Source organism: Streptomyces sp. NPDC002463 (assembly GCF_042889835.1).
GTDB classification, from domain to species: domain Bacteria; phylum Actinomycetota; class Actinomycetes; order Streptomycetales; family Streptomycetaceae; genus Streptomyces; species Streptomyces nymphaeiformis.
In genome coordinates, this window is record NZ_JBIARL010000013.1 from 1 (window position 1) to 56,843 (window position 56,843).

General features: G+C 72.8%; 52 protein-coding genes and 1 pseudogene (1 of these 53 running past the window's edge). 38 read left to right on the forward strand and 15 right to left on the reverse strand.

The genetic code is table 11. From position 1 onward, the window contains the following. Positions 1-149: 149 nt before the first annotated feature. Positions 150-431, reverse strand: a complete 282-nt coding sequence (locus ACFYX3_RS25305) for an HPr family phosphocarrier protein (protein WP_015036698.1) — start codon at positions 429-431, stop codon at positions 150-152. A gap of 185 nt (positions 432-616) precedes the next feature. Here ACFYX3_RS25305 and ACFYX3_RS25310 point away from each other — a divergent pair, with 185 nt between their 5' ends. The 4 genes from ACFYX3_RS25310 to ACFYX3_RS25325 all read left to right on the forward strand — a co-directional run bounded on the left by ACFYX3_RS25310 (position 617) and on the right by ACFYX3_RS25325 (position 6,256). Then, positions 617-3,589 carry a GNAT family N-acetyltransferase gene (locus ACFYX3_RS25310; RefSeq protein WP_389017510.1) on the forward strand — a complete coding sequence of 991 codons (2,973 nt, stop codon included), beginning with the start codon at positions 617-619 and terminating at the stop codon, positions 3,587-3,589. 173 nt (positions 3,590-3,762) lie between these two features. After that, the gene (locus ACFYX3_RS25315) at positions 3,763-4,359 is read left to right on the forward strand and encodes a DUF5998 family protein (protein ID WP_389017513.1); all 597 of its coding nucleotides are present in this window, start codon (positions 3,763-3,765) and stop codon (positions 4,357-4,359) included. Then, entirely contained in the window at positions 4,359-5,564 is a 1,206-nt protein-coding gene (locus tag ACFYX3_RS25320) for an alkaline phosphatase family protein (protein WP_389017516.1), read from the forward strand. The genes ACFYX3_RS25315 and ACFYX3_RS25320 overlap by 1 nt, the downstream gene beginning before the upstream one ends. A 41-nt stretch (positions 5,565-5,605) precedes the next feature. Further along, positions 5,606-6,256: a thymidine kinase gene (locus ACFYX3_RS25325; RefSeq protein ID WP_359513345.1), complete on the forward strand. Its 651-nt coding sequence runs from the start codon at positions 5,606-5,608 to the stop codon at positions 6,254-6,256. A gap of 4 nt (positions 6,257-6,260) precedes the next feature. Here ACFYX3_RS25325 and ACFYX3_RS25330 read toward each other — a convergent pair whose 3' ends face one another. Further along, positions 6,261-6,965 carry a TetR/AcrR family transcriptional regulator gene (locus tag ACFYX3_RS25330; protein ID WP_389017520.1) on the reverse strand — a complete coding sequence of 235 codons (705 nt, stop codon included), beginning with the start codon at positions 6,963-6,965 and terminating at the stop codon, positions 6,261-6,263. Between the two features lie 120 nt (positions 6,966-7,085). Between ACFYX3_RS25330 and ACFYX3_RS25335 the strand changes: the two genes are divergently transcribed. From ACFYX3_RS25335 to ACFYX3_RS25350, 4 genes are all read left to right on the forward strand, one after another. Continuing rightward, the gene (locus ACFYX3_RS25335) at positions 7,086-7,688 is read left to right on the forward strand and encodes an isochorismatase family protein (protein WP_389017523.1); all 603 of its coding nucleotides are present in this window, start codon (positions 7,086-7,088) and stop codon (positions 7,686-7,688) included. Positions 7,689-7,841: 153 nt separating this feature from the next. Beyond that, entirely contained in the window at positions 7,842-10,394 is a 2,553-nt protein-coding gene (locus ACFYX3_RS25340; RefSeq protein WP_389017526.1) for a YfhO family protein, read from the forward strand. Between the two features lie 129 nt (positions 10,395-10,523). Next, the gene (locus tag ACFYX3_RS25345) at positions 10,524-11,489 is read left to right on the forward strand and encodes a glycosyltransferase family 2 protein (RefSeq protein ID WP_116158420.1); all 966 of its coding nucleotides are present in this window, start codon (positions 10,524-10,526) and stop codon (positions 11,487-11,489) included. Positions 11,490-11,492: 3 nt separating this feature from the next. Beyond that, a complete protein-coding gene (locus tag ACFYX3_RS25350) occupies positions 11,493-12,848 on the forward strand; it encodes a polysialyltransferase family glycosyltransferase (protein WP_389017529.1) in 1,356 nt (451 codons plus the stop codon). 53 nt (positions 12,849-12,901) lie between these two features. Here the strand turns inward: ACFYX3_RS25350 and ACFYX3_RS25355 are convergent, their stop codons facing one another. After that, positions 12,902-13,675, reverse strand: coding sequence for a VOC family protein (locus tag ACFYX3_RS25355; protein WP_389017532.1), 774 nt, complete (start codon positions 13,673-13,675; stop codon positions 12,902-12,904). A 159-nt stretch (positions 13,676-13,834) separates the two neighbouring features. Between ACFYX3_RS25355 and ACFYX3_RS25360 the strand changes: the two genes are divergently transcribed. Further along, positions 13,835-14,662 carry a sulfurtransferase gene (locus tag ACFYX3_RS25360; RefSeq protein ID WP_389017535.1) on the forward strand — a complete coding sequence of 276 codons (828 nt, stop codon included), beginning with the start codon at positions 13,835-13,837 and terminating at the stop codon, positions 14,660-14,662. Positions 14,663-14,862: 200 nt separating this feature from the next. Here the strand turns inward: ACFYX3_RS25360 and sepH are convergent, their stop codons facing one another. Continuing rightward, positions 14,863-15,903 (reverse strand): septation protein SepH, encoded by a 1,041-nt coding sequence (sepH, locus tag ACFYX3_RS25365; protein ID WP_389017538.1) that lies wholly within the window; start codon positions 15,901-15,903, stop codon positions 14,863-14,865. Positions 15,904-16,390: 487 nt separating this feature from the next. Between sepH and ACFYX3_RS25370 the strand changes: the two genes are divergently transcribed. Next, a complete protein-coding gene (locus ACFYX3_RS25370) occupies positions 16,391-17,275 on the forward strand; it encodes a hypothetical protein (RefSeq protein ID WP_389017541.1) in 885 nt (294 codons plus the stop codon). A 3-nt stretch (positions 17,276-17,278) separates the two neighbouring features. Here the strand turns inward: ACFYX3_RS25370 and ACFYX3_RS25375 are convergent, their stop codons facing one another. After that, positions 17,279-18,619: a D-arabinono-1,4-lactone oxidase gene (locus ACFYX3_RS25375; RefSeq protein ID WP_389017544.1), complete on the reverse strand. Its 1,341-nt coding sequence runs from the start codon at positions 18,617-18,619 to the stop codon at positions 17,279-17,281. Continuing rightward, on the reverse strand, positions 18,558-19,823 hold the full coding sequence (locus ACFYX3_RS25380) for an MFS transporter (protein WP_359513324.1): 1,266 nt from the start codon (positions 19,821-19,823) through the stop codon (positions 18,558-18,560). Before ACFYX3_RS25380 ends, ACFYX3_RS25375 begins: the two co-directional genes overlap by 62 nt. A gap of 163 nt (positions 19,824-19,986) precedes the next feature. On the opposite strand from ACFYX3_RS25380, the gene ACFYX3_RS25385 reads away from it, so the two are divergent. Beyond that, on the forward strand, positions 19,987-21,114 hold the full coding sequence (locus tag ACFYX3_RS25385) for a ferrochelatase (RefSeq protein WP_389017547.1): 1,128 nt from the start codon (positions 19,987-19,989) through the stop codon (positions 21,112-21,114). 9 nt (positions 21,115-21,123) lie between these two features. Next, the gene (locus ACFYX3_RS25390; protein ID WP_389017550.1) at positions 21,124-21,924 is read left to right on the forward strand and encodes an inositol monophosphatase family protein; all 801 of its coding nucleotides are present in this window, start codon (positions 21,124-21,126) and stop codon (positions 21,922-21,924) included. 96 nt (positions 21,925-22,020) lie between these two features. On the opposite strand, the gene ACFYX3_RS25395 is transcribed toward ACFYX3_RS25390, so the two are convergent. Continuing rightward, positions 22,021-22,194, reverse strand: coding sequence for a hypothetical protein (locus tag ACFYX3_RS25395; RefSeq protein ID WP_181924475.1), 174 nt, complete (start codon positions 22,192-22,194; stop codon positions 22,021-22,023). Positions 22,195-22,556: 362 nt separating this feature from the next. On the opposite strand from ACFYX3_RS25395, the gene ACFYX3_RS25400 reads away from it, so the two are divergent. The 4 genes from ACFYX3_RS25400 (at position 22,557) to ACFYX3_RS25415 (ending at position 26,207) form a co-directional block, all read left to right on the forward strand. Further along, on the forward strand, positions 22,557-23,210 hold the full coding sequence (locus ACFYX3_RS25400) for a response regulator transcription factor (protein WP_030687123.1): 654 nt from the start codon (positions 22,557-22,559) through the stop codon (positions 23,208-23,210). 4 nt (positions 23,211-23,214) lie between these two features. Then, positions 23,215-24,453: a HAMP domain-containing sensor histidine kinase gene (locus ACFYX3_RS25405; protein WP_359513317.1), complete on the forward strand. Its 1,239-nt coding sequence runs from the start codon at positions 23,215-23,217 to the stop codon at positions 24,451-24,453. Positions 24,454-24,848: 395 nt separating this feature from the next. Continuing rightward, complete coding sequence (locus ACFYX3_RS25410; RefSeq protein WP_003955561.1) at positions 24,849-25,145, forward strand: DUF4193 domain-containing protein; 297 nt, start codon at positions 24,849-24,851, stop codon at positions 25,143-25,145. Between the two features lie 12 nt (positions 25,146-25,157). After that, the gene (locus tag ACFYX3_RS25415; protein WP_389017556.1) at positions 25,158-26,207 is read left to right on the forward strand and encodes a hypothetical protein; all 1,050 of its coding nucleotides are present in this window, start codon (positions 25,158-25,160) and stop codon (positions 26,205-26,207) included. Between the two features lie 24 nt (positions 26,208-26,231). Here the strand turns inward: ACFYX3_RS25415 and ACFYX3_RS25420 are convergent, their stop codons facing one another. Continuing rightward, positions 26,232-26,723 (reverse strand): DUF3093 domain-containing protein, encoded by a 492-nt coding sequence (locus tag ACFYX3_RS25420; RefSeq protein ID WP_389017559.1) that lies wholly within the window; start codon positions 26,721-26,723, stop codon positions 26,232-26,234. Positions 26,724-26,781: 58 nt separating this feature from the next. Between ACFYX3_RS25420 and ACFYX3_RS25425 the strand changes: the two genes are divergently transcribed. From ACFYX3_RS25425 to ACFYX3_RS25460, 8 genes are all read left to right on the forward strand, one after another. Further along, positions 26,782-27,366: a PaaI family thioesterase gene (locus ACFYX3_RS25425; protein WP_352024145.1), complete on the forward strand. Its 585-nt coding sequence runs from the start codon at positions 26,782-26,784 to the stop codon at positions 27,364-27,366. Then, on the forward strand, positions 27,366-27,878 hold the full coding sequence (gene dut / locus ACFYX3_RS25430) for a dUTP diphosphatase (RefSeq protein ID WP_116158406.1): 513 nt from the start codon (positions 27,366-27,368) through the stop codon (positions 27,876-27,878). Before ACFYX3_RS25425 ends, dut begins: the two co-directional genes overlap by 1 nt. A 1-nt stretch (position 27,879) precedes the next feature. Beyond that, a complete protein-coding gene (locus tag ACFYX3_RS25435) occupies positions 27,880-28,638 on the forward strand; it encodes a DUF3710 domain-containing protein (protein ID WP_389017564.1) in 759 nt (252 codons plus the stop codon). A 194-nt stretch (positions 28,639-28,832) separates the two neighbouring features. Further along, positions 28,833-29,561, forward strand: a complete 729-nt coding sequence (locus ACFYX3_RS25440; RefSeq protein ID WP_093878590.1) for an ABC transporter ATP-binding protein — start codon at positions 28,833-28,835, stop codon at positions 29,559-29,561. Between the two features lie 118 nt (positions 29,562-29,679). After that, positions 29,680-32,226, forward strand: a complete 2,547-nt coding sequence (locus ACFYX3_RS25445; RefSeq protein ID WP_376584978.1) for an ATP-binding protein — start codon at positions 29,680-29,682, stop codon at positions 32,224-32,226. An 84-nt stretch (positions 32,227-32,310) separates the two neighbouring features. Beyond that, positions 32,311-32,997, forward strand: coding sequence for a response regulator (locus tag ACFYX3_RS25450; protein WP_116158403.1), 687 nt, complete (start codon positions 32,311-32,313; stop codon positions 32,995-32,997). Positions 32,998-33,066: 69 nt separating this feature from the next. Further along, positions 33,067-33,465 (forward strand): OB-fold nucleic acid binding domain-containing protein, encoded by a 399-nt coding sequence (locus tag ACFYX3_RS25455; RefSeq protein WP_015036728.1) that lies wholly within the window; start codon positions 33,067-33,069, stop codon positions 33,463-33,465. A 3-nt stretch (positions 33,466-33,468) separates the two neighbouring features. Then, positions 33,469-34,218 (forward strand): DUF3159 domain-containing protein, encoded by a 750-nt coding sequence (locus ACFYX3_RS25460; RefSeq protein ID WP_376584975.1) that lies wholly within the window; start codon positions 33,469-33,471, stop codon positions 34,216-34,218. A 105-nt stretch (positions 34,219-34,323) separates the two neighbouring features. On the opposite strand, the gene ACFYX3_RS25465 is transcribed toward ACFYX3_RS25460, so the two are convergent. After that, positions 34,324-35,007 (reverse strand): potassium channel family protein, encoded by a 684-nt coding sequence (locus ACFYX3_RS25465; protein ID WP_376584974.1) that lies wholly within the window; start codon positions 35,005-35,007, stop codon positions 34,324-34,326. Next, positions 35,007-35,675: a TrkA family potassium uptake protein gene (locus ACFYX3_RS25470; RefSeq protein ID WP_041131658.1), complete on the reverse strand. Its 669-nt coding sequence runs from the start codon at positions 35,673-35,675 to the stop codon at positions 35,007-35,009. The genes ACFYX3_RS25465 and ACFYX3_RS25470 overlap by 1 nt, the downstream gene beginning before the upstream one ends. Positions 35,676-35,909: 234 nt before the next feature. Between ACFYX3_RS25470 and ACFYX3_RS25475 the strand changes: the two genes are divergently transcribed. From ACFYX3_RS25475 to ACFYX3_RS25485, 3 genes are all read left to right on the forward strand, one after another. Then, entirely contained in the window at positions 35,910-37,961 is a 2,052-nt protein-coding gene (locus ACFYX3_RS25475; protein WP_389017572.1) for an APC family permease, read from the forward strand. A gap of 85 nt (positions 37,962-38,046) precedes the next feature. Continuing rightward, positions 38,047-39,375: a class I SAM-dependent RNA methyltransferase gene (locus ACFYX3_RS25480; RefSeq protein ID WP_389017575.1), complete on the forward strand. Its 1,329-nt coding sequence runs from the start codon at positions 38,047-38,049 to the stop codon at positions 39,373-39,375. A gap of 404 nt (positions 39,376-39,779) precedes the next feature. Then, on the forward strand, positions 39,780-40,232 hold the full coding sequence (locus tag ACFYX3_RS25485; RefSeq protein WP_389017578.1) for a hypothetical protein: 453 nt from the start codon (positions 39,780-39,782) through the stop codon (positions 40,230-40,232). 161 nt (positions 40,233-40,393) lie between these two features. On the opposite strand, the gene ACFYX3_RS25490 is transcribed toward ACFYX3_RS25485, so the two are convergent. Genes ACFYX3_RS25490 through ACFYX3_RS25500 form a run of 3 tightly spaced genes read right to left on the reverse strand, consistent with a single transcriptional unit; the run spans position 40,394 to position 42,280 of the window. Beyond that, complete coding sequence (locus ACFYX3_RS25490; RefSeq protein ID WP_389018086.1) at positions 40,394-41,200, reverse strand: NAD(P)/FAD-dependent oxidoreductase; 807 nt, start codon at positions 41,198-41,200, stop codon at positions 40,394-40,396. A gap of 23 nt (positions 41,201-41,223) precedes the next feature. Continuing rightward, the gene (locus ACFYX3_RS25495; protein ID WP_389017581.1) at positions 41,224-41,637 is read right to left on the reverse strand and encodes an arsenate reductase ArsC; all 414 of its coding nucleotides are present in this window, start codon (positions 41,635-41,637) and stop codon (positions 41,224-41,226) included. Positions 41,638-41,680: 43 nt separating this feature from the next. Next, positions 41,681-42,280, reverse strand: coding sequence for a three-helix bundle dimerization domain-containing protein (locus ACFYX3_RS25500; RefSeq protein ID WP_389017584.1), 600 nt, complete (start codon positions 42,278-42,280; stop codon positions 41,681-41,683). A gap of 78 nt (positions 42,281-42,358) precedes the next feature. On the opposite strand from ACFYX3_RS25500, the gene ACFYX3_RS25505 reads away from it, so the two are divergent. The 4 genes from ACFYX3_RS25505 to ACFYX3_RS25520 all read left to right on the forward strand — a co-directional run bounded on the left by ACFYX3_RS25505 (position 42,359) and on the right by ACFYX3_RS25520 (position 45,179). After that, positions 42,359-42,673 carry an ArsR/SmtB family transcription factor gene (locus tag ACFYX3_RS25505; protein WP_382659451.1) on the forward strand — a complete coding sequence of 105 codons (315 nt, stop codon included), beginning with the start codon at positions 42,359-42,361 and terminating at the stop codon, positions 42,671-42,673. Between the two features lie 39 nt (positions 42,674-42,712). After that, positions 42,713-43,483, forward strand: a complete 771-nt coding sequence (locus ACFYX3_RS25510; RefSeq protein WP_389017588.1) for an aquaporin — start codon at positions 42,713-42,715, stop codon at positions 43,481-43,483. After that, the gene (locus ACFYX3_RS25515) at positions 43,480-44,541 is read left to right on the forward strand and encodes an ArsO family NAD(P)H-dependent flavin-containing monooxygenase (RefSeq protein ID WP_389017591.1); all 1,062 of its coding nucleotides are present in this window, start codon (positions 43,480-43,482) and stop codon (positions 44,539-44,541) included. The genes ACFYX3_RS25510 and ACFYX3_RS25515 overlap by 4 nt, the downstream gene beginning before the upstream one ends. Positions 44,542-44,636: 95 nt before the next feature. Next, positions 44,637-45,179: a DinB family protein gene (locus ACFYX3_RS25520; protein WP_389017594.1), complete on the forward strand. Its 543-nt coding sequence runs from the start codon at positions 44,637-44,639 to the stop codon at positions 45,177-45,179. Positions 45,180-45,185: 6 nt separating this feature from the next. Here ACFYX3_RS25520 and ACFYX3_RS25525 read toward each other — a convergent pair whose 3' ends face one another. Next, on the reverse strand, positions 45,186-45,686 hold the full coding sequence (locus ACFYX3_RS25525) for a GNAT family N-acetyltransferase (protein WP_389017596.1): 501 nt from the start codon (positions 45,684-45,686) through the stop codon (positions 45,186-45,188). Continuing rightward, positions 45,683-46,045, reverse strand: a complete 363-nt coding sequence (locus tag ACFYX3_RS25530; protein ID WP_389017599.1) for an ArsR/SmtB family transcription factor — start codon at positions 46,043-46,045, stop codon at positions 45,683-45,685. The genes ACFYX3_RS25525 and ACFYX3_RS25530 overlap by 4 nt, the downstream gene beginning before the upstream one ends. 147 nt (positions 46,046-46,192) lie before the next feature. On the opposite strand from ACFYX3_RS25530, the gene ACFYX3_RS25535 reads away from it, so the two are divergent. The 7 genes and pseudogenes from ACFYX3_RS25535 to ACFYX3_RS25565 all read left to right on the forward strand — a co-directional run. Beyond that, positions 46,193-47,560, forward strand: a complete 1,368-nt coding sequence (locus ACFYX3_RS25535; protein WP_389017602.1) for an FAD-dependent oxidoreductase — start codon at positions 46,193-46,195, stop codon at positions 47,558-47,560. Between the two features lie 37 nt (positions 47,561-47,597). Continuing rightward, a pseudogene (locus tag ACFYX3_RS25540) lies at positions 47,598-47,834 on the forward strand (VOC family protein); the annotation flags it as partial. 677 nt (positions 47,835-48,511) lie between these two features. Further along, positions 48,512-49,660, forward strand: a complete 1,149-nt coding sequence (locus tag ACFYX3_RS25545; protein ID WP_389017605.1) for a hypothetical protein — start codon at positions 48,512-48,514, stop codon at positions 49,658-49,660. Further along, the gene (locus ACFYX3_RS25550) at positions 49,657-52,233 is read left to right on the forward strand and encodes a lantibiotic dehydratase (protein ID WP_389017608.1); all 2,577 of its coding nucleotides are present in this window, start codon (positions 49,657-49,659) and stop codon (positions 52,231-52,233) included. The genes ACFYX3_RS25545 and ACFYX3_RS25550 overlap by 4 nt, the downstream gene beginning before the upstream one ends. Continuing rightward, positions 52,230-54,050, forward strand: coding sequence for a hypothetical protein (locus ACFYX3_RS25555; protein WP_389017611.1), 1,821 nt, complete (start codon positions 52,230-52,232; stop codon positions 54,048-54,050). The genes ACFYX3_RS25550 and ACFYX3_RS25555 overlap by 4 nt, the downstream gene beginning before the upstream one ends. Beyond that, positions 54,040-55,995, forward strand: coding sequence for a TOMM precursor leader peptide-binding protein (locus tag ACFYX3_RS25560; protein ID WP_389017614.1), 1,956 nt, complete (start codon positions 54,040-54,042; stop codon positions 55,993-55,995). The genes ACFYX3_RS25555 and ACFYX3_RS25560 overlap by 11 nt, the downstream gene beginning before the upstream one ends. 14 nt (positions 55,996-56,009) lie before the next feature. Further along, positions 56,010-56,843, forward strand: partial view of a hypothetical protein gene (locus tag ACFYX3_RS25565; RefSeq protein WP_389017617.1) — the 5' portion only. 708 nt of this gene lie beyond the right edge of the window; 834 of the gene's 1,542 nt are visible here — the first part of the coding sequence; the start codon lies at positions 56,010-56,012; its stop codon lies beyond the right edge, outside the window.

Here is a 56,843-nt window from a genome sequence, read left to right on the forward strand (position 1 = left end):
GCGCGCCATAAATAACCCCCCCCGCCTTAAAAAACCACCCGTATGGGGGGGGGGTTTTGGGGCGGCCCGAAATGGGCCGTGAACCGGCGCGGGGCGGGGCCCGCCGTATTGCGGGCGCCCACGGCCATGCGTCGTGCGGGGGACCTGAGTCAGACGGTCTCGGGCAGCTCGTCCAGGCCCTCGGCGACCAGCTTCGCCAGGCGGTCGAGCGCGGCCTCGGCGCCGTCGGCCTCCGAAGCGAGAACGATCTCCTCGCCGCCCTGCGCGCCCAGGCCGAGCACCGCGAGCATGGAGGCGGCGTTCACGGGGGTGCCGTCGGACTTGGCGATCGTCACCGGCACGCCGGAAGCCGTGGCGGCACGGACGAAGATGGACGCGGGGCGGGCGTGCAGGCCCTCGGCCCAGCCGACGTTGACGCGGCGCTCAGCCATGGTGTTGCCCTTCAAGTCTCAAGCGGGTTGTCTAGACCAGTCTCTCACGGGTTGCGCGGTGCTCACGCCGACCTTCGGCCCGGACCGGACCGCCCTTCGGCCCTCCCTACCTTGCAACACCTTGCGGCCCGCACACCTGCCACGCGACCGGTGCCGCAGTCGTGTCGCGGTCGTAGGCTGACCCCATGCAGAGCGCGTCGGAGCAGTCGGAAGCGGCGAGAACACCGGCCCCACCCGCCCCGGCGGAGCACGCCTATCCCGACCACTGGGAGGCGGACGTGGTGCTCCGCGACGGCGGCACCGCGCGCATCAGGCCCATCACGGCCGACGACGCCGACCGGCTCGTCAGCTTCTACGAGCAGGTCTCGGACGAGTCGAAGTACTACCGCTTCTTCGCCCCCTACCCGCGCCTGTCCGCCAAGGACGTCCACCGCTTCACCCACCACGACTTCGTGGACCGGGTCGGGCTGGCGGCGACCGTCGGCGGCGAGTTCATCGCCACCGTCCGCTACGACCGCATCAACGCCCAGGGGCTGCCCGCCTCCGCCCCGGCCGACGAGGCCGAGGTCGCCTTCCTCGTCCAGGACGCGCACCAGGGCAGGGGCGTCGCCTCCGCCCTCCTCGAACACATCGCCGCGGTCGCGCGCGAGCGGGACATCCGGCGCTTCGCCGCCGAGGTGCTCCCCGCCAACACCAAGATGATCAAGGTCTTCACCGACGCGGGCTACACCCAGAAGCGCAGCTTCGAGGACGGCTCCGTCCGCCTCCACCTCGACCTCGAACCGACCGACCGCTCCCTCGCCGTCCAGCGGGCCCGCGAGCAGCGCGCCGAGGCGCGCTCCGTGCAGCGCCTGCTCACCCCCGGCTCCGTCGCCGTCGTGGGCGCCGGGCGCGCACCGGGCGGCGTCGGCCGGACCGTGCTCCGCAACCTCCTCGGGGCCGGCTTCACGGGACGGGTGTACGCGGTGAACGCCGCGCTCACCGGAGAGACCGAGCTCGACGGCGTCCCCGCCCACCCCTCGGTCGGCGCCATCGGCGAACCCGTGGACCTGGCCGTCGTCGCCGTCCCCGCCGAACGGGTCCCCGAGGCCGTCGCGGACTGCGGCGAACACGGGGTGCGCGGCCTCGTCGTGCTCTCCGCCGGATACGCCGAGAGCGGGGCCGCCGGCCGCGAGCGCCAGCGAGAGCTCGTACGGCAGGCCCGCTCGTACGGCATGCGGATCATCGGCCCCAACGCCTTCGGGATCATCAACACCGCCGACGACGTCCGGCTCAACGCCTCCCTCGCGCCGCAGATGCCGGCCGCCGGGCGGATCGGGCTCTTCACCCAGTCCGGCGCCATCGGGATCGCCCTGCTCGCCGGGCTCCACCGGCGCGGCGCGGGGCTCTCCTCCTTCATCTCGGCCGGCAACCGCGCCGACGTCTCCGGCAACGACTTCCTCCAGCACTGGTACGACGACCCCGGCACCGACGTCGTCCTCCTCTACCTGGAGTCGATCGGCAACCCGCGGAAGTTCACCCGGCTCGCCCGCCGTACCGCCGCCGTCAAGCCGGTCGTCGTCGTCAAGGGCGCCCGGCACAGCGGCAGCGCCCCGCCCGGCCACCGGGTGCCGGTCACCCGCATCCCGCACGCCACGGTCTCCGCCCTGCTCCGCCAGGCCGGGGTGATCCGTGTCGACACCGTCACCGAACTCGTCGACGCCGGACTGCTCCTCGCCGCCCAGCCACTGCCCGCCGGCCCCCGGGTCGCGATCCTCGGCAACTCGGAGTCGCTCGGCCTCCTCACGTACGACGCCTGCCTGACCGAGGGGCTGCGCCCGCTGCGGCCCCTCGACCTCACGACGGCGGCGGTCCCGGCGGACTTCCGGGACGCGCTGGTGGCGGCGCTCGCCGACGAGACGTCCGACGCCGTCGTCGTCAACGCGATCCCCTGGGTCGGCGAGGACGGAGCCACCGAGTTCGGCGACGGCGAGGTGCTCGCGGCCGCCCTCCGCGAGGCCGTCGCCTCCGCCCCCACGCCGACCAAGCCGGTCGTCGTCGTACACGTCGAGATGGGCGGTCTCGCGGAGGCCCTCGCGGTCGCCACGAGCACCCGGCCGGCGGCGGCCGGACGCGGCGCCGTGACCGCGGAGAACCGTGCCGCCGGTGCTGTGGCGCCTGCGGGAGCGGAGACGACCGCATCCGCACCCGGCTCCTCCGCCGCGCCCCCGCCGCCACCCGGAGCCGTTCCCGGCGCGGCCCCGAGCGCCGCCCCCACCCAGCCGCTCGCCCAGACGCCCACCCACGCCACCATCCCCGCCTACCCTGCCGCCGAGCGGGCCGTACGGGCCCTGGCCGAGGCCGTCCGGTACGGGCAGTGGCGGCGGCAGGCCGCCGAGCCCGGGCGGGTGCCCGAGTACGAGGACATCGACGAGGCCGGCGCCGCCGCGCTCATCGAAGGGGTCCTGGGCGGCGACGGCGTGGACGACCGCGGTGTGACCCTCGACACCGAGGAGGCCGGGGCGCTGCTCGCCCGGTACGGGATCGCCGTCCGGCCGACCCTCCCCGCGCCCACGCCCGACGCCGCCGTCGCGGCCGCCGCCCGGCTCGGCTACCCCGTCGCGCTCAAGACGACCGCGCCGCACCTCCGCCACCGCCCCGACCTCGGGGGCGTCCGGCTCGACCTCGCCACCGAGGAGCAGCTGCGCACGGCGTACGCCGAGCTGACCGAGGTCCTCGGCAAGCCGGAGGAGCTCCAGCCCGTCGTCCAGGCGATGGTGCCCCGGGGCGTCGACACCGTCGTCCGCTCCGCGATCGACCCGGCCGTCGGCGCCGTCCTCTCCTTCGGCCTCGCGGGCGCGCCCTCCGAACTGCTCGGGGACACGGCCCACCGGCTGGTTCCGGCCACCGACCGGGACGCCGCCGAACTCGTCCGCTCCCTGCGCACCGCCCCGATGCTCTTCGGCTGGCGCGGTTCCGCGCCCGTCGACACACCGGCCCTGGAGGAGCTGCTCCTGCGGGTCTCCCGGCTCGTCGACGACCACCCCGAGGTCGTCGCGGTCTCCCTGGAACCGGTGGTCGTGGCCCCCCGCGGACTCTCCGTCCTCGGCGCGACCGTCCGACTGGCCCCGCCCGCACCCCGCACCGACCTCGGCCCGCGGAGCCTGCCGCGGTACTGAGGCCGGCGGAGCCTGCCGCGTTCCCGGGGCCCGTGGAGCCTCCCGTGTTCCCGGGACCTGCGGAGCCTCCCGCGTCACTGACACCGGCGGGGCTCCCGCGTCACCGAGACCCGCGGGGCTCCCGCGTCGCGGACGGGCCTGAGGGGCCCCCTCCGCCCCGTAGGATGGAGCTCATGGCAAAGAGCGGTACGACGACCCAGGGGCTGCGCGCGGCGATCGAGCGCAGCGGCTACTACCCGGCCCTCGTGGCCGAGGCGGTGGAGGCCGCCGTCGGCGGCGAGGCCATCACGTCGTACGTGGTGCACCAGGAGACCACCTTCGACGCGAACGAGGTCCGGCGCCACGTCACCGTCCTCGTCCTGACGCCGCACCGTTTCATCGTCAGCCACACCGACGAGCAGTCCGCCGACACGAGCTCCCCGTCGCCGTACGCCACGACCTCCACCGAGTCCGTGAAGCTCGACCGGATCTCGTCGGTCGTCGTCAGCCGCGTCGTCGCCAACCCCGAGTCGTACACGCCGGGCACGCTGCCCCGCGAGGTGGTCCTCACCATCGGCTGGGGCGCCGTCTCCCGCATCGACCTGGAGCCCGCCGCCTGCGGCGACCCCAACTGCGACGCCGACCACGGCTACACCGGCAACGCCACCGCCGACGACCTCAGCCTGCGCGTGAGCGACGCCGGCGACGGCCCGGACACCGTCCGGCAGACCCTCGCGTTCGCCCAGGCCCTCTCCGAAGCCATCGCGGCGACCGCCGCGCCCACCCGCTGATGGTGCAGCCGACCGCCGTGACCCACGGCTGGCCCGACGACCCGGTCCCGCTCGCGCCGGAGACCGCGCCGGTGCCCGAGTACACCTCCGGCTCGCTCGGCGACCTGCTGCCGACGCTCGTGGCCGGCCAGGACGTGCCCGGCTTCGAGGCGCGCATCGCGGAGCTGGCCCCGGCCGACCGGAACTGCGTCTTCCTGATCGACGGGCTCGGCTGGGAGCAGATCAAGGCGCACCCGGACGAGGCCCCGTACCTGACCTCGCTCCTCGGCACCTCGCGCGGCGGCACGGGCCGCCCGGTCACCGCCGGCTTCCCCGCCACCACCGCGACCTCGCTCGCCTCCGTCGGCACCGGCCTCCATCCCGGGACGCACGGACTGCCCGGCTACACCGTGCGCAACCCCGAGACCGGCGAGCTGATGAACCAGCTGCGCTGGAAGCCGTGGACCGCGCCGCACGTCTGGCAGCCGTACCCCACCGTCTTCCAGTACGCGCACGAGGCCGGGATCCACACCGCCCAGGTGTCCTCCCCGATCTTCGAGCAGACCCCGCTCACCAAGGTCGCGCTCAGTGGCGGAACGTTTCACGGGCGGCTCTCCGGCGAGGAGCGCATGGACTTCGCCGCCGAGCAGCTCGCCGCCGGTGACCGCTCGCTGGTCTACACGTACTACAGCGAACTCGACGGTGCCGGCCACCGCTTCGGCATCGACTCCGACGCCTGGCGCGGCCAGCTGATGTTCGTCGACCGGCTCGTGCAGCGGCTCGCCGAGCAGCTGCCGCCCCGCTCGGCCCTGTACGTCACGGCCGACCACGGCATGGTCGACATCCCCTTCGACGAGCAGCACCGCATCGACTTCGACGAGGACTGGGAGCTGCGCGCGGGCGTCGCCCTCCTCGGCGGCGAGGGCCGCGCCCGTCACGTCTACGCCGTGCCCGGCGCCGAGGCGGACGTCCTCACCTGCTGGCGCGAGGTCGTCGGCGAGCAGTTCTGGGTGGCGAGCAGGGACGAGGCCATCGGCCTCGGCTGGTTCGGCGCCGAGGTCGACGAGCGGGTGTACGGCCGGATCGGCGACGTCGTCGCCGCGGCCCACGACGACGTGGCGATCACCGCCTCCGTCAACGAGCCCAACGAGTCCGCGATGGTCGGCATGCACGGGTCCATGACCCCCGCCGAGCAGCTCGTCCCGCTGCTCGAAGTCCGCTCCTGACCCCCGCTTCCGCCCACGCCCCGAAAGGTCCCTGTCCCGTCATGCCCGAGCTGGTCTTCTTCTCCGGAACCATGGATTGCGGGAAGAGCACCCTGGCGCTCCAGATCGCCCACAACCGCGACGCGCGGGGGCTTCAGGGCGTGATCTTCACCCGTGACGACCGCGCGGGCGAGGGCAAGCTGTCCTCCCGGCTCGGCCTCGTGACGGACGCGGTCGAGGCGCCGCGGGACATGGACCTGTACGCGTACCTCGTCAGCCAGCTCTCGCAGGGCGGCAAGGCCGACTACGTGATCGTGGACGAGGCCCAGTTCCTCGCCCCCGAGCAGATCGACCAGCTCGCCCGCATCGTCGACGACCTCGGCCTGGACGTCTTCGCCTTCGGGATCACGACGGACTTCCGCACGAAGCTGTTCCCGGGCTCGCAGCGGCTGATCGAGCTGGCGGACCGCATCGAGCAGCTCCAGGTCGAGGCCCTGTGCTGGTGTGGCGCCCGCGCCACGCACAACGCCCGTACGGTGGGCGGCGAGATGGTCGTCGAGGGCGAGCAGGTCGTCGTCGGCGATGTGAACCGCCCGGCCGAGGAGATCGGCTACGAGGTCCTCTGCCGCCGCCACCACCGCCGCCGCGTGACCTCGGCCGCGGCGCACGCGGGCGCCCTGTCCCCGGACGTCCTGCCGGTCGGCAACGCCTGACGTCTCAGTCCGACGGCCCGGGGTCCGACGGCCCGATGGCCGGCGGTCGCAGGGCGCGCGTCAGGTCGTCGAGTGCCGTCCCGGTGACCGGAGCCGTTCCCGTCAGGGTGCCGACCAGGGCCTGGGCCAGGACGGTCGCGGTGCCGAGGCGGTCGTCCTCGTGCTCGTCGCCGGTGACCGTCCCGATGACGGCGTCCCGTACCGCCGACGAGATGGCGGGGTCCCCGAACAGTTCGGGGAAGGACAGCGCCATCATGCACACGCCCACGTTGGCGGAGAGGATCGACCGGCCGGCCGACTCCGGGGCCGTGCGCAGGCGTCCGGCGTCGCGGCAGCGCTCCACGGCCTTCAGGAGGATCGCCTGGGCCTCCTTGATGGCCTGCGGCTTGGCGTCGCCCGTCGGCGTGAACATCAGGCGGTAGAGGTACGGGTTGCGCAGCGCGAACGCGACGTGGCTGTCCCAGGCCGTGCGCAGGTCCGCCACCGGGTCCTCGGTGAGCGGGTTCTGACGCTTCTCCGCGAGGAAGCGCTCGAAGCCGATGTCGGCGACCGCCGTGAGCAGCCCCTGCTTGTCGCCGAACTGGCGGTAGATCTCCGGCGCGCCGACCTTCGCCCGGTCGCAGATGGCCCGGGTGGAGATGGCCAGCGCGTCCTTGGTGGCGAGCAGTTCCCCGGTGGCTTCCAGGATGCGCTCTCGTGCCGTCGACATGGGTCCCACGATAACAGCGCTAACACGGCGGACCTGGGCAATCCCGGATTGGCGATAGCGTCGCTAACGAACTGTGTTAGCGTCTATAACGTCAGTTGCGCCCGACCGAGAGGAATCGCCATGACCGCGTCCACCACCCTGCGCGATGTGATCGGCCTGCCCCAGGAGCTGCCGCGCCTCGGCGACTCGGCCCTGATCCTGATCGACTTCCAGAACACCTACCGCACCGGTGTCATGCGGCTCCCCGGGGCCGAGGAGGCCCTCGCCGCCGGTGCCCGGCTGCTCGCCGCCGCCCGCGCCGCGGGTGCCCCGGTCGTCCACGTCGTCAACGACGGCGGTGAGGGCACCCCGTACGACATCCGGGCCGAGATCGGCTCCATCAGCGACGAAGTCGCCCCGGTCGAGGGGGAGAAGGTCGTCGTCAAGCAGTTCCCCGACGCCTTCCACGCCACGGACCTGGAGGAGACGCTCAAGGAGCTCGGCGTGAGCGGCGACCTGGTCATCGCCGGCTTCATGACGCACATGTGCGTCCTCTTCACCGCCCAGGGCGCCTTCAACCTCGGCTACCGCCCCACCGTGGTCGCCGAGGCCACCGCCACCCGTCCCCTGGAGGCGCCGGACGGCACCGTCCTGTCCCCGGAGGCCCTCCAGGCCGCGAGCCTCACGACGGTCCGGGACCTCTTCGGCACGGTGGCCCGCACGGTCGACGAGCTCGTCGGCTGACGCCATCGGCGCCGCCGGCACCCGGAGTTCACCCGGGGTGCGCCTGAAGAGCGCCTGCTGATCGGTTGCGGGTCGTCCGCCTCGGCGGTAATGGCGGACGGCCCGTGACGACCCCTCCGGGTCTCCCCGTGCCGTGTGCCCCCTGGAGGATGTGTGCCACCCGCCGCCGAGGCCGTGTACGCCGAGGACGAGACCGTGCACGAGGAGGCGGAGCGGCACCGCGGCGACCAGACGAGGCGCTCCGCCCTCCGGGCCCCGGCCGCCGCCGCCCTGCTCACCGCCGTGCTGCTCTGCCTCGCCACCCGGCTCTCCCGCACGTACCCCTTCGGCCCGGTGACCCGGAACATCGTCGACCTCGGCCAGCAGTACCTGCCGTACCACGCCTACTGGCGCGCCTTCCTGCTCGGCGAGACGCACGGCGACGCCTTCCTCAACTGGAACTCCGGCTTCGGATCCAACTTCCTCGGCGACATCGGCACGTACCTGAGCAGCCCCTTCGACCTGCTCGTCGTGCTCTTCCCGGCGGACCGCGTCGAACTCGCGCTGTACGTCGTCACCGCCGCCAAGATCAGCGCCGCGGCGGCCGCGATGGCACTCCTCCTCCTGCGGCTGCGCCCCGGCCCGTGGCCGGTAGCCGCCGTGCTCGGCACCGCGTACGCCCTCTCCGGCTGGACCCTCAACTACGGCGCCACCGTCCCGATGTGGCTCGACGGGCTCGTCGCCTTCCCCCTGCTTTGCCTGGTCGGCGAATGGGCCCGCACCGCCCGCCGTCCCGTCCTCGGCCCGCTCGTCGTCGCCCTGGCCTGGATCTCCAACTTCTACACCGCGTACATGGCGACCCTCGGCGCAGCCGTCCTCCTCCTCGTCCGCCTGCTCACCGCCGAGGAGACCGCAAGCGCCCGGCAGCGCCTCGCCGGGGCGCTGCGCGCCGCCCGGAGCGTCCTCATCGGCATCGGGCTCGCCGCACCGCTCGTCGTGGTCGTCTTCCTTGCCACGAAGGTCGCCGACCCCACCCCCGAGACGGTCTTCGCGCCGGCACCCTGGACGGACGTCCTCGCCCGGTTCCTGCCCGCCACCGCGAGCGTCGCCAGCCCCGCCCTCTTCATCGGCACGCCCGCCCTCGCGCTCGCCCTCACGCTGCCCTTCAACCGGGCCGTCGCCCCGCGCGTCCGGGCCGGCTGGACGGCCGCGATCGTCCTGGTGACGCTCTCCCTGCAGTGGGAGCCCACGCACCTGCTGTGGCACGCGGGCGCCTCGCCCAACGGCATCCCGTACCGTCAGACCTTCGTCCTGTGCGGCCTGCTGCTCATCGCCGCCTGGTTCTCCGCCGCCCGGGGCGTGCCCCGGCCGGCCGCGCTCCTCGCGGGCGGGGTGCTGCTCGGGGTCCTGGCATGGGCGGCCCGGGGGAGCGTCGACATCGACCGGTGGACCTTCCCCGCCTTCGGTGCCGCCGCGCTCCTGGCGGGCGCCGCCGTCCTCCTCGCCCTGGCCGGCGCCCGCCGGGGGCACGCGCGCGTGCAGCCTGATCGGGTGCCACGCGCGCGCGTACTCCCCGTCCTCGCCGTGGTCCTCCTCGTCGCCGCGCAGGCCGGCGAGGTGGCCGTCACCGGGATGCGGATCGAGGAGCAGCAGCGGAGCAAGGTCTCCTGGTCACCCCGGGTCGGCCCCTGGCAGGAGGCCGCCGCCGACGAGGTCGCCCGCGCGGACGCCTGGCCCCGTCACCGCACGGACCCCGGCGAAGTCCCCGGCGGCAACGACGTGCTGCTCGTCGGAGGCCAGGGCGCCGACTACTACAGCAGCCTCACCGCCGACGTGACCTCCCGGACCCTGGCCTCCCTCGGCTTCGGCTACTACGCCAAGGGCAGGCACCCCGTCAGCCTGGACAACCCGGTCGCGGACGCCCTCTTCTCCATCGGCACCCGGCTGCGCTCGAAGCCCACGGAGCCGGTACGGCAGGACGCCCTGCCCCGCGCCACCGTCACCGCCACCACCGCCCCCGTCCCGCCGTTGGTCACCGTCCGCCCGCCGGGGCGGCCGGCCACACATCCCGGGGACTCGGCCTTCGCCCGGCAGGAACGCCTGCTCGGCGCCGACGTGTACGAGCTGCCCGCCCCGCGCCGTACCGGACGCACCCTCGCCGTCCGCTGCCCCGCGGGCTCCCAGGTCTGGTTCTGGGCGCCCGAGTACCAGGGCGAGGCGGCCCTGGCGGGGGAGCGGCCCGTGGACTTCGACGGCAAGCCGCCCTCCGTCCGCGCCCCCATGCAGGCCCTCGGCACCGTCCCCGGCTCCGGCGCGGTACGGATCGACCTGGTGCCCAAGGGCAAACTGCGGCTGCCCCGTGAACCGGTCGGCTGCCTCGTCGCCGCCCGGCTCGACTCCGCCGTACGGCAGCTCACCGCCACCGGCGCCACGCGCGTGCGTGCCGGCGGGCACACCGTCACCGCAGAAGTGCCGCCCGGCAGCAAGGGCGTCGCGGTTCTTGCCGCGCCCCGCATCTCGGGCTGGCGCTGCGCCGCAGGCGACGCGGACGCCCGCCCCGCGCGCGTGTACGAGGGCCTCGTCGCCGTCCCCCTCGACGGACGCGCGAGCTCGGTCAGCTGCTCCTTCCGGCCGCCGGGGATGAAGCTCGGCGGCGCGGTCGGCGCGGCGGCGCTCCTGGCGCTCGCCGTGACGGGACTGCTGCATCGCCGACGGGTCCGGCGGTGACGGGGTTTCCACCGGAGACGACAAGAGTTCACCCGGAGTGCACGCGTGGATCGTTCACCCGGAGAAGTCGGCCGTTACTGTGCCCGCCGTAACGGCGTTAAATTGTTCGATTCAGTGTGGGGATCCCGAGTGCCGAAACTGTCCGTCGTCGTACCGTTCCACAATGTCGGTCCCTACGCGCCCGACACCTTGCGCAGCCTCGCGAACAACGCGGATCCGGAATTCGAGTTCCTGCTGATCGACGACTGCTCGACGGACGACACCCCGGAGATCCTCGACCGCTGGCGCGACCGCCTGCCGAACGCCACCGTCATCCGGCACGAGACGAACAAGGGCGTCGCCCAGGCCCGGAACACCGGAATCGACGCCGCGCGCGGCGACTACCTCACGTTCCTCGACGGCGACGACTGGTACGCGCCCGGCCACCTGAGCGCTGCCGTGGCCGGAATCTCCCGTCTGGACTGCGATTTCGCCCGGACCGACCACGTCCTGTCGGAGGGCCGGAAACGGCAGATCCGCTATGCCCCGGCCAAGCGGCGCGACGCCGTGATGGACCCCAGGGACGGAATCTCGCCGGCCAGCATGGTGACGATGGTCGACTATCCGTTCGTGCCTTTCGGCATTTACAGCGGGCGTCTTTTCGAGAACGGAGAATCCCGTTTCGAGACCTCCCTCAGAACGGCCGAGGACCGCCTCTGGATCTGGCGGCTCCACCTCAAGGCGCGCACGTTCGCGGCGCTCTCCCTGCACGGCGTCTTCTACCGGCGGGGCGTCACCACCTCGCTCACCCAGATCACCGACAACCGGCAGCTGGACTTCATCCCCTCGTACGATCTCCTGCTCGACGACGTCTCCCGGGACCCCGAGGCCGACCGTTTCCTCCCGAAGGCGGTCCGCACCTACTGCGCGATGATCGCCTTCCACATGGGGAAGGCCGACGCGTACGAACCGGCCGTCGCCGCGCGCCTCCGCGCCGACGTCCGCGACGCCCTGCACCGCATGCCGCAGCAGGTCCTCGACGAGACCCTCGCCACCATGGACACCCCGCGCAGCACCCTCCTCCGGAGCCTGCGCGACACCGGAAGGACCGCCTGACCCATGGCCCCCGAAGCCACCCACGACCTGCCGGTCCAGATCTTCCAGGTGTCCACCCTGTACGGCGCGGCCACCCTCGCCGCCGCGCTCGACGCCGGACAGTTCGGCCCCCGCGACTCCGCCCGCAGGATCCTGCTGATCTCGCACAACGCCGAGATCCCGGAGACCGCGCTGCGCCTGGAGACCATGACCGGGTACGAGCGGATCGCCGCCCGCTTCGACGGCACCCTCGACTGGAACGAGACGATCCACCCGTACCACCCCGCCGCCTGGGCCCCCCGCCCCGAGGAGGCCCCGCTCTGGCAGCGCGTCCTGCGCACCGCCTGGGACCTCGGCACCGGACCGGTCGAGCTGATCGTCGAATCCATCCAGGTCAACCCGGCCAAGGCGCTCGCCGGCTGCTTCCCCGAGAGCAGCGTCCACGTCTACGCCGACGGCCTGATGAGCTACGGCCCGACCCGCTCCGACCTCGCGCAGTCCATCGCCTGCCGCGTCCGCCGCGTGCTCCACCTCGACCTGGTGCCGGGCCTGCGCCCGCTCCTCCTCGGCGAGTACGGGATCGAGCCCGAACTCGTCCCCGACACCGCCTTCCGCGCCGTCCTCGCCGAGATCGCCGAGGACGCGGCCGACGACCCGGACATCGCGCGGGCGGCCGCCGCCGAGCCGACGGCCCTGCTCCTCGGCCAGTACCTCGCCGCCCTCTCCCTGCTCACCGCCGAGGAGGAAGAGGAACTGCACGTACGGATGCTCCGGGGCGCCGCCGCGGCCGGTCACCGGTCGGTGGTCTTCAAGCCGCACCCGACCGCCCCCGCCCGCTACTCCCAGGCCCTGGACGAGGAGGCCGAGCGGAGCGGCGTACGGCTCACGGTCCTCGCCGGTCCGCTGCTCGCCGAGACCTTCTACGAGCGCTGCCGGCCCGAGCTCGTCGTCGGCTGCTTCTCCACGGCGATGCTCACCGCCGCCGTCTACTACGACGTCCCCATCGCGCGCGTGGGCACGGCCGAGGTCCTCGAACGGCTCACCCCCTTCGAGAACAGCAACCGCATCCCGCTCACCGTCGTCGACCACCTCGTCGCGGACCTGGAGGGCGGCGAGGAGCCCGCCGTCCCGGGAGCGGCCCCGGCCTCGCTCACGCCCCTGGTCAGGGCCGTCGGCTACTGCATGCGGCACAAGGCGCACCCCGGGCTCCGCCAGGAGACCGCCGCCTTCCTGGCGCAGCACCACGCCGACCCCGGCACCGCGCACCACTTCACCGTCGAACGACTGACCGAGCTCGGCCTCCCGGGTGGAGGACCCGCCCCGGACCGGACCGGCACGTCCCGGCTGCGCCGCAGCCTGGTCCGGAGCCGGCGGGGCTGAACCGCGCGGCTGAGCCGGTGCGGGGGCTCGGCGTGCGCGCTCGGTGCGCGGGTTCAGCGCGCTGCGGACCTGACCAGCGTGAAGACCGCGCCCTCCGGGTCCGCCACCACCGCGAGCCGTCCCGCCTGGCCATCGCGCGGCACGCGCAGCACATGACCGCCGAGCTCCTGGACGAGCCGTGCGGCCTCGTCCGTGTCGGCGACCTCGAAGTACGTCATCCAGTGCGGGCCCCGGTCCCGGGGGAGCGCGTTGCCGACGCCGTGCAGCGAGGCCACCGGTTCCCCGGCCACGTGCAGCGTCGCGTAGTCGTGCTCGGCGGAGACGACCGGCTCCACCTCGTAGCCGAAGACCATCCGGTAGAACTTGCCGGTCCCGGACGTCTCGTACGTGAGGAGCTCGTTCCACACCGGCGTCCCGGGCGGTCCCGCCGCCGCCGTGCCGTGGTGCGCCTCCGCCTGCCAGACGCCGAAGACCGCGCCGGTCGGGTCGGAGCAGATGGCGAGACGGCCCGCCTCGCCCGCGTCCAGCGGGCCGACGGCGACGGTGCCGCCGCAGCAGCGGATGGTCTCGGCGGTCTCGTCGGCGTCGTCGGTGGCCAGGTAGGGGGTCCAGGCGATGCGCAGGTGCCGGTCGGGTGGCAGCTGGCCGATGCCCGCCACCTCGCTGCCGTCGAGCAGCGCGCGCACGTACGGGCCGAGCTGCTGCGGACCGGGGATGAACTCCCAACCGAAGAGCGCGCGGTAGAACTCCTGCGTGGCGTCAATCCCGTGCACCATCAGGCTCACCCAGCAGGGTGTGCCCGGAGGGCGCGGAGTCGCCTCGGTCATCGTCGCACTCTCCTCGGACCGTCGTCGTGGCCGTGCTCCCGTCCGATGGTGACACCGACGCCGCGGTGGCGCGCCCGGCCACACCGATCGTGGCGTGATCCCGTCGGAGGTCGCCGGGTCCGTCCCGCGCGGCCGTGCGGCTGCGCGAGGATGGCTCCCATGAAGCCCATCATCTCCGCAAGCGAACTGCAGAGCGAGTCGGCCGGGGCCCGGCCGCCGGTCCTCCTGGACGTCCGCTGGACTCTCGGCGGCCCGCCCGGGCGGCCCGCCTACGAGGCCGGCCACCTCCCCGGCGCGGTCTACGTCGACCTGGACGCGGAACTCGCGGGCCCGCCCGGGAGCGGCGGCCGCCACCCGCTGCCCGACCCCGAGGCCTTCGGGGCCGTGATGCGCCGGGCGGGCGTCTCCGCGGACCGGCCGGTCGTCGTCTACGACGGGGGCCTCGGCTGGGGCGCGGCCCGCGCCTGGTGGCTGCTCCGCTGGGCGGGCCACCCGGACGTGCGGGTCCTGGACGGGGGCCTCGCGGCCTGGACGGGAGAGCTCACGGAGAAGGTCCCCGCGCCGGAGCCGGGCGACTTCCGGCCGGAGCCCGGCGCCCTGGGGCTGCTCGACGCCGACGGGGCCGCCGCGTTCCCGGACACGGGTCTGCTCCTGGACGCGCGGGCGGCGGAGCGCTACCGGGGTGACGTGGAGCCGATCGACCGGGTCGGCGGGCACATCCCGGGCGCGGTCTCGGCCCCGACGGCGGAGAACGTCGACGCCGAGGGCCTCTTCCTGGCCGCCGACGTCCTGCGGGACCGCTTCACCGCGCTCGGCGCGGCCGAGGGGACCCCGGTGGCCGTCTACTGCGGCTCGGGCGTCTCGGGCGCCCACGAGGTGCTGGCCCTGGAGATCGCCGGCATCCCCGCAGGCCTCTACGCCGGCTCCTGGTCGGAGTGGTCCTCGGACCCCGCCCGCCCGGTCGCCACGGGCCCGGACCCGCGGTAGCGGCGTGACCGCCGCGGCAGGCGCGCGGTAGCGCCGTACACGGAAGGGCCCGCGCCGTCACCGGGCGCGGGCCCTTCCCCGTACGCCCATGCACACGTACGCGCGCGCGTGCAGCGGACGGTCCGGCCACACCCGTCTACGCGCGCGTGGAGCACTCAGGCCTGCCACGCCCCTGGACGGGGGCCGGGCGCGTACCGCCGTCAGTCCTGCTTCTTCCTTCGGGTGCCGAAGACGATCTCGTCCCAGCTCGGTACGGCCGCGCGGCGGCCCGGGCGGACGCCGTCCGCCTCGGCCTGGCGGTCCGTGGCACCGTGCAGACGGTCGCGGTGGCCCGAGACCGCGCGCGGCATCAGGACGTCGGCGTAGGCCGAACCCGCGCCCGCCGAGGCGGCCGGGGCCGGGGGCTCCTCCGCCTCCGCCTCCTCCGAGGGCTCGCTGTCCGGCTGCTCCGGCACGACCATGTCGCCGCGGAAGCTCGGCACGGCCTCCAGGAGGCTCGTCAGCGAGTCCCGCTCCTCCTCCGGCTCGACGGGCGAGGGCGCCCGCTCCAGCTGCCGGTCGGAACGGTCGATCTGGCGGTCCAGGGCACGGTCGAGCGGCCTGTCCCGGGGCAGTCGGGCGATGCGCGGCACGAACGGGAAGCTCGGCTCCGGCGCGGCGGCGATCGTGTCGTCCGTCTCGCCGATCAGGGCACGGGCCTCGTCGTCCACGGCCTGGACGAGCCGCCGCGGCGGGTCGTACGTCCAGCTGGCCGTGTGGACCTCGCCCGCGACCCGGTAGACGAGCAGCACCTCCCAGGTGCCGTCGTCCCGCCGCCAGGAGTCCCACTGCACGGTGTCCTTCTCGGCGCCGCGCAGCAGCAGCCGCTCCTGCACCGCCTCGCCGAGCTGCGGGCCGCTGTTCTCGCCGGGCCTGCGCACCGGGGTCTTGCGGGCCCGCTCGGCCATGAAGGCGCGCTCCGCGAGCACGGGGCCCTCGAAGCGGCGCACGCGGTCGACGGGGATGCCGGCGAGCTGGGCGACCTCCTCCGCGGAGGCACCGGCCCTTATGCGCGCCTGGATGTCACGGGGGCGGAGGTGGCTCTCGACCTCGATCTCGATCTGGCCGAGGCGCGCGCGGTCGTTGCGCACGGCGGCACGCAGCCGCTCGTCGATCGGAAGCGTGTACTCCGTGCTGTCAGCAGCCTTCAGCACCAGTCGTGTGCCGTCGTTGGAGACGGCCACGACACGCAGTTCGGGCATGGGGACCTCCCGGGTGGTGCCTGCCGACGTCACGTGCGTCGCTGCTTCCGCTAGTCGAGTGTGGCCTGCCCGGGTGCAGCCTGCCACTACCTTGCCGAGTTGCCCGGCGTGTCGGGCATGGACCCTGGAGCGCCGTTATGGCACGGTTACCTGTTTCGCTACTCGGAGTGACTGGCGGTCACTCTGTGCAGCCGGTTCCCGTGCGATGCCGAGGCGCCGCCGGTTCGAGCGCCGTGTCCGGCCCCCTCCCCTTGATCCGGGGCACCCGTGAGGGCGTCCGGACCCAGGGTTCGTCAATGTACTCCATTCGGGCCACCTGGGTGGACCGGCGCGCCGCTCAACTTCTCGGGCGGTACGGGAGTTGAGTGTCCGCGATCTTCCCCCGTACGTGTCGCTCTTCACAGAAACAGCAGAAACGGAACTATTCGCTTCGCCGGTTTGTCCCTTCTGGGTGCAAGGCGAACGGATGAATCATCAGGGGTCGGAGATGCGTCACAGGCCGGAAATCGACGGGGACGAGCCGGAGGAGGGGAAGAAGGGCAACGGCAGGAGGATCGATCTGAGCGTGGCTCAGGTCTCGGGCAGTGCCCTGGCCGCGGTCGTCGCCGCCAAGCTCGCCTCGACCCTCGGCGTGTACGGCACGATCCTGGGCGCCGGTGTGATCAGTGTCATCGCGACCTGCGGCGGACCGCTCTTCCAGCAGCTCTTCAAGCGCACCGGTGAACAGGTCCGCGACGTGACCGCGGCGGCCAAGCCGAAGGCGCGTCAGGTCCCGGCCCCGGCCGGACCGCAGGACGACCGCACCCTCATGCTGGGCACGCTCCCGGCCCCGGCGCCGTCCGACGAGGAGTTCGGCGCGGCGACCACCCACGGGACCCGCGTCCGGGGCTGGAAGCGCCCGGCGATCGCCGCCGCCCTGGTCTTCGGCGTCACCATGGGCGGCATCACCGCGTACGAACTGGTCTCCGGGGAGGACTTCAGCGGCAAGCAGGGGACCACCACCTTCGGCTCCGTCGTCCGCGGCGGCGGGAGCACCGGCCACGACGCGCCCGCGCAGGACCGCGGGCCCACCCCCGCGCCGTCGGGGTCCGCGGACGGCACCGGACAGCGGCAGGACGACGCCGGCACCCCCACGACGGGGTCCACGCCGACCCCGGGCGGCCGGGAGACCGGGACCGGGACGCCGTCGGCCGATCCCACCCCGTCCGGTTCCGCCGGCGAGGGGACGACGCCCCCGCCGACGCCGACCGGCCCGACGACGGAACCGACCGCGCCGACCCAGGAGCCGACCACCGGCACGGGACAGCCCGAAGCGCCGACGGCCCCGGCGACGGCCGGAGCCGACGCCGGGACCGGCGCGGGAGCCGAGTGACCTTCAGTCGCCCAGGACCCGGCGCAGATAGTCGTTGGCGAACAGGCGGTCCGGGTCCAGCCGGTCGCGCAGCGCCGTGAACTCGGCGAAGCGCGGGTAGGCCTCGGAGAAGTAGGCGGCGTCGCGGGTGTGGACCTTGCCCCAGTGCGGGCGGCCCCCGTGCGCCGTCATGATGCGCTCCACCGCGGTGAAGTACGCCTGGTGGGGCGTGCCCTTGTAGAGGTGGACGGCGATGTACGCGGACTCCCGCCCCGAGGCCGTGGACAGCGCGATGTCGTCCGCCGGGGCCGTGCGCACCTCCACCGGGAAGCTCACCTTGAGCGGCGAGCGCTCGATCATCGCCTTGAGCTCGCGCAGCGCGGCGACCGCGGCCTCACGCGGAAGCGCGTACTCCATCTCCAGGAATCGGACCCGGCGGGGCGAGGTGAAGACCTTGTACGGGATGTCGGTGTACGTACGGGCCGACAGGGCCCGGCTGGAGACCTTGGCGATCGACGGGATGACCGGCGGCACCGCGCGGCCCAGCGAGCAGGCGACCTGGAAGATCCCGTTGGAGAGGAGCTCGTCCTCGATCCAGCCGCTGATCCGTCCGGGGGGAGCGGCGGGGCCCGCGCTGCGGTTGTTGCGCTTGGTGTTGCAGTTGTCCGTGTGGGGGAACCAGTAGAACTCGAAGTGCTCGTTCTCCGCGTGCAGCGCGTCGAACTCCGAGGTGACCTGGTCGAAGCTCATCGGCTCCTCGCGCGCGGTGAGGAGGAAGACCGGCTCCACCGCGAAGGTGATGGCCGTGACCACGCCGAGGGCGCCGAGCCCGATCCTGGCGGCCGCGAAGACCTCCGGGTTCTCCTTCTCCGAGCAGGTCAGCAGCTCGCCCGAGGCCGTCACCAGCTCCAGCTCGCGGATCTGCGCGGCTATGGACGCCGACTCGCGGCCCGTGCCGTGGGTGCCCGTGGAGGTCGCGCCGGCGACGGTCTGCTCCATGATGTCGCCCATGTTCGTGAGCGACAGGCCCTCCCGGGCCAGCGCCACGTTGAGCCGCTTCAGGGGCGTGCCCGACTCGACCGTCACGGTCATCGCCTCGCGGTCGATCCGCCGGATCCCGGTCAGCAGGCCCGGCCGGATCAGCACGCCGTCGGTGGCCGCGATCGAGGTGAACGAGTGGCCGGTGCCGACCGTCTTCACCCGCAGCCCGTCCTCGGCCGCGCGGCGCACCGCCTCGGCGAGCTCCTCGGCCGAGGCCGGGCTCACCTCGCGGACCGGGCGGGAGGTGACGTTCCCCGCCCAGTTACGCCACGGGCTGCTCGCCGCCCTGGCGCTCCCCGACCCCGCTGCTGTCGTCCCGCTCACGCTGCCCCTCCCGGTTCGGCGCCGGCCTGCGCAGCCGGCGGTGTCCGAGGAGACCCACCGCGACCGCGAGCGCGCCCGAGACGACGGGCACCACGTACCCCGCCTTCGCCCCCGACGCGTCGACCACCCAGCCGGCGGCCGAGGAGCCGAGCGCCACGCCGATCGCGAGGCCGGTACCCGTCCAGGTCATGCCCTCGGTCAGCTTGGTGCGCGGTACGTGCGCTTCGACGAGGGCCATCGTGGTCACCATCGTCGGTGCGATGGACAGGCCCGCGACAAAGAGCGCCACGGCCAGCAACGGCAGGTTCCCGGCCAGTAGGAGGGGGATCATACTCACGGCCATCGCGCAGATTCCCAGGAGCCACCTGCGGGACGCCTCGCCCTTGAGGTGGAGCAGTCCGAAGACGGCGCCGGCCAGTCCCGAGCCCAGCGCGTAGACGGCCAGGACGAGGCTGGCGGCGGCCTTCTGGCCCCGCTCCTCGGCGAAGGCCACGGTCACCACGTCCACCGAGCCGAAGATCGCGCCGGTGGCGACGAAGGCCAGAGTGAGCACCTGGAGGCCGCGGGAGCGGAGCGCGGAGGTGCCCCGGGCGGTGCCCTCCTTGGGGTGGGGGACCGGCTCCGTGGCGCGCTGAGAGGTCAGCCAGAAGACGCCGACGGCCAGGAACCCCCCGGCGAACAGCGGCCCGGCCTCGGGGAACCAGGCGGTCGACAGACCGATCGAGAGGATCGGCCCGAAGATGAAGCACACCTCGTCGACGATCGACTCCCAGGAGTACGCCGTGTGCAGGCGCCGCTCCTCGCCCCGGTAGATCTCCGCCCAGCGGGCCCTGGTCATCGCGCCGAGGCTCGGCACGCAGCCGATGACGGCCGTGAAGACGAACAGGGTCCAGTCCGGGGCCTTCTGCTGCACGCACAGGAGCAGGCCGGCGGCAGCGGCGAGCGAGACCAGGGTGACCGGGCGGAGCACCTTGCGCTGTCCGTGCCGGTCGACGAGGCGCGAGACCAGGGGGCCGAGGACCGCGGCGGACATCGCGAGCGTCGCGGAGAGCGCGCCGGCGAGGCCGTACCGGCCGGTGACCTGCGAAATCATGGTCACGATCCCGATGCCCATCATGGACAGCGGCATGCGACCGAGGAACCCCGCGACGGAGAACGAGGCGGTTCCGGGCGCCGCGAAGATCGCGCGGTAGGGACTGGGCAAGAGGGGTCCTTGGTCAACACGTGTAATTAATAGCTAAAGCCTACGGTGTTGAAGTCGATCGGTCATCCCCGTTTTTTCGGAGGAACTTCGGAAGAACATCGGAAGAACACCCTCGGTCGGGCCGCGCCCGTGGCTGTCAGGGACGGGTGGGAGGATCGGTGCCATGTCCGAGAAGCACGATCCCGCCCCGTACGACGCCCTGCTGCTGCTCTCCTTCGGCGGCCCCGAGGGCCCGGACGACGTGGTCCCGTTCCTGGAGAACGTGACACGCGGCCGCGGCATCCCGAAGGAACGGCTCAAGGAGGTGGGCCGGCACTACTTCCTCTTCGGCGGCGTCTCCCCGATCAACGGCCAGAACCGCGCGCTGCTCGACGCGCTGCGTACGGACTTCGAGCAGGCCGGGCTCGGTCTGCCGGTCTACTGGGGAAACCGGAACTGGGCGCCGTACCTCACCGACACCCTCCGCGAGATGGTCACCGACGGGCGGCGCCACATCGCCGTCCTCACCACCAGCGCCTACGCCTCCTACTCCGGCTGCCGCCAGTACCGCGAGAACCTCGCCGACGCGCTCGCCACCCTGGAGGCGGAAGGGCTCCCGCTGCCCCGGGTCGACAAGCTCCGGCACTACTTCAACCACCCCGGCTTCGTCGAGCCCATGGTCGAGGGCGTCCTCGCCTCGCTCGCCGAGCTCGACCCGGCGGTGCGGGACGGCGCCCACCTAGCCTTCACCACCCACTCCATCCCCGACTCCGCCGCCGACAGCTCGGGACCGGTCACCGAGCACGGCGAGGGCGGCGCCTACGTGCGCCAGCACCTCGACGTGGCACGGGTCATCGCCGACGCGGTCCGCGAGGAGACCGGGATCGACCACCCCTGGAAACTCGTCTACCAGTCCCGCAGCGGCGCCCCCCACATCCCGTGGCTCGAGCCCGACATCTGCGACCACCTGGAGGAGCTCCACGGCGCCGGCGTGCCCGCCGCCGTCATGGTCCCCATCGGCTTCGTCTCCGACCACATGGAGGTCCTCTACGACCTCGACACGGAGGCCACCGCCAAGGCCGCCGAGCTCGGCCTGCCCGTCCGGCGCTCGGCGACCGTCGGTGCCGACCCGCGCTTCGCCGCGGCCGTCCGCGAGCTCGTCCTGGAGCGTGCCGCGCACGAGCGGGGGACCAAGGCCGAGCGGTGCGCCCTCGGCGCCCTCGGTCCCTCGCACGACCTCTGCCCGATCGGCTGCTGCCCGGCCAGGGCCGAGCGGCCCGCCGCGGCCGGTGCCGACAGCCCGTACGCGTAAGGAGTCAGCGTGACCGACCCTCTGCTCACCGAACTGCACGACCTCGCCCTGGAGGCCGCCCGGCGGGCCGGAGCGCTGCTGCGCGACGGCCGGCCGGACGACCTGGCCGTGGCGAAGACCAAGTCGAGCCCCATCGACGTCGTCACCGAGATGGACATCGCCGCCGAGAAGCTGATCACCGGCTTCCTCTCCGAGCACCGCCCGCACGACGGCTTCCTCGGCGAGGAGGGCGCGTCGAGCCCCGGGACGAGCGGGGTCCGCTGGGTGATCGACCCGCTCGACGGCACGGTGAACTACCTGTACGGCCTGCCCACCTGGGCGGTCTCGATCGCCGCCGAGCGGGACGGCGAGACCGTCGTCGGCGTCGTCGAGGCCCCGATGCGCGGCGAGACGTACCGGGCCGTCCTCGGCGGGGGAGCGTACGAGGGTGAGCGGCGCCTCGCCGTCCGCCCCTCGCCCGCGCTCGACCAGGCCCTCCTGGGCACCGGCTTCGGGTACGTCCAGGCCCGCCGCGCCCACCAGGCCGACGTGGCCCAGCGGGTCATCCCGCGCGTCCGCGACATCCGCCGCGGCGGCTCGGCCGCCATCGACCTCTGCGACGTCGCGGCCGGCCGCCTCGACGCGTACTACGAGCGCGGCCTCAACCCCTGGGACCTCGCGGCGGGCGCGCTCATCGCCCGCGAGGCGGGCGGCCTCACGGGCGGCCGCCCCGGAGAGCCGGAGTCCGGCGAGCTGACGCTCGCGGCCTCCCCGGGCCTCTTCGCGCCCCTCCAGGAGCTCCTGGAGGAGCTGGGGGCCTGGCACGACTAGCGCCTGCCGGACGGAGGCACGTGGGCCCCGGTGCCGGGACGGCACCGGGGCCCACGCGTACGTGCTCGAGGTCGGACAGGGTCCGGGTGAGACGGGTCAGACGCCCGGCGCGGCCACCTCCACGCCGTGCTCGGCGGCCAGCCGGTGCAGGTCGTCAAGCTCCGCCTGCTCCACCTCCGCCAGGTAGTCGTCGCCCGTCTCACGGGCCCGCGTGAGGTCCGTCTGCGTGGTCCTGATGCGGTGCAGCAGTCCTGCGGTGAAAGCGTCCATCGTGCGCCCCCTCCTCGTGGGTCCGGTGGCACGGGGGTGTGCCGAGGGTGGGTGGATCACGCACTGTGAACTCTGGGGGACAGAGAGCGGTAGGTGGCGCGCCACATACAGGGCGTGATCACGGGGTGTGCAGTCGTCCTCCCCAGCCCGTTCCTCAGAGAAACCTCAACTGGCCCGAGAATCCGGTGAATTCTTCGTTCCGGCGCGCGCGCCCCACCCGCGCCCCCTCCCGTCGGAGGCCCCGCACCGCCGTCTTACAGCCGGTTTACGCGCGTCCGGGGCAGGATGGACACGCACAGTCAGTGCTCAGTTTTCAGCCGGTCCCACCCCGGACAGCGGCTCAACGGGAAGGATGTAACGACGTGCGCGTACTCGTCGTCGAGGACGAGCAGCTGCTCGCCGATGCGGTGGCCACCGGACTGCGCCGGGAGGCCATGGCCGTCGACGTCGTGTACGACGGCGCCGCGGCCCTGGAGCGCGTCGGGGTCAACGACTACGACGTCGTCGTCCTCGACCGCGACCTCCCGCTCGTCCACGGCGACGACGTCTGCCGCAAGATCGTCGAGCTCGGCATGCCCACCCGCGTCCTGATGCTCACCGCCTCCGGCGACGTCAGCGACCGCGTCGAGGGCCTCGAGCTCGGGGCGGACGACTACCTCCCCAAGCCCTTCGCCTTCACCGAGCTCACCGCGCGCGTGCGCGCCCTCGGCCGCCGCACCACCGTCCCGCTCCCGCCCGTCCTGGAGCGCGCCGGCATCAAGCTCGACCCCAACCGCCGCGAGGTCTTCCGCGAGGGCCGCGAGGTCCAGCTCGCGCCGAAGGAGTTCGCCGTCCTGGAGGTCCTCATGCGCAGCGAGGGCGCCGTCGTCTCGGCCGAGCAGCTCCTGGAGAAGGCCTGGGACGAGAACACCGACCCGTTCACCAACGTCGTGCGCGTCACCGTCATGACCCTGCGGCGCAAGCTCGGCGAGCCGCCGGTCATCGTCACCGTCCCCGGCTCCGGGTACCGGATCTGACCCGATGGCCACGACCCCCGCGCCCCACCCCCAGGCGCCCCCGAAACCCACCTGGGACCCCCGCGACCCCGTCCGGCCGCTGCTGCGCCCGACCATCCGGATACGGCTCACGCTGCTGTACGGCGGGATGTTCCTGATCGCCGGCATCCTGCTGCTGTCGATCATCTACCTGTTCACCGCCCAGGCCCTCAGCGACAGCACCAGCCAGCTGCCCTTCAAGGTCGTCAACGGCACGGTCCAGCCCACCACCTCCTGGTGCCGGCTGCCCGAGTCGCCCACCGGCGACCAGCTCAACGACGCGGTCACGCTGTGCCTCCGGCACCAGAGCGACATCGCCCTGGAAGACCTCCTGCGCCGGTCCCTCTTCGCCCTGCTCGGCCTGAGCATCATCGCCTTCGCCTTCGGCTACGCCATGGCGGGGCGGGTGCTCTCCCCGCTCGGCCGGATCACCCGGACCGCCCGCCAGGTGGCCAGTTCGGACCTGTCCCGGCGGATCGAGCTGGACGGCCCGGACGACGAGCTCAAGGAGCTCGCCGACACCTTCGACGAGATGCTGGACCGCCTGGAGAGGGCCTTCACGGCCCAGCAGCGGTTCGTCGCGAACGCCTCGCACGAGCTGAGGACCCCGCTCGCGATCAACCGCACCCTCCTGGAGGTCCACCTCTCGGACCCCGGGGCGCCGGTGGAGCTCCATCAGCTCGGCAAGACCCTGCTCGCCACCAACGAGCGCAGCGAGCAGCTCGTCGAGGGCCTGCTGCTGCTCGCCCGGAGCGACAACCAGATCATCGAGCGCAAACCCGTCGACCTGGCCGAGGTCGCCGAGCGGGGCGTCGACCAGGTGCACGCCGAGGCCGACGCCAAGGGGGTGGAGATCCGCGGCGAGCGCGAGCCCGCCGTCGTCCAGGGCAACGGCGTCCTGCTCGAACGGATCGTCCTGAACCTGCTCCAGAACGCCGTTCGGTACAACGTGCCGGAGGGCGGCTGGGTGGAGGTCACCACCGAGGTCAAGGACGGCCAGGCGGTCCTGGTCGTCTCGAACACGGGACCGGTGGTCCCCGCGTACGAGATCGACAACCTCTTCGAGCCGTTCAGAAGGCTCCGGCAGGAGCGGACCGGCAGCGACAAGGGGGTCGGTCTCGGCCTGTCGATCGCGCGGTCCGTGGCCCGCGCCCACGGCGGCCGTATCATCGCGGAGCCGCGCGAGGGCGGCGGACTCGTGATGCGCGTCACTCTGCCGATCTGACACACTGCACGAGCCGACCGGTTCCGTTCGCTTTGCGCGGAATTCCGAGGCCCTGATTCTGAGACGCTCATGTGTGATCGATCACAGGAGAGGGTGTCCGGACCTCCACTCTCCGTGACCGAGAAATCCCTCGGAAAACCAGGAAAAGTCCGGGTTTCCGGGGCCCGGAATGACGGGAAGTACACGGGGTGGCACCCGTGAGGGTCGCCCGGAGGACCGTGTACGGTCCGGTTCGCCACCCGAAGCCGATCACTCGCGAGAGTGCCCGACGGGTGTCGATTGAGTAACAGACCTTGATGTGAGGCAAAATCTCCGCCTCAGGTCGGGCACAAGTCCGACCTCTCACGCGTTACGTGCGCTGGAGACACCGCAACCACCCAGAGGGGGAGAGCGACATGGCAACGGATTACGACACCCCACGCAAGACCGACGACGACGTCGACTCGGACAGCCTTGAGGAACTGAAGGCCCGCCGGAACGACAAGTCGACCTCGACCGTCGACGTCGACGAGTTCGAGGCCGCCGAAGGCCTGGAGCTTCCCGGCGCCGACCTCTCGAACGAGGAGCTGGCCGTCCGGGTCCTGCCCAAGCAGGCCGACGAGTTCACCTGCATGAGCTGCTTCCTCGTGCACCACCGCAGCCAGCTGGCCCGGGAGAAGAACGGCCAGCCGATCTGCCGCGACTGCGACTGAGACCGCTCGGCCGTGGCAGGTGACACACCGTCCCGGAAGCGGCGTCTGCGGCTCCCCGGGAGCTCGGAGACGCACAAGGGCGGCTCGGGCCCGGCAGAGGGCGCCCTGGAGGCACCTGAAGCCGAGCTCACCGCCTCGCTGCCCTCCCTCGGCGCACGTGACGACGAGCGAGGCCTCCCGGCCTCGCTCGAAGCGGTCATCGAGATCGCCGAGACGGATCCGGCGCGCCTGCCGGTCCGGCAGGAAGCGACCGAAGCCCCGGCCGCATCGCGGCAGGGCGGACGCTTCGGCGCCGTCAGGCGGCTGGCCAACCCCGCGCGGGCCCAGCTCGACCGGATCAGGATCGACTCCGACCGGATCGACGCCGTCCGGCGCGGCGTCACGCAGGGCGTCCGGCAGGGCGTGAGGCGCAGCGGAGACGGCGCCAAGGCCGGCCTCGGCTACCTGGCCGACCGGCTGATCGACCTCGCCCCGCGGATCCCCGTCCGCGACCTGGCGACCCTGCGCAGACAGTTCCCCGGGCTCGGCCCCGAGGAGATCGCCGACAAACTCGTCACCGGCGCGGCGAACGCGAGTTCGACCGTGGGTGCGGGCGTCGGCGCCGCCGCCATGCTCCCCGTGGCCCCGGCCATGCCCGCCGAGCTGGCGGCCGAGATCACCGGCGTCGCCGCCGTGGAGATCAAACTCATCGCCGAGCTGCACGAGGTCTACGGGCTGCGGCCCCCCGGCCGGCTCACCCAGCGCTCGATGGCCTATCTGACCTCGTGGACCGAGGAGCGGGGCATCGACCCCACCAAGCCCACCACGGTCAACGCCGCACTCGGCGGTCAGCTCAAGCGCGAACTGCGCCAGCAGATCATGAAACGCATGATGCGGAACCTGCCGAACCTCATGCCCTTCATGGTGGGCGCCGCCGTCGGCGCCGTCATGAACCGCCGCGACACCAGGAAACTCGCCGCACACATCCGCAAGGACCTGCGCGGCCGCCAGATCCCCTGGGACGCCCTCCCGGCGCTGCCCCCGCTGGAGCAGCCCGGGAACCCGAAGGAACTGGGCTTCTAGCCGCGGTTCCGGGGCGGGCGCCGGTCAGGCGCGCTCCGCCTCCAGGGCCGCGACCAGCGCATCCGGCTCACGGCTGGACAGGTACACGTACGGCGTCGGGTCCGCCGGGTCCGTCACCTCGACCCGTACCGCCTTCGGTACGTAGCTGCGCATCAGCATGAACGCGCGCGGGTCCGCCTTGTACGTGCGCCAGGCGCGCGCCTCCTCCGCGTCGAGCGCCTCGGCCGCCCCGAGCGCCTCCACCGGGATCCGCGCGTCGCCCGCCACCAGCGAACCGGAAACCACCCGGATCCGGGCGGAGCCGTACGAGGAGACCGTCACACCCGCGACCACCGCCGCCACGATCAGGCCGCCCAGCATCGGCACCGTGCCCAGCGGGAACATGATCAGGCCGCCGGACAGACCGAGCAGACCGACGATCACCCACCACGAGCGGGGCGCCGTCAGCCGCTCGTCGAAGCGCGGCGCGGCGGAGGGAGCGGGGGAGGAGGCCGGGGACGGTGCGGAAGGCTGCATGCGTCCAAGCTTGGCACGGCGCGACCTGCGCCCATCCGCGCGGGTAAGGTCTGCGGCTGTGACTGCAACATCTGCCGCCCTCACCCCGCCGGCCGACGCCATACCGCCGGTACGCCACCCCGACGCGCCGGCCCCCGGCGAGCTGCTCGGTGCGCACTACGAGTACTGCTTCGGGTGCGGCGGCGGGCAGCCCCACGGCCTCCACCTGGAAGCGCGCGCGGGCGAGGGCGTGACCGTCACCGCCGAGTTCACGGTGACCCCCGACCACCAGGGCGCCCCCGGCCTCGCGCACGGCGGCGTGCTCGCCACCGCGCTCGACGAGACCCTCGGCTCCCTGAACTGGCTGCTGCGGGTCATCGCCGTGACCGGACGGCTGGAGACCGACTTCGCCCGGCCCGTCCCGGTCGGCACCGTGCTCCACCTGGAGGCCGCCGTCACCGCCGTGCACGGCCGCAAGATCTACTCGACCGCGGTCGGACGGATCGGCGGGCCCGAGGGCCCCGTCGCCGTCCGCGCCGACGCCCTCTTCATCGAGGTCAAGGTCGACCACTTCATCGACAACGGCCGCCAGGAGGAGATCCAGGCCGCCATGTCCGACCCCGACCAGGTCCGGCGCGCCCGCGCCTTCGAGGTGAACCCCTGATGCGCAACCCCGTCGACGTACTGATCCGGCGAGTGGACCCGGAGGTGCCGATCCCGGCCTACGGGCATCCCGGCGACGCCGGGGCCGACCTCGTGACCACCGAGGCGGTCGTCCTCGCCCCCGGCGAGCGCGCCGTGCTTCCCACCGGGGTCTCCATCGCCCTGCCGGACGGGTACGCGGCCTTCGTGCACCCGCGCTCCGGCCTCGCCGCCCGATGCGGAGTGGCGCTCGTGAATGCCCCGGGGACGGTGGATGCCGGGTACCGTGGAGAGATCAAGGTGATCGTGGTCAATCTCGACCCGCGCGAGGACGTGCGGTTCGAACGATTCGATCGGATTGCCCAACTTGTCGTCCAGCAGGTCGAGAAGGTCCGCTTCCACGAGGTGGCGGAGCTTCCCGGGTCGGCGCGGGCCGAGGGGGGCTTCGGGTCCACCGGCGGTCATGCCGCCGTGGACGGCACAACGGGTGGGAATCGATACGCTTCGGTCGTATCCGACCGGGAAGGACAGTGACGTGTTCGGACGTCGCAAGAAGAGCGGTGCCGCCGAGGACGCGGCGAGCGAGGCCGAGCAGGTCGTCGACGCGGTGGAGGACGAGGACGCGGCCGAGCCGCGCCGCGTGAACCTTCCGCCGGCGCCCCGGCCCGACGGGCCCTGGGACATCTCCGAGGTCGCCAAGCCCGACGAGGGCCGCGTGGACCTCGGCGGGATCTTCGTGCCCGGAGTCGAGGGCATGGAACTGCGGGTGGAGGTGGCGGGCGACGCGATCGTCGCGGCCACCATCGTCCTGCGCGACAGCGCCGTACAGCTGCAGGCCTTCGCCGCGCCCAAGAACGAGGGCATCTGGGGCGAGGTCCGCGACGAGATCGCCACGGGCATCGTCCAGCAGGGCGGCGCCATCGACGAGGTCGAGGGTCCGCTCGGCTGGGAGCTGCGGGCGCAGGTCCCGGTGCAGCTGCCGGACGGCAACCGCGGCGTGCAGCTGGTCCGCTTCGTGGGCGTCGACGGACCCCGCTGGTTCCTGCGCGGAGTGATCTCCGGGCAGGGCGCGGTCCAGCCCGAGGCCGCCGGCCTCCTGGAGCAGATCGTCCGGGACACCGTGGTCGTCCGCGGCGACGGCCCGATGGCCCCGCGCGACCCGATCGTCCTCAAGCTGCCGAACGACGCGCAGATGGTGCCGGACGGCGTGCAGCAGGAGGAGCAGGAGAACTCCCGCTTCTCCGGCGGCATGGGCCAGCTCCAGCGCGGTCCGGAGATCTCCGAGATCCGCTGATCTGCACGCAACACCGGTGGGCCGCTTCCCGTACCTCTCGTACGGGAAGCGGCCCACCGGCCGTTTTCCACAGGCCCGCGGTCCGGAAAGAAGACCGCGGGCCGTTTTCCACAGGTCCTGGCCCCGGCTCTGGTCCTCGGGCACGGCCGCGGACCATACTGGCGGCGCAGATGATCGAGGAGGGGGAGTACGGGATGAGTGAGAGCAGCACCAGGTCCGCCACGGCCGTCGTCGAGGACCCGGCCGGACCGCCGATGGTCCGTGTGGAGGGCCTGCGCCGCTCGTACGGCACGGGCGAGGCCGCCGTCCACGCCCTGCGCGGCGTCTCCTTCGAGATCCCGCGCGGCGAGCTCGTCGCGCTCAAGGGTCGCTCGGGCTCCGGCAAGACGACCCTGCTCAATCTCGTGGGCGGCCTCGACACCGCCGACGGCGGCCGGATCGTCATCGACGGCACCGACCTCTCCACGCTCGGCGAGAGCGGGCTCCTGGAGCTGCGCCGCGACCGGATCGGCTTCATCTTCCAGTCCTTCGGCCTGCTCCCGATCCTCTCCGCCGCCGAGAACGTGGGCGTGCCCCTGCGGCTGCGCAAGACGGACCCCAAGGAGCGCGAGGAGCGGGTCGCCCTGATGCTCGGGCTCGTGGGCCTCGCCGACCACGCGAACCAGCGGCCGGGCGAGCTCTCCGGCGGTCAGCAGCAGCGCGTCGCCATCGCCCGTGCCCTCGCCAACAAGCCGGCGCTGCTCATAGCCGACGAGCCGACGGGCCAGCTGGACGCGGAGACCGGCCTCGCCGTCATGCAGCTGCTGCGCGCGGTGGTCCGCAGCGAGGGCTGCACGGCCCTGGTCGCCACCCACGACCCCCAGCTGCTCGGCCTCGCGGACCGGGTCCTGGAGCTGAGCGACGGCGAGATCATCGAGCACTGACGCGCGGGGGCGCGTCGGCGGCGGAGCAGGTCGCGGGGCACATCAGGATCACGTCAATACCAGCCCCGGCCCCTCCCCGTGCGCGGAATGTCCGATTGGCTGGAGATATGGTCGAGCCATGGGACGCGGCAAGCTTCGGATCTACCTCGGCGCGGCGCCGGGCGTCGGCAAGACCTACGCCATGCTCTCCGAGGCCCACCGCCGGGTGGAGCGCGGCACGGACTGCGTGGTGGCCTTCGCGGAGACCCACGGACGGCCGCGCACGGAGGTGATGCTGCGAGGCCTGGAAAAGGTCCCGCGCCGCATCCTGGAGTACCGGGGGACCACCTTCCCCGAGATGGACGTCGACGCCGTCCTCGCCCGCCGTCCCGCGGTCGCCCTCGTCGACGAGCTCGCCCACACGAACGTGCCGGGTTCCCGGAACCCCAAGCGGTGGCAGGACGTCGCCGAACTCCTCGCGGCCGGCATCGACGTCGTGTCCACCCTCAACATCCAGCACCTGGAGTCCCTCGGAGACGTCGTCGAGGCGATCACCGGCGTACGGCAGCAGGAGACCGTCCCCGACGAGGTGGTGCGCCGGGCGGACCAGATCGAGCTGGTCGACATGTCCCCGGAGGCGCTGCGGCGGCGGATGGCCCACGGCAACGTCTACACCTCGGACAAGGTCGACGCGGCCCTCTCCAACTACTTCCGCCCCGGCAACCTCACGGCCCTGCGCGAGCTGGCGCTGCTCTGGACCGCCGACCGGGTCGACGAGTACCTCCGGCAGTACCGGGGTGAGCACGGCATCCGCTCGACCTGGCAGGCCCGGGAGCGGATCGTCGTCGGCCTGACCGGCGGCCCCGAGGGCCGCACCCTCATACGGCGCGCCACCCGGCTCGCCGAGAAGGGCGCCGGCGGCGAGGTCCTCGCCGTCTACATCGCCCGCAGCGACGGGCTCACCGCCGCCTCCCCGAAGGAGCTGGCGGTCCAGCGGACCCTCGTCGAGGATCTCGGCGGAACGTTCCACCACGTCATCGGCGACGACATCCCCTCCGCGCTCCTGGAATTCGCTCGCGGGGTCAACGCCACCCAGATCGTCCTCGGCTCCAGCCGCCGCAGGACCTGGCAGTACGTGCTCGGCCCCGGCGTCGGCCAGACCGTGGCCCGCGACTCGGGACCCGACCTCGACGTCCACATCGTCACCCACGGCGAGGTCGCCAAGGGCCGGGGCCTGCCGGTCGCGCGCGGAGCCCGCCTCGGCCGCTCCCGGATCCTCGGCGGCTGGCTCGTCGGCGTCGCCGGCCCGGTCTGCCTGGCCCTGCTGCTCACGCATGTCGACGCCGATCTCGGCCTCGCCAACGACATGCTGCTCTTCCTCGCCCTGACGGTCGGCGCGGCCCTCCTCGGCGGCTTCCTCCCGGCGCTCGCCTCGGCGGCCGTCGGCTCCTTCCTCCTCAACTGGTTCTTCACCCCGCCCCTCCACCGGCTGACCGTCGCCGACCCCCTGAACATCGTCGCCATCGCCGTCTTCTTCGGCGTCGCGATGGCGGTGGCCTCCGTGGTCGACCTCGCCGCCCGGCGCACCCACCAGGCCGCCCGGCTGCGCGCCGAGTCCGAGGTGCTCTCCTACCTCGCCGGCAGCGTGCTGCGCGGCGAGACGAGCCTGGACGCCCTCCTGGAACGGGTCCGCGAGACCTTCTCGATGGAGTCCGTGGCCCTTCTGGAGCGCGCGGACGAGGTCGAGCCGTGGACCAGGGCGGCCAGCGTCGGCCCCCACCCGGCGGCCCGGCCGGAGGACGCCGACGTGGACATGCCCGTGGGCGACCACCTGGCCCTCGCCCTGAGCGGCCGCGTGCTGCCCGCCGAGGACCGGCGAGTGCTCGGAGCCTTCGCCGCCCAGGCCGCGGTCGTCCTCGACCGCCAGCGGCTCGTCGACGAGGCGGAGGAGGCCAGGAAGCTGGCCGAGGGCAACAAGATCCGCACGTCCCTGCTCGCCGCCGTCAGCCACGACCTGCGGACCCCGCTCGCGAGCATCAAGGCCTCCGTCTCCTCGCTCCGCTCCGACGACGTCGACTGGTCCGAGCAGGACCGGGCCGAGCTCCTGGAGGGCATCGAGGCCGGCGCCGACCGCCTGGACCACCTCGTGGGCAACCTCCTGGACATGTCCCGCCTCCAGACCGGCACCGTCACCCCCCTGATCCGCGCGGTCGACCTCGACGAGGTCGTCCCCATGGCCCTCGGGGGAGTGCCGGACGGCAGCGCCGAGCTCGACATCCCCGAGACCCTGCCCATGGTCGAGGTCGACAAGGGCCTCCTGGAGCGGGCCGTCGCCAACATCGTGGAGAACGCCGTGAAGTACAGCCCCGGGGGCGTGCCCGTCGCCGTCGCCGCCAGCGCCCTGGGCGAGCGGGTCGAGCTGCGGGTCACCGACCGCGGCCCCGGCGTCCCCGACGAGGCCAAGGAGGGCATCTTCGAGCCCTTCCAGCGCTTCGGCGACGCCCCGCGCGGCGCCGGCGTCGGCCTGGGCCTCGCGGTCGCCCGCGGCTTCGTGGAGGCCATGGGCGGAACCCTCGGTGCCGAGGACACCCCCGGTGGCGGCCTCACGATGGTCCTCACCCTGCGCGCCGCGCCGGGCGGCCCCCAGGCCCCGCCCGCCGACCTCCCGGTCCACGCCGTGACCTGACCGCCGGGCCCGTACCCGCGCCCGTGAGCACAGCCGTACCCACCTCCGTACCCACCGATACGACGAAGAAGGCAGGCCCCCTCCATGACCCGGGTCCTCGTGGTCGACGACGAGCCGCAGATCGTCCGCGCCCTGGTGATCAACCTCAAGGCGCGGAAGTACGAGGTCGACGCCGCGCCCGACGGCGCCACCGCCCTCCGGCTCGCCGCCGAGCGCCATCCCGACGTCGTCGTCCTCGACCTCGGACTGCCCGACATGGACGGCGTCGAGGTCATCAAGGGCCTGCGCGGCTGGACGAGGGTGCCGATCCTCGTCCTGTCCGCCCGGCAGACCTCCGACGAGAAGGTCGAGGCGCTCGACGCGGGCGCCGACGACTACGTCACCAAGCCCTTCGGCATGGACGAGCTGCTCGCCCGGCTGCGCGCCGCCGTGCGCCGCGCCGAGCCCGTCGGCGGCGCCGAGGACGGGGTCGTCGTGGTCGAGACCGAGGACTTCACCGTCGACCTGGCCGCGAAGAAGGTGCACCGCGACGGGCGCGACGTCCGGCTCACCCCCACCGAGTGGCACCTCCTGGAGGTCCTCGTCCGCAACAGCGGCCGCCTGGTCAGCCAGAAGCAGCTGCTCCAGGAGGTCTGGGGACCCTCGTACGGCACGGAGACCAACTACCTCCGGGTCTACATGGCGCAGCTCCGCCGCAAGCTGGAGACCGACCCCTCCCACCCGCGCCACTTCGTCACCGAACCGGGCATGGGGTACCGCTTCGAACGCTGAAACGGGGGCCGTACGGACGGGTGGTCCGGGGCCGCCTCCGGTGTCGGCGGCGGCCGGTACGCTTTCTGTATGAGTGCTGCACCACGTACAGAGAAGCCGGCCGGACGGTTCCGCCGGATGCTCGACCGGCTCTCCTCCTCGCCGGAGGACCTGGAGTCGGAGGAGCTCCAGGAGGACGCCGAGGCCTCGGGGTGCACGCGTATCTCCGACTGCTCCGACCGACAGATAGTCAAGGTGACTGGTACCTTGCGCACGGTCACGCTGCGTCCCCGGGCCGGTGTGCCCGCGCTGGAGGCCGAACTCTTCGACGGCACGGCACCGCTCGACGTCGTGTGGCTCGGCCGGCGCTCCATCGTGGGCATCGAACCGGGCCGCAAGCTGATCGCCTCCGGCCGGATCTCCATGAGCCACGGCCGGCGGGTCCTCTTCAACCCCAAATACGAGCTCCGACCGCTCGGACAGGAGTAGCCGGTGACGTCCCTCGACAAGCCGACCGCGGACCGGTCGATCCCGGACCAGGACGCCCAGGCGGACAAGGCCGTGACCGAGGCCGCGCTCTTCGAGGCCTTCGGCGGTCTGCGGGGCATGATCGAGACGGTCCTGCCCGGCCTGCTGTTCGTCACGATCTTCACGATCAACAAGGACCTGCACGTCTCGGCGATCGCCGCGCTCGCGGTCTCGCTGGTCCTGGTGGCCGTCCGGCTGATCCGGCGGGACACCGTCAAGCACGCCTTCAGCGGCGTCTTCGGCGTCGCCTTCGGCGTGGTCTTCGCGATGATGACGGGCAACGCCAAGGACTTCTACCTGCCGGGCATGCTCTACACGCTCGGCCTCGCCCTCGCGTACATCATCACCGCGCTCGCCGGAGTGCCCCTGATCGGTCTGATCCTCGGCCCGGTCTTCAAGGAGAACCTCTCCTGGCGCACCCGCAACCCGGGCCGCAAGAAGGCATACACCAAGGCCAGCTGGGCCTGGGGCCTGATCCTGCTCGGCAAGTGCGCGATCCTCTTCCCGATGTACTGGTGGGCCGACACCACCAAGTTCGGCTGGGTCCTCGTCGCCCTGAAGATCCCGCCGTTCCTGCTCGCGGTCTACCTCACCTGGGTGTTCCTCGCGAAGGCCCCGGCGCCGATCGACGTCTTCGCCGAGATGGAGGCCGAGGAGCGCGCCGAGAAGGAGCGCAAGGCGGCCGCGGCCGCGCAGCGCCACCCGGAGGCCTGAGCCGGCGTACGGGGAAGCCCCCGAAGCCCGAGACGGTACGTGGAAGGGCCCGGACCTGACGAACAGGTCCGGGCCCTTCCACGTACTCGTACGCACTCCGGAGCGTCAGGCCTCCGAGCCGCTGCCCTCGCGGCGGACCTGCAGGAGGTCCTCCAGCTGCTCCTCGCGGGCCTGCGCGGCCACGAACAGCAGCTCGTCGCCGGCCTCCAGGGTCTCCTCGGCGCTCGGCGTCAGCACCCGCGAACCGCGGATGATCGTCACCAGCGAGGTGTCCTGCGGCCAGGCCACGTCCCCGACGGCCGTGCCGGCGACCGCCGACTCCGGCGGAAGCGTCAGCTCGACCAGGTTCGCGTCGCCGTGGCTGAAGCGCAGCAGCCTGACCAGGTCGCCGACGCTCACCGCCTCCTCGACCAGGGCCGACATCAGGCGCGGCGTCGAGACGGCCACGTCCACGCCCCAGGCCTCGTTGAACAGCCACTCGTTCTTCGGGTTGTTCACCCGGGCGACCACACGCGGCACGCCGTACTCGGTCTTGGCGAGCAGCGAGACGACCAGGTTCACCTTGTCGTCACCGGTCGCCGCGATGACCACGTTGCAGCGCTGCAGCGCCGCCTCGTCCAGCGAGGTGATCTCGCAGGCGTCGGCGAGCAGCCACTCCGCCTGCGGCACCCGCTCCACCGAGATGGCGGTCGGCGCCTTGTCGACCAGCAGGACCTCGTGGCCGTTCTCCAGGAGCTCGCCCGCGATGGACCGGCCCACCGCACCCGCGCCCGCAATAGCGACACGCATCAGTGACCGCCCTCCTCGGGACCCTCGGCGAAGGCCGCCTCGACCTTCGCGATCTCGTCCGTACGCATCATCACGTGCACCAGGTCACCTTCCTGGAGCACCGTCTGCGACGTCGGCAGAATCGCTTCGCCCAGTCGGGTGAGGAAGGCGACGCGGACGCCGGTCTCCTCCTGGAGCCGGCTCACCTTGTGGCCGATCCACGCCGGCGAGGTGTGCACCTCGGCGAGCTGCACACCACCGCTCGGGTCGCGCCACAGCGGCTCCGCGCCCGAGGGCAGCAGCCGGCGGAGCATCTGGTCGGCGGTCCAGCGGACCGTCGCGACCGTAGGGATCCCGAGGCGCTGGTAGACCTCGGCGCGACGCGGGTCGTAGATCCGCGCCGCCACGTTCTCGATGCCGAACATCTCGCGCGCGACCCGCGCCGCGATGATGTTGGAGTTGTCGCCGCTGCTCACCGCGGCGAAGGCACCGGCCTCCTCGATCCCGGCCTCACGCAGCGTGTCCTGGTCGAAACCCACGCCCGTGACCCGCCGGCCGCCGAAGCCCGAGCCGAGACGGCGGAAAGCCGTCGGATCCTGGTCCACGACCGCGACGGTGTGCCCCTGCTGTTCGAGGGTCTGCGCGAGAGCGGCTCCCACTCGCCCGCAGCCCATGATGACGATGTGCACGTCCCCTTACCCCGCACTCCTGATCGTCTTGCTGACCTGCGAATACACCCTGCTCACGACTCTCCTCGCCCGATCTGCCCGGGTCGCGGCGGGCGACACCCTGACGGATCGCCCGGTCCGAGCTTAAGCGGCAACGCTGGCGAGGAGCGCACCGGAGGTGGTAGTCAGGGAGATTCGGTGCGGATCGGGGGTGCCGGTGCGCGTGGCTCTTTTCGAACGCTTACGATCCTCTCCGTGTCCAAACTGACCGACGTGCCCAAACGGATCCTGATCGGGCGGGCCCTGCGCAGCGACAAGCTGGGAGAAACCCTTCTCCCGAAGCGGATCGCCCTCCCCGTCTTCGCCTCCGACCCGCTGTCCTCGGTGGCGTACGCACCCGGCGAGGTGCTGCTCGTCCTCTCCGTCGCCGGCCTGTCGGCCTACCACTTCAGCCCGTGGATCGCGCTCGCGGTCGTCGTCCTGATGTTCACGGTGGTCGCGTCGTACCGGCAGAACGTGCACGCGTACCCGAGCGGCGGCGGCGACTACGAGGTCGCCACCACCAACCTCGGGCCGAAGGCCGGACTCACCGTCGCGAGCGCCCTGCTCGTCGACTACGTCCTGACCGTCGCCGTGTCGATCTCCTCGGGCATCGAGAACCTCGGCTCCGCCGTCCCCTTCATCGTCGAGCACAAGGTCGCCTCGGCCGTCGCCGTCATCGTGCTGCTCACGCTGATGAACCTGCGCGGGGTGAAGGAGTCGGGCAGCCTCTTCGCCATCCCGACGTACGTCTTCGTCGCCGGCGTCTTCATCATGATCGCCTGGGGCGCGTACCGGGGGCTCGTCCTCGGCGACACCATGAGGGCCCCCACCGCCGGCTTCGAGATCAAGGCCGAGCACGAAGGCCTCGCCGGCTTCGCGCTGGTCTTCCTGCTGCTGCGGGCGTTCTCCTCCGGCTGTGCCGCCCTCACCGGCGTCGAGGCCATCTCCAACGGCGTCCCCGCGTTCCGCAAGCCGAAGTCGAAGAACGCCGCCACGACGCTCGCCCTCATGGGCGGCCTGGCCGTCACCATGTTCTGCGGCATCATCTTCCTGGCCATGGCCACCGACGTCCGCATGGCCGAGAACCCCGGTGAGGACCTCCTCCGCAACGGCGTCCCGCTCGGCGCGGGCTACGTCCAGGACCCGGTCATCTCGCAGGTCGCGGCCGCCGTCTTCGGCGACGGGACGTTCCTCTTCATCGTCCTCGCCGCCGCCACCGCGCTCGTCCTGTTCCTGGCCGCCAACACCGCGTACAACGGCTTCCCGCTCCTCGGCTCGATCCTCGCCCAGGACCGGTACCTGCCGCGCCAGCTGCACACCCGCGGCGACCGCCTCGCCTTCTCCAACGGCATCGTGCTCCTCGCCGGCGCCGCGGCCCTCCTCGTGGTGATCTACGGAGCCGACTCCACCCGGCTGATCCAGCTCTACATCGTCGGCGTCTTCGTCTCCTTCACGCTCAGCCAGATCGGCATGGTCCGGCACTGGAACCGGCACCTGGCGGAGGAGCGCGACACGGCCAAGCGCCGCCACATGATCCGCTCCCGCGCGATCAACGCCTTCGGCGCCTTCTTCACCGGCCTCGTCCTCGTCGTCGTCCTCGCCACCAAGTTCACGCACGGTGCCTGGGTCGCCCTGCTCGGCATGGTGATCTTCTACGGGACGATGACCGCGATCCGCCGGCACTACGACTCGGTGGCCGAGGAGATCGCGGCCGCCGAGGAACGTCCCGACGAGTACGTGCGCCCCTCCCGCGTCCGCTCCCTCGTCCTCGTCTCCAAGCTCCACAAGCCGACCCTGCGCGCCCTGGCCTACGCCAAGCTGCTGCACGCCAACGAGCTGGAGGCGCTGACGGTGAACGTCGACGCCGCCGAGACCAAGGCGCTCAAGGAGGAGTGGGAGCGGCGCGGCATCAACGTGCCGCTCAAGATCCTCGACTCGCCCTACCGCGAGATCACCCGGCCGGTCATCGAGTACGTGAAGAACATCCGCCGCGAGAGCCCGCGCGACGCCGTCTCCGTCTACATCCCCGAGTACGTCGTCGGCCACTGGTACGAGCACCTGCTGCACAACCAGAGCGCCCTGCGCCTCAAGGGCCGCCTGCTCTTCACCCCCGGCGTGATGGTCACGTCCGTCCCGTACCAGCTCCAGTCCTCCGAGGCCGCGAAGAAGCGGGCCAGGAAGCGCCAGGAGTGGAACGCGCCGGGCTCCGTCCGCCGCGGCCCGGTGGAGAAGCGCCAGAAGGAACCGGCGGCGAAGAACAACTGAAAAAGAACAACTAGACTGGTGGGCTGCCGTCCGGACCGAGGTCCGCAGGCAGCCCACCTTCTTCTTTCTTCTGGAGTCCCCGATCATGCAGAACACCCCTGTTACGTCGCTGGTCGGGGCGGAGTACGAGGTAGAGGTCGGCCCGGTCGCCCACGGCGGCCACTGCATCGCCCGTACGGAAGCCGGCCGGGTCCTCTTCGTCCGTCACGCCCTGCCCGGCGAGCGCGTCCGGGTCCGGGTCACCGAAGGCGAGGAGGCCTCCCGCTTCCTGCGCGCCGACGCGATCGAGATCCTCGACGCGTCCAAGGACCGCGTCGAAGCCCCCTGCCCCTTCGCGGGCCCCGGCAAGTGCGGCGGCTGCGACTGGCAGCACGCCAAGCCGGGCGCCCAGCGCCGCCTCAAGGGCGAGGTCATCGCCGAACAGCTCCTGCGCCTGGCCGGGCTCACCCCGGAGGAGGCCGGCTGGGACGGCACCGTCATGCCGGCCGAGGGCGACAAGCTCCCCGCGGGCGAGGTCCCGCAGTGGCGCACCCGCGTCCAGTACGCCGTCGACGCCGAGGGCCACGCGGGCCTGCGCAAGCACCGCTCCCACGAGGTCGAGATCATCGACCACTGCATGATCGCCGCCGAGGGCGTCTCGGAGCTGGGCATCGAGAAGCGCGACTGGCAGGGCATGGCCTCCGTCGAGGCCATCGCCGCCTCGGGCTCGAACGACCGCCAGGTCATCCTCACCCCCCGTCCCGGCGCCCGCCTCCCCCTGGTGGAACTGGACAAGCCGGTCTCGGTCATGCGCGTCGACGAGAAGGACGGCGGAGTCCACCGCGTCCACGGCCGCGCCTTCGTCCGCGAGCGCGCCGACGACCGCACCTACCGCGTCGGCAGCGGCGGCTTCTGGCAGGTCCACCCCAAGGCCGCGCAGACCCTGATGCTCGCCGTCATGCAGGGCCTCACCCCCCGCAAGGGCGAGACGGCCCTCGACCTCTACTGCGGCGTCGGCCTCTTCGCGGGCGCCCTCGCCGACCGCGTCGGCGACCAGGGCGCGGTCCTCGGCATCGAGTCCGGCAAGCGCGCGGTCGAGGACGCCCGCCACAACCTGGCCGGCTTCCCGCGCGTCCGCATCGAACAGGGCAAGGTCGAGTCCGTCCTCCCGCGCACCGGCATCACCGAGGTCGACCTCATCGTCCTGGACCCCCCGCGCGCCGGCGCCGGCAAGCAGACCGTCCACCACCTCGCCGGCCTCGGCGCCCGCCGCATCGCCTACGTAGCCTGCGACCCGGCCGCCCTGGCCCGAGACCTCGCCTACTTCGCGGAGCGGGGCTACCGGGTGCGGACGCTGCGGGCGTTCGACCTGTTCCCGATGACGCACCATGTGGAGTGCGTGGCGATCCTGGAGCCGGTGAAGAAGGACGCCTGATCTGGGGTTTTGTGGGTGTGCTTTATGCGTGGTGTGGGCGTTACGGGCGATGTCTCGACGCTGAGATGACGCTTGGGACGCCCATTTGACGCTCTTTCTGATGGGGTGTCAGGATCGGGGGTCGGTCAGGGCCGGCGAACACCGTGCACGGCCCTACCCTCCGGTGGAGTGAGTCAGGCCCCTTCCACGACCGAGAGGTGGTGGCGGAGTTCGTCGGCCACCCCCGCCATGTCGCCGTCGGCGGGGAGGCGCCAGTCCGTCTCGATGCCCCGTTCCACGGTCGGCTCGCTGCTGAGGCGGACGAGGGGTGACGAGAAGGAATTCGTCCGCTACAAGCAGGTCATGATGGCGATGACGGGCACGCCCGGCTCTTCGCGGTACGTCCCCTGAGTACAAGGAAGAGCATGGCCACGCAACGAAACATCCGCACCAACTTCGCCTTCTATCCCCCGGAGGGGGACGGCGGAGCCTGGCACGCCACGCTGGACTCACTGGAGCGGGCGCTGCGCGAGGCATTTCCCGACCCCACCATCGGGCACCGGAGGTCCGGCGTCCGCGAGATGACCGTGCTGGACTTCGAGATCGAGCTGGCGCCCGACGTGTGGGTGGACGGTACCGCGGCGATCACCGAGCCCGACTACGCCTACATCACCCTCACCGATGTGACAGCGGACGAAGCCGGCGCCTTTGTGGTCTGGCTGCGCGACTCCTTCGCTCCGGCGCCCGACCTCGTGCGCTTCGCCAGCAGCCTCGCCATGGCGAACGGCGAGGAAACACCCTCGCCGCTGCCGGCCCAAGGGAGCCGCGAAGACATCGGTGACCTGCTGCGTCGGCACCTCGTTGCATTCGACCACTGACGGGGGAGCTTGAAACGGGCGGCCGGGAACGCCCTTCCGACCTGCACCGTCCTCGTCGACCGCCAGCCGCTCCCGAAAACCGTCTCGGGATGTCCGTGGCGGCCGGGCCAGAAGCAGTGCCGGCCCGCCGTTTCGGCAGAGGCGGGCCGGAACGGTGTCGGTCAGGCCGTGACCGCGGCCGGGGTCTTGTCGGAGAGGGCGGCGAGGTAGCGCTCGGCGTCGAGGACGCCGGGGAGGTTCGTGCGGGTGGAGGGGGAGTCCGCCTTGATGTAGCCCTCGTCGTCGAGGTCGCGGGTCTTGCCGGTGAACGTGTCGCGCAGGACGACGCCGGCGAGCATGCCGTCCTCGGACTTGATCTCGGCGATCTCGCTGTCGAAGGCGAAGGAGATCTTGTCGTCGGCGAACGCCCGGTTCTGCAGGGCCTTGGAGGCGCGCAGGGTGGAGCGGCGGTGGACGACGGTGACCGAGCGGGCGAAGCGGGTGAGGAAAGTGGCTTCCTCCATGGCGGTGTCGCCGCCGCAGACCACGACGATGTCGCGGTCGCGGAAGAAGAACCCGTCGCAGGTCGCGCACCAGGAGACGCCCCGGCCGGAGAGCTCGTCCTCCTTCGGGAGGCCGAGCTTGCGGTAGCCGGAGCCGGTCGCGATGATCACGGACTTCGCGCGGTGGATGGCGCCGGTGGAGTCGGTGAGGAGCTTGACGTCCCCGGTGAGGTCGACTTCGACGATGTCGTCGTCGACCATCTCGGCGCCGAAGCGTTCGGCCTGGGCCCGCATGTTGTCCATGAGGTCGGGGCCGTCGATGCCGGTGGGGAAGCCGGGGAAGTTCTCGACCTCGGTGGTCGTGGTGAGGGAGCCGCCGACGAAGATCGAGCTGCCGAAGAGCAGGGGCTTGAGCTGGGCGCGGGCGGTGCAGAGGGCGGCGGTGTAGCCGGCGGGGCCGGAGCCGATGATGACGACGTCGCGCATGTCGTCGGTCCGGTCGATGTCGGTCACGCCTTCTTGTCGTCGATGTCGGAGATGAGGCCCTCGATGAGGGTCTTGATCTCGTCGCGGATGGGGCGGACGGCCTCGACGCCCTGGCCGGCCGGGTCCTCAAGCTGCCAGTCGAGGTAGGTCTTGCCGGGGAAGTACGGGCAGGCGTCGCCGCAGCCCATGGTGATGATGTAGTCCGACGCCTGGGCGGCCTCCGCGGTCAGCACCTTGGGCTTCTGGTCGGAGATGTCGATGCCCAGCTCGGCCATCGCGGCCACGGCGGAGGGGTTGATCTGGTCGCCCGGAAGAGAGCCCGCGGAGCGGACCTCGACACGGTCGCCCGCGAGGTGGCGCAGGAATCCGGCGGCCATCTGGGAGCGGCCGGCGTTGTGGACGCAGACGAAGAGCACGGAGGCGAGCGGAGCGGTCATCGGTTCTTCCTCGGGGCAGGGATGGTGTGGGGGGCGGAAAGACTCAGGAGCCGGACGGCAGGCTGTCCAGCAGGTCCGTGATCCGGGCACCGTCGGGGTCGGGGACCGGCCGGTCCAGGTAGCGGTGGCCGGGGACGACGGGGCAGGCGTCGCCGCAGCCCATGGTGATCACGATGTCGGAGGCCTGGACGACCTCGTCGGTCAGCGGCTTGGGGGAGACCTCGTCGAGCGCGACGCCGGCCTCGGTGAGCGCCTGGAGCAGATGCGAATCCACGGCACCGGACGGCTGGGTGCCGGCGGAGGAGGCGATCACGCCGTCGCCGGCGCGGTGCGCGAGCAGTGCGGCGGCCATCTGGGAGCGCCCGGCGTTGTGGCTGCACACGAACAGCATCCGCGGCCGACCGTCGCCCGCAGTCGGGTTCTCGACGTGTGCCAGTGCGTCCAGGCGTTCGGCGGCGAACCGCTCCGCCGGCACCACCAGGTGGGTGCGGACGTGTGCGTTCACGGCGAGCCGCTCGTAGGAGTCGGCGATCAGCCGCTGTACCGTCTCCACGCGGTACCGGCCCTGGTGGTGCACGGCGAGGCGGGCGACACCGGCCGCGAGACGTTCGTCGGGCAGGACCGGGTACGCGGACGCGGCCATGGCGAGAACCCCCTTCGGCGGGTTCAAGAGGTCAGCCCAGGCTGGTATCAGCTCCGGGTGATGTGAGATTATCAGCCCATGATGACGTCAGTCGACACTGATCTGATCCGGGTGCTGGGTGATCCCCTGCGCCTCCAGATCGTGACCCTGCTCGCCCGCGAGACCCTGTGCACCACCCACCTGGTGGAGGAGACCGGTGCCAAGCAGACCAACCTCTCCAACCACCTGAGAGTGCTGCGCGAGGCCGGGGTCGTCGAGACGGAGCCCTGCGGCAGGTTCACCTACTACCGGCTCAAGCCGGACGTCATCGAGCAGCTCGCCACACAGTTCGCCGCGCTCGCGCAGACCGCGCGTCTGACCGCCGAGGCGAACTTCAAGCGTTCCTGCCCCTGACCCTGCCCCCGTACCTCACCTGTCGAGGAGTACCCGCCCGTGACCGCCACCGAGCCCGCTGCGAGCGACGCCATAGCCGCCGACCCGTCGCCGCAGCCCGCGCCCGGCGCCACCCCGCCCCGTACCCCACTGGTCGCCCGCGCGGCCGCCGAGCTCGTCGGCACCGCCGCGCTGGTGGCGATCGTCGTCGGCTCCGGCATCCAGGCCACCCAGCTCACCGACGACGTGGCGCTGCAGCTCCTCGCCAACTCCACCGCCACCGTCTTCGGCCTCGGCGTCCTGATCGCCCTCCTCGGCCCGGTCTCCGGCGCGCACTTCAACCCGGCGGTCAGCCTGGCCGAGTGGTGGACCGCCCGGCGTGGCGGCGCGGGTGTGACGGGACGCGAACTCGCCGTCTACGTCCCGTCGCAGATCGTCGGCGGGATCCTCGGCGCGATCCTGGCGGACGCGATGTTCGGCGAACCGCTGGTGAAGTGGTCCACTCACGACCGCTCCGACGGGAACCTGCTCCTCGGCGAGGTCGTGGCGACCGCCGGCCTGATCCTGCTGATCTTCGGCCTGGCCCGCACCGACCGCCTCCGCTTCGCGCCCGTCGCCGTGGCCTCGTACATCGGCGCCGCCTACTGGTTCACCTCCTCCACCTCCTTCGCGAACCCGGCCGTGACCATCGGCCGCGCCTTCACCGACACCTTCGCGGGCATCGCCCCCGCCTCCGTGCCCGCATTCATCGGCATGCAGATCATCGGCACGGCCGTGGGTCTCGCCCTGGTCGCGGTCATCTTCGTGCGCGGGAAGACGGACGCCGAGTGACCCAGGTCGTGGACGTGGTGGTGATCGGCGGAGGCCAGGCCGGGCTCGCGGCCGGCTACCACCTGCGCCGCGCCGGCCTGGACTTCGTGATCCTCGACGCCCAGGCCACCCCGGGAGGTGCCTGGCAGCACACCTGGGACTCGCTCCACCTCTTCTCCCCGGCCGCTTACTCGTCGCTGCCGGGCCGGCTGATGCCGCCGCAGCCGGGCGAGACGTACCCGGACGCGGCCCACGTCGTCGACTACCTCACCGACTACGAGCAGCGGTACGAGCTCCCCGTCGAACGACCGGTCCGCGTCGAAGCGGTCCACCGGGACGGCGAGTTCCTGAGGGTCGAGGCCGACGCCGGCAGATGGCTGGCCCGTACGGTGATCAGCGCGACCGGCACCTGGTGGCGCCCCTTCGTCCCCGCCGTCCCCGGCCGTACGGACTTCCAGGGCGCCCAGCTCCACACCGTGGAATACCGTCGCCCCTCCGACTTCGCCGGACAGCGCGTGATCGTCGTCGGTGGCGGCAACTCCGGCGCCCAGATCGCCGCCGACCTCGCGTACGACACCGACCTCACCTGGGCCACCCTCCGCGAACCCCGTTACCTCGCCGACGACATCGACGGCCGCGCCCTCTTCGACCACGCCACCGCCCGCCGCCGCGCCCTCGACGAAGGCCGCACCGACACCGGCGGCGTCGCCTCACTCGGCGACATCGTCGCCGTCCCACCCGTCCGCGCGGCGCGGGACGCCGGCCTGCTCAAGGCCCAGTCGATGTTCACCCGTCTGACTCCGACCGGGGTGGAGTGGGCCGACGGCATGACTGCGGAGGTGGACGCGATCATCTGGTGCACCGGCTTCCGTCCCGCCCTCTCCCACCTGGCCCCGCTCGGACTGCGCGGTCCCCGGGGCCACGTCCCCACGACCGGAACTCAGGCCGTCGGAGAACCCCGCCTCCACCTCCTCGGCTACGGCGACTGGACCGGCCCCGCCTCCGCCACCCTCATCGGCGTCGGCCGTCCAGCACGCGAAGCAGCCCGCGAGATCGCTGGGCTACTCGGCGTCGGGTGAGTCCGCGGAGTACGTGCGGAAGACCCGGGTTCTGTGGCGATCCCGGCGGGAATCATCCAGACCCCGGGGACTCGTGCTCCGAAGGGAGCGGTGTGATGCCAGACGGTGGTTCCGCGCTGGACCGGCAGGGCGTCCTCGACGGCTACGCCAGGGCCCGCCGGACCTTCCACGCGCTCCTGGACGACGCCACGCCGTCCGACCTCGCCCGTCCGACCGGCGGCACTCGCTGGACCAATCGTCAGCTGCTGTGGCACATGCTCTTCGGCTACCTCGTCACCCGCGTCCTGCTGGTCCTCGTACGCGGCTTCGGACGCCTGCCCCGGGGCGCGAGCCAGGAATTCGCCCGGGTGCTCGATGCTGGAACGCGGCCCTTCGACGTGATCAACTACCTCGGGCCGTGCGGGGCGGTGAAGGTGTTCGGGCCCCGCAGGATGGGCGCGGCGTTCGACCGGATCACCGGTTCGCTGGCGCGGCGGCTCGCGAAGGAGTCCGAACGCGATCTGGCGCGAGGGATGCACCATCCGGTGCGGTGGGACCCGTTCTTCAAGGACTTCATGACCCTCGCGGACCTCTACCGGTATCCCACCCGGCACTTCGACTTCCACCGTCGCCAGCTCACCCTTGGCGAGCGCGGCTGAGGTGCGTCAGTGGATGTGGGGGCTGCGGCGTTCGACGAGGACGGTGTCGCGCCAGACGCCGCGGTGGCGGCCGACGCGCTCGCGGGTGCCGATCACCCGGAAGCCGGCCCGCGCGTGCACAGCCAGGCTCGCGGCGTTCTCGGGGAAGATCCCGGACTGGATGGTCCAGATCCCCGCCCCCTCGGTGGAGTCGACGAGTGCCTTCAGCAGGGCGGAGGCGACGCCTCGGCCGCGGGCGCCGGGGTGGACGTACACCGAGTGCTCGACGACGCCGGCGTACGCGCACCGGTCGGAGACCTTCGTGACGGCGACCCAGCCGAGGACGCGGCCTGTCCCGTCGACGGCGGCGAAGCGGTGCTCGGGCAGCTTGGCCGCGTCGAACTCGGCCCAGGTGGGGGCGGTGGTCTCGAAGGTGGCGTTGCCCTCGTCGATGCCCGCCTGGTAGATCGCGACGACCTCGTCGGCGTGCTCCGCAGCGAGCGGGACCACGATGGTGGAGGTGGTCACGTGGCGGCAGCCTTGGTGAGGAGCGCGCCCATGGCGGCGAGGACGGCGGGCTCGACGCGGTAGTAGACCCAGGTGCCGCGCCGCTCGGAGGACAGCAGCCCCGCCTCCTTCAGCTTCTTCAGGTGATGGGAGACGGTCGGCTGCGAGACGCCGACGTCGGAGATGTCGCAGACGCACGCCTCGCCGCCCTCGTGCGAGGCGACCGCCGAGAACAGGCGCAGTCGGACCGGATCGCCGAGGGCCTTGAACATCTTCGCGGTCCGCTCGGCCTCCTCGGCGTTCAGCGGGCGCTCGGTGAGCGGCGGGCAGCAGGGGGCGACCTCGGGCTCAAGGAGCGGCAGCTCGGTGGCATTCGACATGCGTCTATGTTGACACATGTCGAAGCAGAGGCCCAGGGGCGGCCCTGGTGATCAATTTCGATGAATGTCTATGTTGACGAATGTCGATGCAGGTGCCAGGCTTGCCGTGCAAGAGATCGACGGATGTCGAAACAAAGGGGAATCGCCGTGAACGCCACCGCCACCGACCAGCTGCCCGTCGTGGTCGTCGGAGCCGGGCCCACCGGCCTGGCCGCCGCCGCCCACCTCGTCGAGCGCGGCCTCGAACCGCTGGTCCTGGAAGCCGGACAGGCGGCTGGTGCGGCGGTACGCGAGTGGGCACACGTCCGTCTCTTCTCCACCTGGGGCGAGGTCACCGACCAGGCCGCCGAGAAGCTCCTGGCCCCCACCGGATGGGTGAAGCCCGACGCGAAGACCTACCCGTCCGGCGGCGACTGGGCGGAGAGGTACCTCCAGCCGCTCGCGGACGTTCTCGGCGACCGCGTCCGCACCGGCGCCACGGTCACCGGCGTCTCTCGTGCCGGCCGCGACCGGATCGTGGACGCCGACCGCGAGGCCCAGCCGTTCGTCGTCCACGTCTCCTACGCCGACGGCCGTGAGGAGCGGCTGTTCGCCCGCGCGGTGATCGACGCCTCCGGCACGTGGTCCACCCCGAGCCCGGCAGGAGCGTCCGGCCTCACCGCCCTCGGCGAGAAGGCCGCCGCCGACCGCGTCACCTACCGCGTCCCGGACCTCAAGGACCCGTCTGTCCGCGCCCGGTACGCGGGCAAGCGCACGGCCGTCATCGGCTCCGGCGCCTCCGCCTTCACCGCGCTCGCGTCGCTGGCGGAGCTGGCCCGGGAGGAGGAGGGGACGAAGGCGGTGTGGATCCTGCGCCGCGGCATCTCCGGCTCCACCTTCGGCGGCGGCACCGCCGACCAGCTCCCCGCCCGCGGCGCCCTCGGCCTCGCGGCGAAGGCCGCGGTCGACGAAGGCCACGCCGACGCCGTGACCGGCTTCCGCACGGAGGCGATCGAGCGAGACGGCGACCGCCTGGTCCTCGTGGCCGAGGACGGCCGCCGCCTCGACCCGGTGGACGAGGTCATCGTCCTGACCGGCTTCCGCCCCGACCTCTCCTTCCTCTCCGAGCTCCGCCTCGGCCTCGACGAGCGCCTCCAGGCCCCGGTGGAGCTCGCCCCGCTGATCGACCCCAACCAGCACTCCTGCGGCACCGTCTACCCCCACGGCGTCAACGAGCTGTCCCACCCCGAACAGGGCGTCTACCTCGTCGGCATGAAGTCCTACGGTCGCGCCCCGACCTTCCTCGCCCTCACCGGCTACGAGCAGGTCCGCTCCGTCGTCGCCGCCATCGCCGGCGACCGCGAGTCCGCCGAGCGCGTCGAACTCGTCCTCCCGGAGACCGGAGTGTGCGGCGGCGCCGGCCTCTTCGACCAGCCCCAGACCGACGACGCGGCCGACGGTGGCGGTTGCTGCGCCCCCGCCCCCGCGCTCATCCAGCTCGGCGCCGGCTCCCCGGCCGCCTCGGGCGGCTGCTGACCCGCCCCCACCACACACGCACAGCAGGAGGTTCGTCATGACTCGTGTACAGCTCGCCCTGCGCGTCCCCGACCTCTCGGCATCCGTCGCCTTCCACGGCAAGCTCTTCGGCGCCGAGCCGGCCAAACTCCGCGACGGCTACGCCAACTTCGCCATCGTCGAACCGCCTCTCAAGCTCGTCCTCATCGAAGGCGCCGACGGCGAGGACACCCGCCTGGACCACCTCGGCGTCGAGGCCGACACCACCGACGCCGTCCACGCCGCCACCACCAGGCCGGCCCAATACGTGTCCAGGGGGATGACATCGCGCTTTTCGCGGGTGTCCACCGTCGTGCTCTTGGACCTGCAGAGAACCTTGTATGTCGCACGGACCAGCCGATGAGGACGATCCAGCTCGTCGGGCACCTGAATGGCCGGCACCGGCGGAGGCTCAGTCGCCTTCACGGCTTCCTCGTCGACCAGCGTGAAGACGCAGGGAGTATCGAAGCAGGGTGGCCGGGCAGTCCGAGGGCGCACTCTCTGACACGTTCGGGTTTCACCGCCCGAACCGGCCCTGCGCCGACGAGCGCCTGGTGTGGGGAGCTCAGGGGTCTCCCGGCAGAGCGTTGGGCCGTGACGCTCGTTTGACGTTCCGGCCACCCCGCCTCCTTCTGACGAGACGAAAAGTGCCCCTGAACTGTGCTTTCTCTCCTGGCTGGGGCCGGTGGCCTCATCCCGATCGGGCGGCGGGGCGGCGGGGCGGAGTGCTGAAGATCCCGGCTGCGCGTGCGGCTGATGTTATTCCGCGGAGCTGCGCGGCTGTCGACTCCGCGTCCGAGGTCAGTGATCAATGTCATCAAAGGGATGACGCATGTCAGCCGGGCTTTCGGCGCCGTTGTCCGGTCGACGGGCGGCGACGCAGGATCGGCGGCGGCTCGCCCCGACCGCCCCGATCACGGCAGGTGACACGGTTTGAACCTGGATACCGAACCCGCTGCAATTCCGGCCCGTGCCCCAGGCAGCACCACCGGAGTCCGACTCTTCACCCGAGGGGGTATCCATCCCGAGTGGCTGGCGAACGCCGTTCTTCCGGCCGTCCGGACGCTCGACGAGGAACTGAACGCGCCGGTTCTGTATCTGCGCCGGGGCTGGCTGCACGGCCCTCATGTGGACCTGGTGGCCCGGCCGGCCGGGGGTGAGAACGGTGCCGTGCTGCCCTGGGACGACCTCGCGGCGACGATGGACGCGGGCACACTGGCCCCGGAGCAGCAGCAGAGCGAGGAGGACTACCTCGCCCGCGCCCGGGAGTTCGGCAGGCTGGAGCGGGTCGAACCGCCCTATCTGCCGATGCGTCAGCACGGCCACCTCGAATGGCTGGACGCCACGCAGACCGCCACCTGGCCCGAGCCGATGAACGCCCTGTGCGACCTGGCGCTGACCCGGATCAACCGGCCGCTGACGGCGGCGGTCGCCGAGGCCGCCGCGGGCGCGGGCACCCTCCCCACCCGGGTGGCCGAGGCCATGGTCGCGCTGGCCGCGGCCCACCACTCCGGCATCCCGTTCGGGGTGTTCTCGCTGCGCAGCCACGCCGAGGCGTTCCTCTCCTGGGCGGCGCCCCGCAAGGACGTCCGGCCGGTCTTCGCCCGCCGCCTCGAGGGTGACGCACCGCTGCTGCGGGCCCTGGTCGAGCAGACCCTGGAGGACAGCGGCGGCCCCTCGGCGGTCCGCTGGCGTCAGGCGTTCCTCTACTGCATGGGGGTCTTCGACTCGGCCGTCGCGCAGGGAACGCTGAGCCTGCGGACGCTGGAGGAGCGGGAAGGCGGCTTCGACGAGCGGACCATGGGACCGCCCGGCCAGGAGGACGTCACCGGCCACCGGGGCAGCGACTTCCACGCTGCCGTGAACGCCTCCGGGGCCGTGGCCGGCACCACCGACTGGTTCGCCTCCTACCGTCTGCTGATCAACCTGTTCTACCAGCAGCTCCTGCTGCTGGACGTGGCCCCGCTGCACCGTTACTACCTGTGTTACGCCATCGCGGAGACCGTGGACGAGGTACTGGGGGAGTCCTGGAGCGACCGCCTGGCCCGGACTGCCGGCCAGTACGCCGGGACCACCGCGTGAGGCGGGAGGAGACGGCCGGGCGAGGCCCCGACGCGCACATCGGTGAACCCCTGTGGATGCTGCGCGTCAACCCGCTTCCCCGGCTGCGGCTGGCGGACCCCGTACTGGCCGAGCTGCTGCGCGAGGTGTGTGCCGCGGAGAACGAGGTCGAGGCCGCCGCAGAGGCCTGCTCCGCGGAACTGCACCGGCTGATCGGCGCCACCGCCGACACCGGCGAGCGCGGCCCGCTGATCGCGCTGCGCCGGGACGTCCACAACGACCGCGTGCCGCGCACCGGGGACGATCCGGTGCCCGCGATGGCACGCTGGCGGGCGGCCCGCACCGTGCGCGACGCCCTGCGGGAGACGCTGGACCGGGAGTACCCGCAGGCCGCGGACCGGGAACGGAAACGGCTGGCGGGACTCCTCGCCGATGACGACCTCAGGCGGTCGCTCGCCCTGGTCGCACCGGAGGTGGCCGCCGGAGCCGACCGCTACCGGGCAGCCCTGGAGGGCGGGGGGAAGCCGTCCGCCCGGCTGCGGAAGTCCGAACGCGGCCTGGTCCAGTACGTCACCCGCGCCATGATCCGCACCAGTCCGCTCTCCCGGTTCACCGCGGTCGGACTGGCCCGCCCCGACGCGCGGGGCGTCGCGCTCGACGCGGCGACCCCCGCCGGCGCGGTCCCGGTCGTCGGACTCGACCGGATCATGCTGCACTACGTTCTCGGCGGGCTCCTGTTCGAGGACACCCCCGAGCGGCCGGTGCGCTCCGACGACTGGGTGCAGTTACCGCCGACCTCGGAATTCGGCCCGGGCCGCGAGAAGCTGATGTTCCTTCAGCCCGCCGGAGACCGGATCCGCCGGCTCTCCGCCCCGGTCGCGGGACCGGTACGCCCGATGCTGGAGGCCGTCGCCCTGGGCGCCAGGCGGGCGTCCGCCGTCGCGGCCGAGGTGGCCGGGGAGTTCGGCTGCTCCGCCGAGGACGCGCTGACCGCGGTGCAGGGGGCCGTACGCGCGGGAATCCTCTGCCTCAGCGACGGCCCGGAGGACGGCGAACGGCCCTTCCCCACGGCGCTCGACCGCCCCGCTCTGCCCAGCGCCCCGCTGCTGGGAGAGGTGAACCGGCTGCTTCCGGAGGTCGCGGCGGCCCCGGCCGGGCAGCGGGCCGCCGTGCTCACCCGGCTGCGCGGCACGCTCTCCGACCTCAGCCGGCGCGCCGCCCGGCCCGCGCAGGTCCTGGTGGAGGAGGACTACGTACTGCCGTCCGTGACGGTGGACACCGCCCCCTGGGGCGCCGCTCTGGACGACATGGCGGCGGTGGTGGAACTCCTGTCGGTCTTCGACCGGCTGCACGACATCCGCGCGGTGCTCTCCGCGATCTTCGTCGAGTGGTTCGGGGCGGGAGCCGAGGTGCCGCTCGCCGAGCACGCCGGACGGATCGCCGCCGAGGTGTACCGGCGGGGCGGTTCGCTGGACGGCGCCATCCCCCGGGACGGCGGCCCGGCCGACGGCTCCCTCGGCCGGCTGCACCAGCTACGGCTGGACGTCATGGCCTGGATGCGCGGAAGAATCACGGCCGCCGGCCCCGACGCCCGGGACGTGGTCCTGACCGCGCGGGAGGTCCGCGATCGGGTCGCCGCGCTGCCGGACCGCTTCCGCCGGGACCCGCTGGCCTACGGCGTCCTGGTCCAGCCCTCGCGGGACCGGCTGCTCTTCAACGACGCCTACGCCGGGCACGGCATGCTCTACGGCCGGTTCCTCGGCGCCGACCGGGAGCTGGGCGGCCGGGCCCTGCCATATCTGGCGGAGCGGCTGCGACGGCAGTACGGGGCGGACGGCCGGCAGGTCGCCGAAGACCTCGGACTGCACCGGCTGAACGTCAACGCGCACGCCCGGGTCCTCCCGTACGGCATCGACGCGGAGAGCTGGTTCACGCTGCGCCTCGCCCACGACCCGGCCACCGACGCGCTGTGCGTCCGCGACGCCGAGGGCCGCGACCTGCGGGTCCTCACCCTGGGCAGCGGCCACCCCGAGTTCCTGCCCGCCCCGGTGCGCATCGCGGCGTGGCTGATCAGCGGCGGCCGGCTGATGGAGGACTTCGTCGGCGACTGGCACGCCTCGACGGGCGGCCCGGACGGCGCCACCCGGTTCTGCCCGCGCATCCTGGTCGGGCGCGCGGTGCTGGCCCGGCAGCGCTGGTACGGCGGGGCCGAACTGACCGAGGCGGTCACGGCCGGTCCGGAGGAGACCGACCGGCTCCGGGCGCTCGCCCGCTGGCGCGCCCGGCACGACGTACCCGCCGAAGTGGTCCTCAAGACACCGCTGGAGACCACCTACGGAACCGAAGCGCTCCAGGCCGCCGCCGCGCTCGGCTTCGGGGCGGAGGAGCACCGGCAGCGGCAGAAGCCCCAGTACGTCGACCTGGAGAGCGCCGTGGGCGTACGCGTACTGCCCCGGCTGATGGAACGGCGGAGCCCCGGCTATCTGGAAGAGGCCCTGCCCGCCGTGGCGGACTCCCGGCACGCGGCGGAATGGGTGGTCGAGATCGCCCGGACCGCCGGCGCGCCCTTCACCTACGGAGGAAAGACCGCATGACGCTGAGATCGCGACCGTACCTGCACTACGCACCGGTTTCGGGAGGCGTCTACTTCAGCGGGCCGCACACCCAGTTCGTCATTCTGGGACCCCCGGTGCTGCTCACCGTCGCGGACGTCTGCGTCCCGCTGCTGGAGACGGGCGCCACGGAGGACGAGCTGGTGGCGGCCCTCGGCTCGGAGCGGGCCCGCCCCGTGGTGCGGCGGCTCACCGACGAGCTGCGCGCCCGCGACCTGCTGCTGGAGCCCGGACGGTTCACCGTCGCCGCGCCGGACGCGGAGACCCGGGAGCGCTTCGGCGAAGCGCTCTCCCACCTGGAGGCGTTCAGCGACGACCCGTACGCCGCCTTCGCCGCGCTGCGCGCCGCCCGGGTCCTGCTGCACGGCCCCTGCGCGGCCGTGCTGCCCGCCGCCCGCGGGCTGGCGCGGGCCGGCGTGGGCCGGCTGCTGCTCGCCCCCACCGACCCGCAGGACGCGGTGGCCACCGCCCGGCGGCTGGACGCCGAACTCCTCCCGGACGGCGTGCACACGGCGGGCGACGTGGACGCGGTGATCTGGTGCACCGAGACCACCGGCGCGGCGGAGACCGCCGCCCGGCTCCTCAAGCTTCCCGAGGGCGTGCCGCTGGTGCCGGTACGGCTCGGCGACACCGCCCTGGTCGGCCCGGTGGTGACCGACAGGACCGGCCCGGACACCGCCGACGCGCTGGCGGCCCGCGCCGACGCCTGGGCCGCGACCCAGGAGACCGGGCCCGCGCCCCGGCCCGGCGCGGACGCGCTGGCGGGAGCCCTCGCCGGACAGCTGGTGTTCGAGGCGCTGACCGGTGTCGGTACCGCGGGCGGCGCGCACGTCGTCCACGGGGAGGACCTGTCCGCGGACGTGCTGCGCACCTCGGCGGGTGGCACGGCACCGGAACCCGCCGCCGTGCCGGAGCCCGCCGCGGCCCCGGCGGCGGGCGGGAACGTCCCGGCGGCGGACCCGGCGCTGAAGGGCGTCGTCGCCCCGCTGTGCACGCCCTGGACCGGACTTTTCGACCTGGCCGAGGCCGGCGACCTGCCGCAGCTGCCGCTGGCGCTGAGCGAGGCCAGGCTGCCCGGCCGGGCACGGACCAGCGTCATCGGCTGGGCCGGGGACCAGCAGGGCGCCACCGTCACGGTCGCCCTCGAGGCCCTGCGCCGGCTGTCCGGTCCGGACGGCACGTCGGCGGTGGGCGCCGCGGGGACCACCGAGGACCAGTGGCTGCTGGACGGCGCCCTCCGGCTGCTGACGGAGCACGCCGTACCGAGCGGGCGGCCGGCCCCCGACCGTCTGCCGCCCGGAACCCAGGTGGTGCGGCGCGCCCTGGCCGAGGAGCACGGACTCCCGGTGACGGTGCGGCTGCTGGAGGTGCCGGGGGTCGGCTGGCCGCTGGCACGGGCGGTGCACGCCGACACCGGGGAGACGTACGGACACGGCTGGGGCCCGACCGTGGACGAGGCCGTGCACGGTTGCCTCGGTACGGTGCTCGCCCGCCGCACCGCGGCCCGGCTGCGGCCCGACGCCGACGCCACGACCGTGCACACCGGGGCCCTGCGGACCACCGGCCCGGACGCGCTGGCACGGCTGCGCGCGGAGATCGCCGCCTGCGCCGCCGCAGGCGCCCTTCCCGGCGAACCGACGGGGACGCCGCTCCGTGCCGACCCGGTGCTCGGCACCCTGCCGGTCTTCTACGGCCCGGTCTCGCTGAACCCCGCCCGGAGCCCCGCCGCTTCGGGCCCCGCCCACCCGGCTTCCCCCGAGGCCGTGGCGCACGCCGAGGAGCCCGCACATGTCCGGTGAGATCATGACGGCCCTTGCCCGCCCGCGGCCCGCCACCGGCCACCCGCAGGTGCTGCTCGGTCCGGACCTCGCCGGGCCCGCCGCCGGGCAGTGGACGGAGGCGCTGCGCCCGCTGGCGGCCGCCCGGCCCGGCTCCCTCTCCCTGAACCGCGGCTGGAACCCGGACTGGGAGCAGGCGCAGGTGCACGCCGCGTCCGCCGCGGGCCGGCCGCACCTGTCGGTCCGGCTGTTCGGCGGCGAAGTCCTGATCGGACCGTACTGGGTCCCCGGCGCGGAAGGCGGCTGCGCGGGCTGCGCGGAGCTGCGCTCCCGCGTGGTCGCCGGCCACCCGCTGGCGGCCGATCCCCTGCGGCCGGTCTCCCGCCCGGCGATGCGCCGCCCGTTCCTCCTGGAGATGCTGACCCCCGTCCTCCGGAACCTGGATGAATTCCCCCTGGAAGCAGGGGAGTTGTACGCCCTCGGCGGGCCTTCCTCCCGCCGCCATCTGGTACGGCGCAGCGCTCGCTGCCGGGTCTGCGCCACCGACCCCGCCGAGCTCGACCCGGCCCCGCCCGCCCCGCTGCCGGTCCGCCGGATACCCGCCGACCCGGACGGGCCGATGCGCGGCCTGGCCGGTGCCGGGCTGCTCGACCCCGGACGGCTCCGCGCGCGGACGGTGGACCCCCGGTTCGGACCGGTCGACCGGGTCGTGCGGGAGGCGCTGCCGCCGTACGCCATGAGCGCGGCCTCCCTGCCGGACTCCCTGGCCATGGGCTTCGCCCGCGCGGGGACCTTCGCCGACGCCGAGCCCGTGGCCATCCTGGAGGCGTACGAACGGCTGGGGGGCTTCCCCCACGAGGCGGCCGTCGTCGGCGCGGTCAGCTACGGCGAGGTCGCCGACCGCGCCGTGGACCCCGACACCCTCGGCCGGTACACCGAGGAACAACTGGCCCACCCCGGCAGCCGGGTCACGCCGTACACCCCGGACACCCCGATGGACTGGGTGTGGGGCCGGGACCTGCACGGCGGGCCGTCGCTGCTCGTCCCGGCGGAGATCGGCTTCTACCAGTACGACCACCGGTTCCGGCGCGCCTACGACACGGTGCGCCGCGGCGACTCGCGCGAACGGACCTTCTACTTCCACGACTCCTCCAGCGGCTGCGCCCTGGGCTCGACGGTGGAGGAGGCGGTGCTGCACTCGCTGTTCGAGCTGGCGGAGCGGGACGCCTTCCTCAACGCCTGGCACCGGGCCGCCCCGCTGCCGACGATCGAGCTCTCCTCCGTCGAGGATCCGGCCGCGCGGCGCCTGCTGGACCTGATCGACGCGCGCGGCTTCGACGTCCACCTGCTGGTGGCCACCGACGACATCGACCTCCCGGTCATCTGGTCGCTCGCGGTGAACCGGGAACGGCCCTTCCCCGCCAGCTTCTCCGCCGCCGGCTCCGGCGCCGACCCGGTGAGCGTGGCGCGCACCGCCCTGTGGGAACTGGCGCAGCTGGTCACCGACCCGGTGACCTGGACCCGCGAGGACATCGAGCCGATGTTCGCCGACCCCTGGCTGGTGGACCAGCTGCACGACCACCTGAAGCTGTACTCGCTGCCCGAGGCGCTGCCCCGCGTCACCTCGGTGCTCGGCGGGCCCCGGGTCACCTTGCGGGAGGCCTTTCCCGCCTGGCCGCACCGGCTGCGGGAGGCGGCGCGCGGCGATGTGCGCCGGGCGCTGGACTTCACCGCCGGACTCTTCGCGGACGCCGGTCTCGAACGCATCCTGACGGTGGATCAGTCCACCCGTGAACACCGGGACCTGGGGCTCGCGGTGGTCAAGGCGGTGGTGCCCGGCATCACCCCGATGTGCTTCGGCCAGCCCCAGCAGCGGCTGAGCGGACTGCCCCGACTCGCGGCCGCGCTCGCGGGCACCCCGGCGGAGAAACGCACGGCGCCCTACGACCCCCACCCGTTCCCGTGACCGCGGAGGCAACTGTGAACCCACCGGACGCCCCCGTACCCGAGGCCCCCGAGGCGGACCCGGCGGGCCCGGTGCCCGAGGACGCGGACACCATGGCCCGCGACCGGATGTGGTACCTGTTCGCCGCCGGGGCCGACCGGCCCGCCGTGCCGCCGATCCCCCCGGACACCGAACCGCTGCTCGGCGTGCCGGTCTCCGAGCTGCCGGTGGCCCCCCGGCTGCCCGACACCGCACGGCGCGACGACCTCACCGCACTGCCCCCGGGAACGGTCGACCTCCTGGAGGACACCCCGTTCCCCGCCGGCCGGATCACCGGGGTGCCGGAGGACCAGGAGCTGGCACACGCCCTGGTCGCGGCGTTCGGAGTGCAGCGCCGCGAGCCGGAGAACCCGTTCAACGACCACCGCGGCTACGCCTCGGTGCGCAGCAAGTTCCCGGTGCAGATCCTCGTCAACGACAAAGGCAGACGGCGGGTCTTCGATCCCTACCGGCGGGCGCTGATCGGCCTGTCCGGCGCCTCCACGGTGCCCTCCGGGGCGCGGGAGGTGCTGCTCACCGGGCGCTTCACCCGGCTTCCCGCCACCTACCGCTGGTACCGGGGCTCCCTGGTGCAGCTGGAGCTCGGCATCGCGCTGCGTGCGGTGTGCATCGCCTTCCAGCTCCTCGGCACCCCGGTGCGGGTGCGGTTCCCCGGCACCGGCGCCCGGGAACGGCTGGCGGAGTTCGGTCTCACCCCCAGTTGGGAGTGGACCCTGCCCGTGGTGGTCGAACCGGCCGGGGACGCCCCGCCCGGCACGGCCGTACCGGACCACGGCCCGGCCGGGGCCGAGGCCGTACCGGACCCGGTG

Coding starts and splice junctions, on each gene's coding strand:
- ACFYX3_RS25455 (WP_015036728.1), top strand. CDS start 33,067: ATGAGTGCTGCACCACGTACAGAGAAGCCGGCCGGACGGTTCCGCCGG.
- ACFYX3_RS25310 (WP_389017510.1), top strand. CDS start 617: ATGCAGAGCGCGTCGGAGCAGTCGGAAGCGGCGAGAACACCGGCCCCA.
- ACFYX3_RS25420 (WP_389017559.1), bottom strand. CDS start 26,723: ATGCAGCCTTCCGCACCGTCCCCGGCCTCCTCCCCCGCTCCCTCCGCC.
- sepH (WP_389017538.1), bottom strand. CDS start 15,903: ATGCCCGAACTGCGTGTCGTGGCCGTCTCCAACGACGGCACACGACTG.
- ACFYX3_RS25335 (WP_389017523.1), top strand. CDS start 7,086: ATGACCGCGTCCACCACCCTGCGCGATGTGATCGGCCTGCCCCAGGAG.
- ACFYX3_RS25370 (WP_389017541.1), top strand. CDS start 16,391: ATGCGTCACAGGCCGGAAATCGACGGGGACGAGCCGGAGGAGGGGAAG.
- ACFYX3_RS25405 (WP_359513317.1), top strand. CDS start 23,215: ATGGCCACGACCCCCGCGCCCCACCCCCAGGCGCCCCCGAAACCCACC.
- ACFYX3_RS25520 (WP_389017594.1), top strand. CDS start 44,637: ATGCCAGACGGTGGTTCCGCGCTGGACCGGCAGGGCGTCCTCGACGGC.
- ACFYX3_RS25505 (WP_382659451.1), top strand. CDS start 42,359: ATGATGACGTCAGTCGACACTGATCTGATCCGGGTGCTGGGTGATCCC.
- ACFYX3_RS25330 (WP_389017520.1), bottom strand. CDS start 6,965: ATGTCGACGGCACGAGAGCGCATCCTGGAAGCCACCGGGGAACTGCTC.
- ACFYX3_RS25440 (WP_093878590.1), top strand. CDS start 28,833: ATGAGTGAGAGCAGCACCAGGTCCGCCACGGCCGTCGTCGAGGACCCG.
- ACFYX3_RS25350 (WP_389017529.1), top strand. CDS start 11,493: ATGGCCCCCGAAGCCACCCACGACCTGCCGGTCCAGATCTTCCAGGTG.
- ACFYX3_RS25480 (WP_389017575.1), top strand. CDS start 38,047: ATGCAGAACACCCCTGTTACGTCGCTGGTCGGGGCGGAGTACGAGGTA.
- ACFYX3_RS25445 (WP_376584978.1), top strand. CDS start 29,680: ATGGGACGCGGCAAGCTTCGGATCTACCTCGGCGCGGCGCCGGGCGTC.
- ACFYX3_RS25465 (WP_376584974.1), bottom strand. CDS start 35,007: ATGCGTGTCGCTATTGCGGGCGCGGGTGCGGTGGGCCGGTCCATCGCG.
- ACFYX3_RS25395 (WP_181924475.1), bottom strand. CDS start 22,194: ATGGACGCTTTCACCGCAGGACTGCTGCACCGCATCAGGACCACGCAG.
- ACFYX3_RS25490 (WP_389018086.1), bottom strand. CDS start 41,200: ATGCGCGACGTCGTCATCATCGGCTCCGGCCCCGCCGGCTACACCGCC.
- ACFYX3_RS25320 (WP_389017516.1), top strand. CDS start 4,359: ATGGTGCAGCCGACCGCCGTGACCCACGGCTGGCCCGACGACCCGGTC.
- ACFYX3_RS25500 (WP_389017584.1), bottom strand. CDS start 42,280: ATGGCCGCGTCCGCGTACCCGGTCCTGCCCGACGAACGTCTCGCGGCC.
- ACFYX3_RS25385 (WP_389017547.1), top strand. CDS start 19,987: ATGTCCGAGAAGCACGATCCCGCCCCGTACGACGCCCTGCTGCTGCTC.
- ACFYX3_RS25560 (WP_389017614.1), top strand. CDS start 54,040: ATGTCCGGTGAGATCATGACGGCCCTTGCCCGCCCGCGGCCCGCCACC.
- ACFYX3_RS25305 (WP_015036698.1), bottom strand. CDS start 431: ATGGCTGAGCGCCGCGTCAACGTCGGCTGGGCCGAGGGCCTGCACGCC.
- ACFYX3_RS25485 (WP_389017578.1), top strand. CDS start 39,780: ATGGCCACGCAACGAAACATCCGCACCAACTTCGCCTTCTATCCCCCG.
- ACFYX3_RS25530 (WP_389017599.1), bottom strand. CDS start 46,045: ATGTCGAATGCCACCGAGCTGCCGCTCCTTGAGCCCGAGGTCGCCCCC.
- ACFYX3_RS25555 (WP_389017611.1), top strand. CDS start 52,230: ATGACGCTGAGATCGCGACCGTACCTGCACTACGCACCGGTTTCGGGA.
- ACFYX3_RS25315 (WP_389017513.1), top strand. CDS start 3,763: ATGGCAAAGAGCGGTACGACGACCCAGGGGCTGCGCGCGGCGATCGAG.
- ACFYX3_RS25410 (WP_003955561.1), top strand. CDS start 24,849: ATGGCAACGGATTACGACACCCCACGCAAGACCGACGACGACGTCGAC.
- ACFYX3_RS25360 (WP_389017535.1), top strand. CDS start 13,835: ATGAAGCCCATCATCTCCGCAAGCGAACTGCAGAGCGAGTCGGCCGGG.
- ACFYX3_RS25355 (WP_389017532.1), bottom strand. CDS start 13,675: ATGACCGAGGCGACTCCGCGCCCTCCGGGCACACCCTGCTGGGTGAGC.
- ACFYX3_RS25325 (WP_359513345.1), top strand. CDS start 5,606: ATGCCCGAGCTGGTCTTCTTCTCCGGAACCATGGATTGCGGGAAGAGC.
- ACFYX3_RS25495 (WP_389017581.1), bottom strand. CDS start 41,637: ATGACCGCTCCGCTCGCCTCCGTGCTCTTCGTCTGCGTCCACAACGCC.
- dut (WP_116158406.1), top strand. CDS start 27,366: ATGCGCAACCCCGTCGACGTACTGATCCGGCGAGTGGACCCGGAGGTG.
- ACFYX3_RS25450 (WP_116158403.1), top strand. CDS start 32,311: ATGACCCGGGTCCTCGTGGTCGACGACGAGCCGCAGATCGTCCGCGCC.